Annotated in this window: 53 protein-coding genes (1 of these 53 running past the window's edge); 27 read left to right on the top strand and 26 right to left on the bottom strand. The window is 70.8% G+C overall.

Going from position 1 to position 55484, the window contains the following annotated elements:
* On the top strand, positions 1-1084 hold the 3' portion of the coding sequence (locus tag ETD85_RS16565; RefSeq protein WP_170246709.1) for a cytochrome P450. Its footprint begins 176 nt before the window's first position; the window shows 1084 of its 1260 coding nt (coding positions 177-1260); its start codon lies off the left edge, out of view; the stop codon is at positions 1082-1084.
* Here the strand turns inward: ETD85_RS16565 and ETD85_RS16560 are convergent.
* Entirely contained in the window at positions 1047-1217 is a 171-nt protein-coding gene (locus ETD85_RS16560; protein ID WP_138690599.1) for a DUF3073 domain-containing protein, read from the bottom strand. The two genes, ETD85_RS16565 and ETD85_RS16560, sit on opposite strands and share 38 nt — an antisense overlap.
* 86 nt (positions 1218-1303) lie before the next feature.
* On the opposite strand from ETD85_RS16560, the gene ETD85_RS16555 reads away from it, so the two are divergent.
* Complete coding sequence (locus tag ETD85_RS16555; protein ID WP_020542962.1) at positions 1304-1636, top strand: ArsR/SmtB family transcription factor; 333 nt, start codon at positions 1304-1306, stop codon at positions 1634-1636.
* Here the strand turns inward: ETD85_RS16555 and ETD85_RS16550 are convergent.
* On the bottom strand, positions 1633-2190 hold the full coding sequence (locus ETD85_RS16550) for a hypothetical protein (protein ID WP_138690598.1): 558 nt from the start codon (positions 2188-2190) through the stop codon (positions 1633-1635). The two genes, ETD85_RS16555 and ETD85_RS16550, sit on opposite strands and share 4 nt — an antisense overlap.
* A 76-nt stretch (positions 2191-2266) precedes the next feature.
* On the opposite strand from ETD85_RS16550, the gene ETD85_RS16545 reads away from it, so the two are divergent.
* Genes ETD85_RS16545 through ETD85_RS16535 form a run of 3 tightly spaced genes read left to right on the top strand, consistent with a single transcriptional unit; the run spans position 2267 to position 4643 of the window.
* Entirely contained in the window at positions 2267-2779 is a 513-nt protein-coding gene (locus tag ETD85_RS16545) for a PadR family transcriptional regulator (protein WP_138690597.1), read from the top strand.
* 10 nt (positions 2780-2789) lie between these two features.
* The gene (locus ETD85_RS16540) at positions 2790-3668 is read left to right on the top strand and encodes a 1,4-dihydroxy-2-naphthoyl-CoA synthase (protein WP_138690596.1); all 879 of its coding nucleotides are present in this window, start codon (positions 2790-2792) and stop codon (positions 3666-3668) included.
* 51 nt (positions 3669-3719) lie between these two features.
* Complete coding sequence (locus ETD85_RS16535) at positions 3720-4643, top strand: aminoglycoside phosphotransferase family protein (protein ID WP_138690595.1); 924 nt, start codon at positions 3720-3722, stop codon at positions 4641-4643.
* A 7-nt stretch (positions 4644-4650) separates the two neighbouring features.
* Here ETD85_RS16535 and ETD85_RS16530 read toward each other — a convergent pair whose 3' ends face one another.
* Entirely contained in the window at positions 4651-5562 is a 912-nt protein-coding gene (locus ETD85_RS16530; RefSeq protein WP_138690608.1) for an NADP-dependent oxidoreductase, read from the bottom strand.
* Between the two features lie 155 nt (positions 5563-5717).
* Between ETD85_RS16530 and ETD85_RS16525 the strand changes: the two genes are divergently transcribed.
* The 3 genes from ETD85_RS16525 to ETD85_RS16515 are packed head-to-tail and all read left to right on the top strand — an operon-like array spanning position 5718 to position 13297.
* Positions 5718-6269, top strand: a complete 552-nt coding sequence (locus ETD85_RS16525) for a DUF1449 family protein (RefSeq protein WP_138690594.1) — start codon at positions 5718-5720, stop codon at positions 6267-6269.
* Entirely contained in the window at positions 6269-8419 is a 2151-nt protein-coding gene (locus ETD85_RS16520) for a flotillin family protein (RefSeq protein WP_138690593.1), read from the top strand. Before ETD85_RS16525 ends, ETD85_RS16520 begins: the two co-directional genes overlap by 1 nt.
* Positions 8420-8425: 6 nt before the next feature.
* Positions 8426-13297: a DNA repair ATPase gene (locus tag ETD85_RS16515; RefSeq protein WP_138690592.1), complete on the top strand. Its 4872-nt coding sequence runs from the start codon at positions 8426-8428 to the stop codon at positions 13295-13297.
* Positions 13298-13459: 162 nt separating this feature from the next.
* On the opposite strand, the gene ETD85_RS16510 is transcribed toward ETD85_RS16515, so the two are convergent.
* The gene (locus ETD85_RS16510) at positions 13460-13939 is read right to left on the bottom strand and encodes a MarR family winged helix-turn-helix transcriptional regulator (protein ID WP_206058349.1); all 480 of its coding nucleotides are present in this window, start codon (positions 13937-13939) and stop codon (positions 13460-13462) included.
* Between the two features lie 51 nt (positions 13940-13990).
* Here ETD85_RS16510 and ETD85_RS16505 point away from each other — a divergent pair, with 51 nt between their 5' ends.
* Positions 13991-15136: an FAD-dependent oxidoreductase gene (locus ETD85_RS16505; RefSeq protein WP_138690590.1), complete on the top strand. Its 1146-nt coding sequence runs from the start codon at positions 13991-13993 to the stop codon at positions 15134-15136.
* A gap of 38 nt (positions 15137-15174) precedes the next feature.
* On the opposite strand, the gene dapA is transcribed toward ETD85_RS16505, so the two are convergent.
* Positions 15175-16041, bottom strand: a complete 867-nt coding sequence (gene dapA / locus ETD85_RS16500) for a 4-hydroxy-tetrahydrodipicolinate synthase (RefSeq protein WP_138690589.1) — start codon at positions 16039-16041, stop codon at positions 15175-15177.
* Between the two features lie 71 nt (positions 16042-16112).
* On the opposite strand from dapA, the gene ETD85_RS16495 reads away from it, so the two are divergent.
* On the top strand, positions 16113-16982 hold the full coding sequence (locus tag ETD85_RS16495) for a LysR family transcriptional regulator (protein WP_138690588.1): 870 nt from the start codon (positions 16113-16115) through the stop codon (positions 16980-16982).
* Between the two features lie 84 nt (positions 16983-17066).
* Here the strand turns inward: ETD85_RS16495 and ETD85_RS16490 are convergent, their stop codons facing one another.
* On the bottom strand, positions 17067-17657 hold the full coding sequence (locus ETD85_RS16490) for a TetR/AcrR family transcriptional regulator (RefSeq protein WP_206058348.1): 591 nt from the start codon (positions 17655-17657) through the stop codon (positions 17067-17069).
* An 80-nt stretch (positions 17658-17737) separates the two neighbouring features.
* Here ETD85_RS16490 and ETD85_RS16485 point away from each other — a divergent pair, with 80 nt between their 5' ends.
* Entirely contained in the window at positions 17738-18694 is a 957-nt protein-coding gene (locus ETD85_RS16485) for a quinone oxidoreductase family protein (RefSeq protein WP_138690586.1), read from the top strand.
* A 78-nt stretch (positions 18695-18772) separates the two neighbouring features.
* Here the strand turns inward: ETD85_RS16485 and ETD85_RS16480 are convergent, their stop codons facing one another.
* Together ETD85_RS16480 and ETD85_RS16475 are read right to left on the bottom strand one after the other, a co-directional pair.
* Positions 18773-19717: a serine hydrolase domain-containing protein gene (locus ETD85_RS16480; RefSeq protein WP_240779185.1), complete on the bottom strand. Its 945-nt coding sequence runs from the start codon at positions 19715-19717 to the stop codon at positions 18773-18775.
* A gap of 179 nt (positions 19718-19896) precedes the next feature.
* Positions 19897-20436: a flavoprotein gene (locus ETD85_RS16475; protein WP_138690584.1), complete on the bottom strand. Its 540-nt coding sequence runs from the start codon at positions 20434-20436 to the stop codon at positions 19897-19899.
* Between the two features lie 219 nt (positions 20437-20655).
* Between ETD85_RS16475 and ETD85_RS16470 the strand changes: the two genes are divergently transcribed.
* The 3 genes from ETD85_RS16470 to ETD85_RS16460 all read left to right on the top strand — a co-directional run bounded on the left by ETD85_RS16470 (position 20656) and on the right by ETD85_RS16460 (position 23011).
* Positions 20656-21636, top strand: a complete 981-nt coding sequence (locus tag ETD85_RS16470; RefSeq protein WP_138690583.1) for a polyprenyl synthetase family protein — start codon at positions 20656-20658, stop codon at positions 21634-21636.
* A gap of 85 nt (positions 21637-21721) precedes the next feature.
* Positions 21722-22393, top strand: a complete 672-nt coding sequence (locus ETD85_RS16465; RefSeq protein ID WP_138690582.1) for a hypothetical protein — start codon at positions 21722-21724, stop codon at positions 22391-22393.
* A gap of 51 nt (positions 22394-22444) precedes the next feature.
* Positions 22445-23011 carry a thymidylate synthase family protein gene (locus ETD85_RS16460; RefSeq protein WP_138690581.1) on the top strand — a complete coding sequence of 189 codons (567 nt, stop codon included), beginning with the start codon at positions 22445-22447 and terminating at the stop codon, positions 23009-23011.
* On the opposite strand, the gene ETD85_RS16455 is transcribed toward ETD85_RS16460, so the two are convergent.
* Together ETD85_RS16455 and ETD85_RS16450 are read right to left on the bottom strand one after the other, a co-directional pair.
* The gene (locus tag ETD85_RS16455; protein ID WP_138690580.1) at positions 22980-24419 is read right to left on the bottom strand and encodes an MFS transporter; all 1440 of its coding nucleotides are present in this window, start codon (positions 24417-24419) and stop codon (positions 22980-22982) included. The genes ETD85_RS16460 and ETD85_RS16455 overlap by 32 nt on opposite strands.
* A 40-nt stretch (positions 24420-24459) precedes the next feature.
* Positions 24460-25188 (bottom strand): class I SAM-dependent methyltransferase, encoded by a 729-nt coding sequence (locus ETD85_RS16450; RefSeq protein WP_138690579.1) that lies wholly within the window; start codon positions 25186-25188, stop codon positions 24460-24462.
* 127 nt (positions 25189-25315) lie between these two features.
* On the opposite strand from ETD85_RS16450, the gene ETD85_RS16445 reads away from it, so the two are divergent.
* The 3 genes from ETD85_RS16445 (at position 25316) to ETD85_RS16435 (ending at position 28317) form a co-directional block, all read left to right on the top strand.
* Entirely contained in the window at positions 25316-26692 is a 1377-nt protein-coding gene (locus ETD85_RS16445; protein ID WP_240779184.1) for an LCP family protein, read from the top strand.
* Between the two features lie 224 nt (positions 26693-26916).
* On the top strand, positions 26917-27846 hold the full coding sequence (locus ETD85_RS16440) for an ATP-binding protein (RefSeq protein WP_138690578.1): 930 nt from the start codon (positions 26917-26919) through the stop codon (positions 27844-27846).
* Between the two features lie 84 nt (positions 27847-27930).
* Positions 27931-28317, top strand: coding sequence for an SCO5389 family protein (locus ETD85_RS16435; protein ID WP_138690577.1), 387 nt, complete (start codon positions 27931-27933; stop codon positions 28315-28317).
* A 41-nt stretch (positions 28318-28358) separates the two neighbouring features.
* Here the strand turns inward: ETD85_RS16435 and ETD85_RS16430 are convergent, their stop codons facing one another.
* The 3 genes from ETD85_RS16430 to ETD85_RS16420 are packed head-to-tail and all read right to left on the bottom strand — an operon-like array spanning position 28359 to position 31005.
* Positions 28359-29345: an LLM class flavin-dependent oxidoreductase gene (locus ETD85_RS16430; RefSeq protein ID WP_138690576.1), complete on the bottom strand. Its 987-nt coding sequence runs from the start codon at positions 29343-29345 to the stop codon at positions 28359-28361.
* 41 nt (positions 29346-29386) lie between these two features.
* Positions 29387-30058, bottom strand: coding sequence for a ribonuclease HII (locus ETD85_RS16425; RefSeq protein ID WP_138690575.1), 672 nt, complete (start codon positions 30056-30058; stop codon positions 29387-29389).
* 11 nt (positions 30059-30069) lie between these two features.
* Positions 30070-31005 (bottom strand): LysR family transcriptional regulator, encoded by a 936-nt coding sequence (locus ETD85_RS16420; RefSeq protein WP_138690574.1) that lies wholly within the window; start codon positions 31003-31005, stop codon positions 30070-30072.
* A 79-nt stretch (positions 31006-31084) separates the two neighbouring features.
* Here ETD85_RS16420 and ETD85_RS16415 point away from each other — a divergent pair, with 79 nt between their 5' ends.
* The 3 genes from ETD85_RS16415 to ETD85_RS16405 all read left to right on the top strand — a co-directional run bounded on the left by ETD85_RS16415 (position 31085) and on the right by ETD85_RS16405 (position 36412).
* On the top strand, positions 31085-32371 hold the full coding sequence (locus tag ETD85_RS16415; protein WP_138690573.1) for a pyridoxal phosphate-dependent aminotransferase: 1287 nt from the start codon (positions 31085-31087) through the stop codon (positions 32369-32371).
* A gap of 159 nt (positions 32372-32530) precedes the next feature.
* Positions 32531-33157, top strand: coding sequence for a GNAT family N-acetyltransferase (locus ETD85_RS16410; protein WP_240779183.1), 627 nt, complete (start codon positions 32531-32533; stop codon positions 33155-33157).
* Between the two features lie 255 nt (positions 33158-33412).
* The gene (locus ETD85_RS16405; RefSeq protein ID WP_138690572.1) at positions 33413-36412 is read left to right on the top strand and encodes an AfsR/SARP family transcriptional regulator; all 3000 of its coding nucleotides are present in this window, start codon (positions 33413-33415) and stop codon (positions 36410-36412) included.
* Positions 36413-36792: 380 nt separating this feature from the next.
* Here the strand turns inward: ETD85_RS16405 and ETD85_RS16400 are convergent, their stop codons facing one another.
* Positions 36793-38229: a DUF7059 domain-containing protein gene (locus tag ETD85_RS16400; RefSeq protein WP_138690571.1), complete on the bottom strand. Its 1437-nt coding sequence runs from the start codon at positions 38227-38229 to the stop codon at positions 36793-36795.
* Between the two features lie 118 nt (positions 38230-38347).
* Here ETD85_RS16400 and ETD85_RS16395 point away from each other — a divergent pair, with 118 nt between their 5' ends.
* Positions 38348-38650, top strand: coding sequence for a hypothetical protein (locus ETD85_RS16395; RefSeq protein ID WP_138690570.1), 303 nt, complete (start codon positions 38348-38350; stop codon positions 38648-38650).
* Positions 38651-38727: 77 nt separating this feature from the next.
* Here ETD85_RS16395 and ETD85_RS16390 read toward each other — a convergent pair whose 3' ends face one another.
* The 3 genes from ETD85_RS16390 to ETD85_RS16380 all read right to left on the bottom strand — a co-directional run bounded on the left by ETD85_RS16390 (position 38728) and on the right by ETD85_RS16380 (position 41071).
* Complete coding sequence (locus tag ETD85_RS16390; RefSeq protein WP_138690569.1) at positions 38728-39702, bottom strand: NAD(P)-dependent oxidoreductase; 975 nt, start codon at positions 39700-39702, stop codon at positions 38728-38730.
* Positions 39703-39962: 260 nt separating this feature from the next.
* Positions 39963-40559, bottom strand: coding sequence for a TetR/AcrR family transcriptional regulator (locus ETD85_RS16385; RefSeq protein WP_138690568.1), 597 nt, complete (start codon positions 40557-40559; stop codon positions 39963-39965).
* A complete protein-coding gene (locus ETD85_RS16380; protein WP_138690567.1) occupies positions 40556-41071 on the bottom strand; it encodes a GNAT family N-acetyltransferase in 516 nt (171 codons plus the stop codon). Before ETD85_RS16380 ends, ETD85_RS16385 begins: the two co-directional genes overlap by 4 nt.
* Before the next feature lie 59 nt (positions 41072-41130).
* On the opposite strand from ETD85_RS16380, the gene ETD85_RS16375 reads away from it, so the two are divergent.
* The 4 genes from ETD85_RS16375 to ETD85_RS16360 all read left to right on the top strand — a co-directional run bounded on the left by ETD85_RS16375 (position 41131) and on the right by ETD85_RS16360 (position 44567).
* Positions 41131-41598 (top strand): winged helix-turn-helix transcriptional regulator, encoded by a 468-nt coding sequence (locus tag ETD85_RS16375; RefSeq protein ID WP_138690566.1) that lies wholly within the window; start codon positions 41131-41133, stop codon positions 41596-41598.
* A gap of 33 nt (positions 41599-41631) precedes the next feature.
* A complete protein-coding gene (locus ETD85_RS16370; RefSeq protein ID WP_240779182.1) occupies positions 41632-42450 on the top strand; it encodes an SURF1 family cytochrome oxidase biogenesis protein in 819 nt (272 codons plus the stop codon).
* Between the two features lie 10 nt (positions 42451-42460).
* Positions 42461-43204, top strand: coding sequence for a tyrosine-protein phosphatase (locus ETD85_RS16365; protein WP_138690565.1), 744 nt, complete (start codon positions 42461-42463; stop codon positions 43202-43204).
* A gap of 166 nt (positions 43205-43370) precedes the next feature.
* Positions 43371-44567 carry an amidohydrolase family protein gene (locus tag ETD85_RS16360; RefSeq protein WP_138690564.1) on the top strand — a complete coding sequence of 399 codons (1197 nt, stop codon included), beginning with the start codon at positions 43371-43373 and terminating at the stop codon, positions 44565-44567.
* 19 nt (positions 44568-44586) lie between these two features.
* Here the strand turns inward: ETD85_RS16360 and ETD85_RS16355 are convergent, their stop codons facing one another.
* From ETD85_RS16355 to ETD85_RS16340, 4 genes are all read right to left on the bottom strand, one after another.
* The gene (locus tag ETD85_RS16355; protein ID WP_240779181.1) at positions 44587-44865 is read right to left on the bottom strand and encodes a YkvA family protein; all 279 of its coding nucleotides are present in this window, start codon (positions 44863-44865) and stop codon (positions 44587-44589) included.
* Between the two features lie 143 nt (positions 44866-45008).
* On the bottom strand, positions 45009-46427 hold the full coding sequence (locus tag ETD85_RS16350) for an amidase (RefSeq protein WP_138690563.1): 1419 nt from the start codon (positions 46425-46427) through the stop codon (positions 45009-45011).
* A 10-nt stretch (positions 46428-46437) separates the two neighbouring features.
* Positions 46438-47397: an LLM class F420-dependent oxidoreductase gene (locus ETD85_RS16345; protein WP_138690562.1), complete on the bottom strand. Its 960-nt coding sequence runs from the start codon at positions 47395-47397 to the stop codon at positions 46438-46440.
* A gap of 103 nt (positions 47398-47500) precedes the next feature.
* On the bottom strand, positions 47501-48169 hold the full coding sequence (locus ETD85_RS16340) for a TetR/AcrR family transcriptional regulator (RefSeq protein ID WP_138690561.1): 669 nt from the start codon (positions 48167-48169) through the stop codon (positions 47501-47503).
* A 174-nt stretch (positions 48170-48343) separates the two neighbouring features.
* Between ETD85_RS16340 and ETD85_RS16335 the strand changes: the two genes are divergently transcribed.
* Positions 48344-49501, top strand: a complete 1158-nt coding sequence (locus ETD85_RS16335) for a hypothetical protein (protein WP_138690560.1) — start codon at positions 48344-48346, stop codon at positions 49499-49501.
* A gap of 130 nt (positions 49502-49631) precedes the next feature.
* Here the strand turns inward: ETD85_RS16335 and ETD85_RS16330 are convergent, their stop codons facing one another.
* The 5 genes from ETD85_RS16330 to ETD85_RS16310 all read right to left on the bottom strand — a co-directional run bounded on the left by ETD85_RS16330 (position 49632) and on the right by ETD85_RS16310 (position 53580).
* Entirely contained in the window at positions 49632-50693 is a 1062-nt protein-coding gene (locus ETD85_RS16330; protein ID WP_138690559.1) for an aspartate-semialdehyde dehydrogenase, read from the bottom strand.
* A complete protein-coding gene (locus ETD85_RS16325) occupies positions 50690-51964 on the bottom strand; it encodes an aspartate kinase (protein WP_138690558.1) in 1275 nt (424 codons plus the stop codon). Before ETD85_RS16325 ends, ETD85_RS16330 begins: the two co-directional genes overlap by 4 nt.
* A 140-nt stretch (positions 51965-52104) precedes the next feature.
* Positions 52105-52635, bottom strand: a complete 531-nt coding sequence (locus ETD85_RS16320; RefSeq protein ID WP_138690557.1) for a DUF5063 domain-containing protein — start codon at positions 52633-52635, stop codon at positions 52105-52107.
* Complete coding sequence (recR, locus tag ETD85_RS16315; RefSeq protein ID WP_138690556.1) at positions 52628-53227, bottom strand: recombination mediator RecR; 600 nt, start codon at positions 53225-53227, stop codon at positions 52628-52630. The genes ETD85_RS16320 and recR overlap by 8 nt, the downstream gene beginning before the upstream one ends.
* A gap of 2 nt (positions 53228-53229) precedes the next feature.
* Positions 53230-53580 (bottom strand): YbaB/EbfC family nucleoid-associated protein, encoded by a 351-nt coding sequence (locus ETD85_RS16310; RefSeq protein WP_206058347.1) that lies wholly within the window; start codon positions 53578-53580, stop codon positions 53230-53232.
* Positions 53581-54171: 591 nt separating this feature from the next.
* Between ETD85_RS16310 and ETD85_RS16305 the strand changes: the two genes are divergently transcribed.
* Positions 54172-55484: GAF domain-containing protein (locus ETD85_RS16305; RefSeq protein WP_206058346.1), on the top strand; the 1313-nt coding region annotated here is incomplete at its 3' end.

Genomic DNA, 55484 nt, shown 5'->3' with positions numbered 1-55484 from the left:
CCACGCGGGCGCGGCGCGCCGCGACTTCCTGGAGCATCTGGTGGGCGCCCATTCGGTGCTCACGCTCGACGGCGAGCCGTGGTGGCGGCACCGCAAGACGCTCAACCCGCCGCTACGCGCCAAGCAGGTCGCGAGCTATCACGACGACATCGCGGCGATCGCCGCGGAGCGGATCGCGACCTGGCCGCTGGGCCGGCCGTTCGGGATGCGCGATCGCATGCAGGACATCACGCTGGAGATCATCATCCGGCTGATCTTCGGGATCAGGGACGCCGGGCGCATCGGCCGGCTGCGGGCGCTGCTGCCCGGGCTGATCGAGACCGGCGGCTCGATGCAGGTCGCCATGCTGCCCGAGCGGCTGCGCGGCCCCATGGGGCGGGTGCCGTTCCTGCCGTACGGGCGCTTCCTGCGGCTGCGCGCCGAGGTGGACGCGCTGCTGTTCGAGGAGATCCGGCGGCGGCGCGGGGCGCCCGGCGGCACCGACGTGCTCGGGCGGCTGCTGGAGACGGAGCTGGACGACCAGGAGATCCGCGACGAGCTGATCACCATGCTCATCGCCGGCCACGAGACCACGGCGACCGGCCTGGCCTGGGCCTTCGAGCGGCTCCTACGCCTGCCCGACGTGCTCGGACGGCTGCCGGACGACGAGCCCTACCTCGACGCGGTGGTCAAGGAGGTGCTGCGCGTCCGGCCCGTCGTCTATGAGGCGCCACGGCTGCTCGACGCCCCGCTCCGGCTGGGCGGGTACGAGATCCCGGCCGGATGGTACGCAGGGCCGTACATCCCGCTCGTGCACCGCGACCCCGCCGCCTTCCCGTCGCCCGGGGAGTTTCGTCCTGAGCGATTCCTCGACGGGCCGCAGAGCAGGGCCTGGATGCCGTTCGGCGGCGGCCGGAGGTTCTGCGTCGGAGCGCAGCTCGCCCTGCTGGAGATGCGCGTCATCATCCGCGAGGTGCTGCACCGCCTGGAGCTCACGGCGCCCGATCAGGCGCCGGAGGCCAGACGGCTGAAGAACGTGACCCTCGCGCCCGCCAAGGAGACCCGCGTCATCGCCCGCGCTCGGACTCCTGCTCGGACGCCGTAGGCGGGTAGATCTCCTCACGCCTCCCGTCCGCACCCAGCTCCTCGCGGAGCCGGTCGTAGTCGATGTTGTGGTTGGTGTACTTCAGCTGGCGAGCGACCTTCGTCTGCTTCGCCTTGGCTCTTCCTCGGCCCATGGCTACTCCCTAGTCCCCGCTGTCATGCTATCCAACAACGTTACGACTTGAAGAATTATGCAACTGCACTGGATTAGTCTTGCAATATGCACGTGGAGGTCTATCAGGCCAAGGCCGACTTCTTCCGAACTCTCGGCCACCCCGCTCGCATCAGAGTGTTGGAGCTACTCCAGGAAGGGCCGCTGCCCGTCAGGGATCTTCTGGCCCAGATCGACATCGAGCCGTCGAGCCTCTCCCAGCAGCTCGCGGTCCTGCGCAGAGCCGGGATCGTCAGTGCGATCCGCGAGGGCAGCACCGTGGTCTACACGCTGGCCACTCCCGAGCTGGCCGACCTGCTCGGGGCCGCGCGCCGCATCCTCACCGACATGCTCGCCGACCAAGGGGAGCTGCTCGCCGAGCTGCGGGCCGAGGTCACCTAGCGGGCCGCCAGGCGGCGGCGGGCGAACGAGGGATACCAGGCCGTGAAGACGGCGGGCACGGCGAACGTGAGCACCTTGACGGCGATGACCAGCGCCGTCGCGTGGGGCGAGACGTTGAGCACGAGCGTGAGCGAGAGCGCGGCGACGGTGAAGGCGACCGCCCAGACCGTGGTGATGATCGCGTTGACGCGGTAGAACTGCGGGGTCCGCCAGACCTCCTCAGGGGCCATCGTGCGGGCGATGCCCAGCGTGAAGGGCTTGCGGATGGCCAGCGAGCCCCAGGCGGTGCCCGCCAGCCAGACGTTGACCAGCGCGGGCCCGTACGGAGTCAGCGGCGAGTGCGGGGCCACGAGCGAGATCACGGTGAGGCAGGCGAAGAAGATCGCGGCGCTCGCCTCGATCACCATCTGGTCCCACGCCTTGCCCGCCCTGCGGTCGACGGCCACCAGGACCAGAGCGATGGCCAGCCCGGCGATGGCGCCCCAGCGCCACTCGTCGCCGGTGGCGATGACGGCGTAGACGATCCAGGGGAGGAAGCCCAGCAGGCCGCGCATGTCGCATTCCCTTCCATATTCCTAAGTAGACATGTCGAAGGTAGAACCTCCTGCCTCGATATGTCAATATAGGAACATGAGCCTTCGACATGCCGTCCTGGGACTCCTCTCCGAGGGGCCCGCGAGCGGATATGACCTGATGAAGCTGTTCGACGTCTCGCTGTCCAACGTGTGGCCGGCCACGCAGAGCCAGCTCTACGCCGAGCTGGGCAAGCTGGCCGACGCCGGGCTCGTGGACGTCGTGGCCGAGGGACCGCGGGGCCGCAAGGAATATGCGATCACCGAGGCCGGCCTGGCCGAGCTGCGCCACTGGATCAGCGACGTGGAGCCGGCCTCCGTGCAGCGTAGCGACATGCTGCTGCGGGTGTTCTTCCTGGCCCAGCTCGACCCCGAGCAGGCCAGGCAGTACTTCCGGCACCAGGCCGAGCTGGCCGCCAAGCGCCTGGAGTACATGGAGAGCATCCGCGGCTTCGTCGAGGAGGGCGGCGACAACCTGTCGGTGAACGGCAGGATCGCCCTCGAATACGGCCTGCGCCTCGGGCGGGTCCAGCGGGAGTGGGCCGAATGGGCCGAAGGGCAGATCCGTTAGGCTCTCGCCCATGGTCTCCGAGCTGTTCGATCCCAAGGCGTGGCAGGCGGTCGAGGGATTCGACTTCACCGACATCACCTACCACCGGGCGGTCGACCAGGGCACCGTGCGGATCGCGTTCGACCGCCCCGAGGTGCGCAACGCCTTCCGCCCGCAGACCGTCGACGAGCTCTACCGGGCGCTCGACCACGCCCGGCAGAGCACCGACGTCGGCTGCGTGCTGCTCACCGGCAACGGCCCGTCGCCCAAGGACGGCGGCTGGGCCTTCTGCTCCGGCGGCGACCAGCGCATCAGGGGCAAGGACGGCTACCAGTACGCCGACGGCTCCACGGCCACCGGGCGCCTGCACATCCTGGAGGTGCAGCGCCTGATCCGCTTCATGCCGAAGGTCGTGATCTGCGTGGTGCCGGGCTGGGCCGCGGGCGGCGGCCACAGCCTGCACGTCGTGGCCGATCTCACACTCGCCAGTGCGGAGCACGCCCGCTTCAAGCAGACCGACGCCGACGTGGCCAGCTTCGACGGCGGCTTCGGCTCGGCCTACCTGGCCCGGCAGGTCGGGCAGAAGTTCGCCAGGGAGATCTTCTTCCTCGGCGACACCTACACCGCGGCCGACGCCCACCGCATGGGCATGGTCAACGCCGTGGTCCCGCACGCCGAGCTGGAGGCCACCGCGCTGGAGTGGGCCCGCAAGGTCAACGGCAAGTCGCCCACGGCGCAGCGGATGCTGAAGTTCGCCTTCAACGCGATCGACGACGGGCTGATCGGGCAGCAGGTGTTCGCGGGCGAGGCGACGCGGCTGGCCTACATGACGGACGAGGCCGCCGAGGGGCGCGACTCGTTCCTGGAGAAGCGCGAGCCCGACTGGTCGCCCTTCCCCTGGCACTACTAGCCGCCGGATAACGGGAGGCCGCCGGCCGGGTGTGCCGGGCAGACTGGGGGCATGAAGATCGAGGTGCCCCCGGCGTTGACCGCATCCCATGTGAAGTACGACGGGGAGGCCGGGCGCGCCTGGTCGGCCGGCCTGCCCGCGCTGGCCGAGCGGTATCTGGCCGAGTGGGGGCTCCGGCTCGACGGCGAGTCCAGGCACGGCGTGGTGTCCCTGGTGCTGCCCGTGGTCCGCGAGGACGGGACGAAGGCCGCGCTCAAGCTGCAGCCGGTCACCGACGAGAACGCCACCGAGGCCCCGGGCCTGGCCACGTGGGCGGGCGACGCGTCGGTGCTGCTGCTCGACTCGGACCCCGAGACCGGCACCCTGCTGCTCGAACGGCTCGAAGCCGACCGGTCGCTGTCGAGCCTGCCGGACGACATGGAGGCGATGGGCATCCTGGCGGATCTGCTGGCCCGGCTGACCGCCTATCCCGCGCCCGAGGGGATGCGCCGGCTGGGCGACATCGCCGGGGCCATGCTCGACGACGTGGACGCGGCCGTGGCGAAGCTGCCGCACGAGCGCAACCGCTACTGGATGCGCTGGTGCGCGGCGGCGGTCTCCGAGCTCGTCCCGGAGCCCGGCGACCGGCTGCTGCACTGGGACCTGCACTACGACAACGTGCTGGCCGCCGAGCGGGAGCCGTGGCTGAGCATCGATCCCAAGCCGCTGGCCGGCGACCCGGGGTTCGACCTGATGCCCGCGCTCGACAACCGGTGGGACGACGTGCTCGCCTCGGGCGACGTAACCCGGACGGTGCTGCGGCGCTTCGACCTGATGGTGGACCGCCTCGGCCTCGACCCGCGCCGGGCGGCGGGCTGGACGCTCGGCCGGGCGCTGCAGAACTGCCTCTGGGACGTGGAGGACGGCGGGGACGGCACGGACGAGTTCATCCAGATCCAGCTCGCCGTGGCCGAGGCCGTGCGGCGACGCCAGTGAGGCCGGGTCAGATCGTCAGGACGATCTTGCCCTGGCCGTGGCCGGTCTCGATCTCCCTGTGCGCGTCCGCGGCCTCGGCCAGCCCGTACGCCCTGCGGATCGGGAACGCGAACCGGCCTTCGGCGTACAGGGCGGCGTAGCGCCCGAGCCGCTCCGCGGTCCGCTCCCCCCGCACCACCTGGACGCCCAGCCCGTCCGCCTTGGCGTGCTCGACCAGGGTGACGATGCGCCCGCGGCCCTTGACCAGCTCGATCGAGACCTCCAGGGCGTGCCCGCCGGCGCCGTCCAGCGCCGCGTCCACGCCGCCGGGGGCGAGCGCGCGCACCCGGTCGGCCAGCCCGTCCCCGTACGCGACGGGGACGGCGCCGAGGTCGCGCAGGTAGTCGTGGTTGACCTCGCGGGCCGTGCCGATCACGGTGGCGCCGCGCCTGCGCGCGATCTGCACGGCCGCCGTGCCCACCGACCCGGCCGCGCCGTGCACCAGCAACGTCTCGCCGTCGGCCACGCCGAGCCCGTCGATGGCCAGCTCGGCGGTCTGTACGCCCGCGGTCAGCCCCCCGGCCACCTCCCAGGGCACCCCGGCCGGCTTGGCCACCACGTCGGTCCCCGCGACCACGATGTACTCCGCGTAGGCGAACAACCGGGAGAACCCGAGCACCTCATCGCCCGCCGCCACCCCGGTCACGCCCGCGCCCACCTGGTCCACCACGCCCGCGAACTCGTTGCCCGGGATGCGCGGGAAGCCGATCTCGCCCAGGTACGGCGGCAGCCACCCGGCCCGTACGGCCGCGTCGAACGGCTGCACGCCGGCCGCCCGCACCCGTACCCGCACCTCTCCCGGGCCGGCCTGCGGGGCCGGCAGCTCCATCACCTTCAGCACGTCGGGGCCGCCTGGTTCGGCGAAGGCCGCCGCTCTCATCACTTCGCTCATGGGCCCAGCCTGCTACCTCAACTTAGGCTGAGGTCAAGTGTCCTCATTTATCAGACTGTTTCGGGAACTTTCGCCTTTAGTTGCTCTTTATCTAGATATAGTCCGTCAGGACATCACCGGGGGATGGGGTACACCGAGGCGGTATGGCCGACTTCATACACACCGCACTGAGCTTTCCAACTGTTCTTTTCAGCTTCCTTCTCGTCGTGGTCATCGGTTATTGGCTGACCGTCATCACCGGCCTGTTCGAGTTGGAGGACGACGCGACGTGGCTGGGCCTCGGCGGGGTGCCCGCCGGAATCGCGCTCTCGCTGCTGATCGCGCTGGCCTGGCTGCTCTGCCTGATCGGCAGCCAGGTGGCGAGTGGCGGCCCGCTGATCGCCGTCCCTTTCGCCGCCGCGGCCCTGAGCTGGCTCGCCACCCGTGGCCTGCTGGTTCCGCTGCGCAGGCTGTTCCCCGAGGGGGACCGGCACTCGCGCGGCGACTTCGTCGGCCAGATGTGCGTGATCCGCACCGGCGCGGCAACTCCTGACTTCGGCCAGGCGGAAGTCACCGCCGCCGACGGCTCGTCCGCGGTCGTGCAAGTCCGCACGACCGGACAGGACCGTCTCGCGCGCGGAGACAACGCACTCATCTTCGAATACGACAAAGACGGCGAATTCTTCTGGGTCATGCCCTACGAAAGTGAGCATTGATGGACGTCATCTCCACCGGCTTCGGCGTATTCCTCGCCGTCATCCTGATCGTCGTGATTGGCCTGCTCGTCGTCGTCGGCCGCCTTTTCCGCAAGGTGGAACAAGGCAAGGCGCTGATCGTGTCGAAGGTCAACAAAGTCGATGTGACGTTCACCGGCGCGGTGGTCCTCCCCGTCGTCCACAAGGCCGAGATCATGGACATCTCGGTGAAGACCATCGAGATCGAGCGGACCGGCCGCGAGGGTCTCATCTGCCGCGACAACATCAGGGCCGACATCAAGATCACGTTCTTCGTCCGCGTGAACAAGACCGCCGAGGACGTCATCAAGGTCGCCCAGGCCATCGGCACCGCCAGGGCCAGCGACGAGGCGACGCTGCAGGAGCTGTTCAGCGCCAAGTTCTCCGAGGCGCTGAAGACGGCCGGCAAGCACCTCGACTTCGTCGACCTCTACACCAAGCGCGACGAGTTCCGCGATGAGATCGTCCGGCTCATCGGCACCGACCTGAACGGCTACAGCCTCGAAGACGCCGCCATCGACTACCTGGAGCAGACCGCGCTGCTCCAGCTCGACAAGAGCAACATCCTCGACGCGCAGGGCATCAGGAAGATCACCGAGCTCACGGCCATCGAGCACGTGCGCACGAACGAGTTCCAGCGCAACGAGGAGAAGGAGATCACCCGGCAGAACGTGGACGCCCGCGAGGCCATCCTCGAGCTCCAGCGCCGCCAGGCCGACGCCGAGCTCAAGCAGCGCCGCGAGATCGAGACGGTCAAGGCCCGCGAGGAGGCCGAGATCGCCCGCGTGCAGGCCGAGGAGCGGCTGCGCGCGGTGGCCGCCAGCATCAAGACCGACGAGCAGCTCGGCGTGCAGCAGGAGAACCAGGCCCGCGAGATCGCGGTCGCCGAGAAGAACCGCGAGCGCGTGATCGCGATCGAGAGCGAGCGCATCGAGAAGGACCGCATCCTGGAGGTCATCGCCCGCGAGCGGGAGACCGAGCTGTCGCGCATCGCCAAGGACAAGGAGGTCGAGACCGAGAAGCGGTCGATCGCCGAGGTCATCCGCGAGCGCATCGCCGTCGACAAGACGGTCGCCGAGCAGGAGGAGAGCATCAAGCGGCTGCGCGTGGTCGAGGAGGCCGAGCGCACCCGCCAGAGCGTGATCATCGCCGCCGAGGCCGAGGCGCAGGAGAACCTGGTCAAGGACATCAAGGCGGCCGAGGCCGCGGAGGCGGCCTCCAAGTTCAGGGCCCGCGAGGAGCTCGTGCTCGCCGAGGCCAGGCAGCAGGCCGCCGAGCTCGACGCGCGCGCCAAGATCCGGCTGGCCGAGGGCATCCAGGCCGAGACGGCCGCAGGGGGGCTGGCACAGGTGCAGGTCAGGGAGCGCGACGCCGAGGCCATCGAGAAGGTCGGCCGCGCCGAGGCCCTGGTGCTGAAGGAGAAGCTCGCGGCCGAGGCCGAGGGCGCCAAGGCCATGGCGCTGGTCGAGGGCGACCGGCTCAAGGCCCGGGCCGAGGGTGAGCAGGCGATGGCGCTGGCCGGCGCGACCGCGGTGGGCGAGAAGCTGAAGGCCGAGGCCGAGGGCCTCACCCAGAAGGCGGCCGCGCTGGCCGCGCTGGACGAGGCCAGCAGGGGGCACGAGGAGTACCGCCTGCGCCTGGAGGCCGACAAGGAGATCCGGCTCAAGCACATCGACGTGTCCCGCCAGGTGGCGGAGTCGCAGGCCAGCGTGCTGGCCGCCGGGCTCGCCAAGGCGAACATCGACATCGTCGGCGGCGACACGATGTTCTTCGACAAGGTGGTCGGCTCGATCACCGCGGGCAAGGTGGTGGACGGCTTCGTGGACCACTCCGAGGTCGCGGGGGCGCTGGTGGCTCCGTACGTCAACGGGAGCGCCAGCCTGGCCGCCGACCTCGCCAACGTGATCGGCGGGGTGCGCAGCGAGGACCTGAAGAATTTGACCGTGTCCGCCCTGCTGATGCGGCTCATCCAGAACGGCGGCCCGCAGTCGACCGCGCTCGGCGAGCTGCTGGAGACGGCCCGCCGGCTGGGCGTGGCCGACTCCACGGTCGCCGCGCTGGGCAGCCCGGTCAGCGGCCCGGTCAGCGGCCCCGTCAACAGCGCGGTGAGCCTGTCCGGGGCGAAGGGCTGACGATCTGTGGGCACTCTGCAAGCGGGCACGGAGCTGGAGGCGGGGACGTACGAGGTCCTCAGGAACCGGCTCCAGGCCCAGGCCAAGGCGCTGGCGGCGGCGGCCGGGGCGCTCAACGGGCAGCGGCTGCGCGTCTTCGGCGGCGCGGAGCTGCGCCTGCTGGGCACCGAGCGGATCAGGACCGAGAACAACTGCGTCCCCAGGGACATCGTCTCCCTGGGTGACGTGATGCTGTTCGGCTACAACGTCTTCATCGGGCTCAAGCCGGAGACGGCGGTGGCCGACGTGTTCGCGGTGCACCGCTTCTCCAGGGACGGCGACGCCTTCCGGTTCGACGCCGACAAGCTGGAGACGCTGGATGACGCGGCGTTCAGGAAGGACTTCGCCGAGCTGTACCGCTATTACAAGGAGACGCGGCTGCAGCAGCTCAGGCGGGTGGACGGCAAGCTGCTGGCGGTGTTCCAGACGGGCCCGGCGGACCTGCGGGTGCTCCGCTGGACGGTCAGCAACGGCGGAGTCCCGAAATATGTGGACAACAGGGGGGAGCGTGATCACACCTTCCCCCCGTCCCACGACTTCGAGTGGACGCCGACCACCCGCGACGACCACGTGCTCGGCCGCCATCCGCACATCTCCATCGGCGGCGAGGTCTTCGTCGAGACCGTCGGCGGCGACCTGACCATCAAGATCGAGGACAACACGGAGTCCGGCGCGGGCATCTACGCCGAGCCGGTCAGCGAGCCGCTGCAGAGCCTGGCGGACGCCGACGTCGAGTACGCCCGCGTGGGCCCGCTCATCCTCATGCGGATCAGGCCGTACAAGGAGCCGGACTGGCGTCACCTGGTCTTCAACACCCGGACGAAGGCCGTGGTCCGCCTCGACGGCATCGGGCAGGCCTGCCAGCGCCTGCCCGAGGACCAGGGCCTGATCTTCCCCGGCGGCTACTACCTGACGACCGGGCTCAGCAAGACGTTCGACACGGACGTGACGGACCTGGAGTTCGAGCGGGTGGTCCGCTCGCCCAACGGCGAGGACGTCCTGTACGTCTTCCACGCCAGGGGCGACGGCCGCTCGCTGCTGCTGCCGTACAACGTGATCAGGAAGGAGGTGGCCAACCCCATCCTGTGCCACGGCTACTCGCTGTTCGACGACGGCACGATGGTGGTCTTCCGCGCCACCTCCGAGGAGCCGACCAGGGTCCACCCGATGCAGGTGTGGCAGACCCCGTACGTGTCCGACACCTACGCCGCCGCCCAGCCCGTGGGGACGGGCCCGCTGGAGCGCATCGGCAACGCCGAGCTCGTCCGCGGCATCTCCGACTGCCTGTCCGTGGCCCGCATGGTCGAGGAGATGGCGCCGTCGGCCGGGACGTTCGAGGGGCTGATCGCCGCCTGCACCCGGGCCTTCGACTCCTACCACTGGCTCGGCGAGCACGGCCTGGTCGGGCCGCTCACCGACGTACGCGCCACCGCCGAGCAGGTGCTCGACGAGTACGAGAACGTCGAGCAGCTCACCCGGCTGGCGGCGCAGACCCTCGCGGAGGCCGAGGAGGAGACCACCCACCTGGTACGCCAGGCCAGGGCCGACCTCCCGGTCACCGCCGACGCCTGGGTCACCACGCTGGCCACGCTGCGCAGGGCCCAGGGGCACCTGGTGACGCTGCGCGAGGTCCGCTACATCGACCTCACCGCGCTCGACGGGCTGGCCGCCACCCTCGCGGAGGAGCTGGGCTCGGCCGGCCGGCGTGCGGTCGCCTTCCTGGAGGGCGCCGACGCGTTCACCGGCTACCACGCGGCCGTCGGCCAGCTGGCCGCCGACGCGGCCGCGATCGCCACGGTCGCCGAGTCGGCTCCCGTCGCGGACCGGCTCGCCGACCAGGCGGAGGGGCTGGAGGTGGTGACCGAGGTGGTCGGCTCGCTGGACATCGCCGACGCCACCGTCCGCACCTCCATCCTGGGCCGGATCGCCGAGGTGCTCGGCGGCGTGAACCGGGCCAGGGCCGTCCTGGACGGCCGCCGCCGCGAGCTGCTCGGCACCGAGGGGCGGGCGGCGTTCGCGGCCGAGTTCGCGCTGCTGGGCCAGGCCATCACGGGCGCGCTGGCGATGGCCGACACGCCGGACAAGTGCGACGAGCAGCTCGGCCGGCTGCTGCTCCAGGTCGAAAGCCTGGAGACGCGCTTCGGCGAGTTCGACGACTTCGCCACGCAGCTGTCCGCCAAGCGCGACGACGTGTACGAGGCGTTCTCGGCCCGCAAGCAGACCCAGCTCGACGCGCTGGCCAGGCGGGCCGACCGCCTGTTCGCCTCCGCCGAGCGCGTGCTGGGCGGGATCACCAGGCGGCTCGGCAGCCTGGGCTCGCTCGACGAGGTCAACACCTACTTCGCCACCGACCCGATGGTGGCCAAGGTCCGCTCGGCCGCCGCCGAGCTGCGCGGGCTCGGCGACGCCGTACGCGCCGAGGAGCTGGACGGGCGGGTCAAGTCGGCCCAGCAGGAGGCCGGACGCGCGCTGCGGGACCGGCTCGACCTGTTCTCCGACGGCGGCGAGACGCTGCGGCTCGGCCACCACCGCTTCGCCGTCAACACCCAGCCCATCGATCTGACGCTGGTGCCCCACGACGGCGCCATGCATTTCGCGATCACCGGAACCGACTACCGCGCGCCCGTGCCGGGCTCGTTCGCCGACACCCGGCCCTTCTGGGACCAGCTCCTGGTCTCGGAGACCCCGGAGGTCTACCGCGCCGAGCACCTGGCCGCCTCGCTGCTGGACTCGGTCTCGTCCGGCGCGCCCCTCGCCGACCTGGTGCGGCAGGCCGCCGAGTCCCGCTACGACGAGGGCTACGAGCGCGGCGTGCACGACCACGACGCCACCGCCATCCTGGACACGCTCGTACGGCTGCGCGAAGGGGCGGGGCTGCTGCGCTATCCGGCCGAGGCGCGGGCGATGGCGCAGGTGTACTGGGCGTTCGGCACGGACGACGTTTCACGTAAAACATTCGCCACCCGGGCCGGGTCGCTCGTCCGGGCACGCGCGGTCTTCGGCCGTACGCCCGCCCTCGACGCGCTGGCCGCGGAGCTGGGGGACGCGATCGCCGAGTTCGCGGCCACCCTGCGGCCGAACGCGGCCGGCCGTGCGGACTCGGCGGACCCGCGGGCGACCGCTGCCGGTCCTGCGGAGGCGGCCGTGGCGGCGCTGGCCGGGGAGTACCTGGTCGAGGAGCTGGGCGGGACCCCGGTGGGGTTCGTGACCAGCAAGGCCGCCCGCGACGTCCTCGACGGCTTCCGCCAGGCGCTGGGCCCGGTGAAGGCGCGCGAGTTCGAGGAGGACCTCAAGGCCGTGCCGCTGGCCGAGCGCCTGCAGCTCGCCCAGGCCTGGATCACCGCCTACCGCCAGGGCCCCGAGGTGGCCGAGGTCATCGCCCTGCAGCTGTGCGACCTGCCCCGCCACGACTCCAGCGCCGCCACCACGGAGACCGTTGAGGGCCTGCTCGGCGCCCACCCGCGCATCTCCGACCGCAAGCTGGAGATCAGGCTCGACGAGCTGCTCGCCAGGACGCGCAGGTTCGGGGCCGAGCGGGTCCCGGCCTTCCGCGCCTACCAGCGGCGGCGCGGCGAGCTGGTCGAGGCCGAGCGACGCCGGCTGCGCCTGGACGAGTACAAGCCCAAGGTCATGAGCGCGTTCGTGCGCAACCGCCTGCTCGATGAGGTGTACCTGCCGCTGATCGGCGACAACCTGGCCAAGCAGCTCGGCGCGGCGGGCGCGGGCAAGCGCACCGACCAGATGGGCCTGCTGCTGCTCATATCGCCGCCCGGCTACGGCAAGACCACGCTGATGGAGTACGTGGCCAGCCGGCTCGGCCTGGTGTTCGTCAAGGTGAACGGGCCCGCCCTGGGGCACGAGGTGACCTCGCTGGACCCGGCGGACGCGCCGGACGCGACGGCCAGGCAGGAGGTGGAGAAGATCTCGTTCGCGCTGGAGACGGGCAACAACACGCTGCTCTACCTGGACGACATCCAGCACACCTCGCCCGAGCTGCTGCAGAAGTTCATCTCCCTGTGCGACGCACAGCGCCGCATCGAGGGGGTCTGGAACGGCCGGACCCGCACCTATGACCTGCGCGGCAAGCGGTTCGCGGTCTGCATGGCGGGCAACCCGTACACCGAGTCGGGCCGGCGCTTCCGCATCCCCGACATGCTCGCCAACCGGGCCGACGTGTGGAACCTGGGCGACGTCCTGTCGGGCAAGGAGGACCTGTTCGCCCTGAGTTACGTGGACAACGCCCTCACCTCCAACCCCGTGCTCGCGCCGCTGTCCGGCCGCGACCGCTCGGACGTCGAGCTGCTCGTACGGCTCGCGCGCGGCGACACCACGGTCAGGGCCGACCAGCTCCAGCACCCCTTCAGCCGGCCCGAGCTGGACCAGATGCTCAGCGTGCTGGCCAAGCTGGTCCGGGTCCAGGAGGTCGTGCTGGCCAACAACCGGGCCTACATCGCCTCGGCCGCGCAGTCCGACGCCGCGCGCACCGAGCCTCCGTACCGGCTGCAGGGCTCGTACCGCAACATGAACAAGCTGGCCGAGCGCATCGTCCCGGCCATGAACGACGACGAGCTCGAAGCGGTGATCGACGACCACTACGCGGGCGAGGCCCAGACCCTGACCTCGGACGCCGAGGCCAACCTGCTCAAGCTCGCCGAGCTGCGCGGCCGGCTGACCCCGGAGCAGGCCGCGCGGTGGGCGGAGGTCAAGGCCGCCTACCTCAGGGGCAAGGCGCTCGGCGGGGCCGAGGACGACCCGATGACCAGGGCGGTCGGCGCGATCGGCCTGCTGGCCGACCGGGTCCACGAGGTGGGCACGGCGATCAGGGAATCGGAGCACTGAGCGGCAGCGGGACCGGGGCCCCGAGCGGCGGCGGATCGGAGCGCTGAGCCGCCGGCGTCCTGAGCCGGTCGACCAGGCGGCCTCAGGGCGTCAGGGCCTCTCGGCGGCTGGGCGGCTGGGCGTCTCGGCGGCTGGGCGTCTCGGCGCCAGAGCGCCAGGGCGTCAGGGTGCCTGTGCCACCAGTGCCTCGGTGGCCTCCCGCTGCAGCGCGGTGGCCCGGGTGATGAAGTCGAGGACCAGCTCCAGCTCGTCGTCGGTGTAGCGCTCGTACAGCCCGGACAGCGCCGCCACGAACGGCTCGAACAGCTCGGCGAACCCGGCCAGCCGCTCGTGGTTGATCTCGACGATGACCCGGCGCCGGTCCTTGGCGTCGCGCACCCGGCGCACCAGCCACTTGGCCTCCAGCCGGTCGATCAGCCCGCTGACCGTCGCGGGCGCCAGCCCCGCGTGCTGCCCGATCTCCCCCGCGGTCAGCGGCCCGAGGCGTTGCAGCAGGTCGAGGGTCTTCTCCTCGGTCATGCCCAGCCCCAGCCGCTCGCCCATGGCGCTGTGGTACATCACGGCGGCGTTGCTGTTCTCCCTGCCCGCCACGCCGAGCGCCTCCAGCAAATTCTTTCGGTGCTCCGAAATATCTCTGGACATCGCCGCTCCCGTCGCCATATATTTCGTTCGACCGAACGAAAGGTTACCACCATGAAAGCTCTGATCATAGGGTGCGGCATCGGTGGCCCCGTCACCGCGATGGCCCTGCGCGAGGTGGGCATCGACACCGAGATCTTCGAGGCGTACGGCCAGGGGGCGGAGGACGTCGGCTCGTTCCTGAACCTCGCCTCGAACGGCCTGGCCACCCTCCGCGTGCTCGGCGCGCACCGCAAGGTGCTCGCCTCCGCCATCCCCACCCCGCGGATGGTCATGTGGAGCGGCTCCGGCAAGCGGCTCGGGGAGGTGGCCAACGGCCTGCGCCTGGACGACGGCACCGTGAGCCACACCGTCCTGCGCTCCGACCTCTACCGGACCATCCGCGACGAGGCCGCCCAGCGCGGGATCCCGATCTCGTACGGCAAGCGCCTGGTCTCCTACGACGACCGGGGCACGGAGGTGGTCGCCACATTCGAGGACGGCACGCAGGCGAGCGGCGACCTGCTGATCGCGTGCGACGGCGTCCACTCGCGCACCAGGAAGATCCTCGACCCGCAGGCCCCCGAGCCGCGCTACAGCGGCCTCTACAGCTTCGGCGGGATCGTCAAGGACGCCGGCGTCACCGGTGAGCCCGGCGTGTACAACATGGTCTTCGGCAAGCGCGCGTTCTTCGGCTACAGCGTGGCGGAGTCGGGCGAGACCTGGTGGTTCGCGAACCTGCCCAGGCGGCTCGGCGACGTGCCGGCGGACTGGAAGCCGGTGCTGGTCCAGGCGTTCGAGGGCGACGCGAACCTCTCCGCCCGGCTCGTCGCCGGCAGCGACGTCGAGCCGGCCCTGCCCGTCCATGACCTGCCGCCGGTCCCCGTGTGGCACCGCGGCCGGGTCCTGCTCACGGGCGACGCGGCGCACGCCACCTCGCCCAGCTCGGGCCAGGGCGCCTCGCTGGCCGTCGAGGACGCGATCGTGCTGGCCAGGTGCCTGCGCGACAGCGGGGACCACCGGCAGGCGTTCGAGCGGTTCGAGGCCGAGCGGCGGCCGCGGGTGGAGCGGGTGGTGGCGTACTCGCGGACCATCAGCAACGGCAAGGCCGCGGGCCCGGTGGCCCGGGTCCTCCGCGACCTGATGCTGCCGATCTTCCTCAAGAAGAGCGCGAGCCAGGAGTCGCTCGCCTGGATGTACCGCTACCAGGCGAGCCTGTGACCCCGGCGCGCGCGGCAGTTCGATGCGGCGGGCGGTGGTCAGGCGACCTGGGCCAGGGCGTTCGACACGGCCTCCGCGCCGGCGGGCACCAGCGGCAGGCGCACGTCCGGGGTCGGGATCAGCCCCTGGGCGTGCAGCACGCCCTTGATCACCGTGGGGTTCGGCTCGGCGAAGAGCGCCGCGGACAGCTTGTTCAGCCGGTGACCGAGCGCCCTGGCCCGCTCCGCGTCCCCCGCCTGCCAGGCGTCCGCCAGCTCGACGAAGCTCGCGGTCTCCAGGTGCGCCGAGGCCAGGATCCCGCCCCCGGCACCGAGCGCCAGCAACGGCGACACGAACGCGTCGTCGCCGCCCAGCACCTCGAACCCGGCGGGCAGGTCCCCGAGCAGATCCACCGCGTCCTGGTCGATGCCGCCGGCCGCGTACTTCACACCGGCGATCCTCGGATGCGCCCCCAGACGCCGCAGCGTCGCGGCGCTGACCGCCTGCCCCGTCCGGTAGGGGATGTGATAGATCACCAGCGGCACCGGCGACTCCTCCGCCAGCGCCTCGAAGTGCGCGATCACGCCGCGCTCGCCCGGCCGCAGGAAGTAGGGGACGGTCACCAGCGCGGCCCCCACCCCATCGGGCAGATCCCGTAGCGCCCTGGCCGTCGAACGCGTGTCGTTCCCCGTCACGCCCACCGTCAGCAGCGCCTGCCGCTGCGCGCAGACCCGCGCGCAGACCTCGATCACCCGCGCCCGCTCCTCGGGGTCGAGCGCGGCCACCTCACCCGTCGTGCCCAGCGCGACCAGGCCGGCGGCGCCCTGGTCGAGCATGTGGGAGGCGAGCTTTTCTATGGCGTCCGCGGCCACCTCGCCCGACGGGGTGAAGGGCGTGACCAGCGGTACGTGGATTCCTCTGAGCATGCTTAGAGCGTGACCTGTGGCAACCCGTTAGGTCCAGCGCGGATTTCTTCGTTTGAGATTAAGCTCAGCTTATGCTGGATCCACGCAAGCTCCACCTCCTCCGCGAGCTGGCCAGGCGCGGCACGATCGCCGCGGTGGCGGAGGCGGTGACGTTCACGCCGTCCGCGGTCTCGCAGCAGCTCAGCGCCCTGGAGCGGGAGGCGGGCGTGCAGTTGCTGGAGCGTACCGGCCGCACGGTGACCTTGACGTCGGCCGGGCATGTGCTGGTGGAGCACGCGCAGGCCGTGCTGGAGCAGCTCGAACGCGCCTCGGCCGCGCTGGCCGCCGCGCGGGGCGGGCCTTCCGGGCCGCTGCGGATCGGCGCGTTCCCGACGGCGGCCCGCGTGCTGCTGCCGCCCGCCCTCGCCCGGCTGACCGGCGCGCACCCGGGGCTGGAGCCGATGGTCTCCGAGATCGACCCCGCCGACGTCTCGGCCGCCCTGCGCGCGGGTGAGCTGGACGTGGCGCTCGTCCACGAGTACGACTTCGTGCCGCCCGTCACGGACGCGGCCATCGAGGCGGAGGCGCTCTTCAGCGAGCCGATGTACCTGACCGACCGGCCCTCGATCGCCGCGGCCCACGCCGACTCGTGGATCACCAACAAGCCCGGCACCCTCTGCCACACCATGGCGATCAGGGCCTGCCAGGCGGCCGGGTTCGAGCCGATCGTGCGGCACCACATCGACGACTTCGACACCGTGCTGGCCTTCGTCGCGGCCGGCCAGGGCATCGCGATCGTGCCCCGGCTGGCGGCGATCTCCCCGCCCGGCGGGGTCGCGCTCACCCGGCTGCCGCTGAGCCGCCGCACGCTGGCGGCGTTCAGAAGGGGGAACGGGGAGCACCCGGCGATCAGAGCGGCCGTCGCCGCCTTCCACGCGGCAGTCGCCCACCTCCCGCTCTGAACCTCCTGCCACCTCCCGCTTTGAACCCCCGGCGACCTTCCACCCGCACGGGCGAGCGTCCGGCAGGCGAACAAGGGGCCGAGATCACTCCTCCCCCATCAGCCCCCTGACGATCGCGGCGAAGCTGGCCGCCAGCCCCTCGTACTGCCCGGCCCGCAACTGGCTCGCGACCGGCTCCATGTGCAGCGTGCCGAGCAGCATGTGCGCGATCTGCCCGGCATCCACGTCGGGCCGCCTCTCCGCGATCAGCTCCGACACGTGCCGGTGCCAGAACAGGTAGATCGGATTGGCCTCCCTGGGCTGCTCGGCGGCGGACTTCCTGGTGACCATCGCGTGCTCGTGCGCCGCCATGAGGTTCCCGTTGCGCGCCGCCAGCGCCGCCACCGCCGCGAAGAACGCCACCAGCCGCTCGGCCGGGCCGGCGCCGGGGCCGAGCGGCGGCGGCCCCTCGGTCACGGCCTGCTCCAGCTCCCGCGCCCGCTCGGTCATGAGCTCCAGCATGAGCCCCGTACGGCTCCCGAACCGGTGGAACACCGTCCCCTTCCCCACGCCCGCCGCACTGGCGACGCGCTCGACGGAGACCTGCTCGGGCGGATGCCGCCGCAGCAGCTCCTCGGCCGCCCGCAGGATCGCCTGCCTGTTGCGCGCGGCGTCGGCCCGCTCTCGACGTTCCATCAGGACATTCTTTCCCATGGACAAACTTGACCAGTGGTCCATATATTAACTGGACCACTGGTTCACTTGAAGGAGAAGAGATGCGCGCGATCGTCCTGACGGAGAAGGGCGGCCCCGAGAAGCTGGAGCCGGCGGATCTGCCCCGGCCCCGCCCGGCCGCGGGCCAGATCCTCATCCGCGCCCAGGCCGTGGGCGTCGGCTTCGCCGAGACGCAGATCAGGGCGGGGACGCTGCCGTTCCCGCTGCCGCTGCCCGCCGTGCTCGGCGCGGAGGCGGCCGGCGAGGTCGTGGAGGTGGGTGAGGGAGTCGACGAGACGCTGCTCGGCAGCGCCCGGGTGGGAGTGACCGGCGGCCTCGGCGCCTACGCCGAGTACGTGGCCATGCCCGCCGCCATGACCTGCCCAGTGCCGGACGGAGTGACCCCGGCGGCGGCGCTGGCCGTGGCGGCGCCCGGCGCGATCGCCCTCGGCCTGCTCCACCGGGCGCGCCTCGACGGCGGCGAGACCGTCCTCGTGGAGGCGGGCACCAGCTCGGTCGGGACCTACCTGGTGCGGCACGCCAAGGAGTTCGGCGCGGCCCGGGTGATCGCCACGGCGGGCTCGCCCGCCAAGCGGGAGCGTGCCGCCGCCCTGGGCGCGGACCTGGTGCTCGACCACGGCGCCCCAGGCTGGCAGGACAAGCTGCCCGGCGACGTGGACGCCGCCTTCGAGTCCATCGGCGGCACGTCGGCCAGGCGCGTGCTCGACCACCTCACCCCCGGCTCGGGCCGCCTGCTCTACTACGGGATGCTGAGCGGCGAGCCGGCCGCCGTCACCGCCGCCGACCTCATGGAACGCGGGGTGACGCTGATCGGGTGCAGCGGTCCGGGCTGGGCGGGGCAGGTCTTCGGCACGCACTATCCGGAGATGCTGGCCAGGCTCGCCTCCGGCCGGAGCGACGCCTACATCGACAGGACGCTGCCCCTGGAGCAGGCCGCCGAGGCCCATCGCCTGCTGGAGAGCCGCGCGGCCACGGGCCGGATCCTCCTGACCCCCTGACCGCCGCAGCCACGAGCCGTGGATCCCGCTGGGCCCCGGACCCCCTCGGCTCGCCTGCGGGCGTCCTCCTGAGGCCCGCTACCTGCCGAGGACCGCGTCGAGCACGGCGACGGCGCTGTCCTGGCCGCTGTCGTACTCGCCGGCCGTCACCGCCACGACCAGGTCCTCGCCAGGCACCACGAGCAGCCGCTGCCCGCCGTTGCCGATGCACTCGACCCAGTGGCGCTCCCCGGTGCTGACGTACCACTGGTAGCCGTAGCGGAAGTCGCCGTCGATCACCACATGGGGCCGCAGCATCTCCCCGAGCCATTCACCGGGCACGACGTCCCGGCCGCCGTCGAGCACCAGCCGGCCGACGGCGGCCAGGTCGACCGGCCGCAACCGCAGCCCCGACGCGGCCGCCTCCACCCCGTCATCTCCCTTGACCCACTCGAACTCGCGGATCCCCAGAGGCTCGAAGAGCACGTCGGCGGCATAGTCCGCGAGCGGACGGCCGGCTCCGCGCGCGATGATCCCGCCGATCAGCGCCGTGGCCCCGCCGCAGTAGCGCCACCGCTTGCCCGCCTCCTCGACGACGGGCCGCTCCAGTACATACCGGTACCGGTCGGGCGCCAGCTCCATCGCGATCTCACCGTTGGCCGGGTCCGTGTACGGCAGGTCCTCGTTCCAGTCGAGCCCGAGCGTCATGGTCAGCGCGTGCCCGACGGTCAGATGCGCCCGCGCCGGATCCTCCACCAGATCCGGATATTCCGGGAACTGCCGCATCAACCCCTCACCCGGCGACGGCACCAGCCCGTCCCGCAGCGCGATGCCGTACAGCAGCCCCACGACGCTCTTGGTGACGGAACGCAGGTCGTGCAGCGTGTCCCGGTCGAACTCGACATGCCCCAGCGGCACGTTGAGCCGGTGGTCCCGCCCGGCCCCGTACCGTTCGATGACGACCTCCCCGCCCCGCAGCACCACGAGCCCGTGCAGGTTCGGCGCCTTGCCGCCGCGCAGGACGTCCTCGACGCGCTCAGCCATGGTCACGATGTCTCCTCCAGAAAGTCGGGACATCTTGGCATATCGCCTCACACGGTGTCAGACACAAATTCGACGCCCCGCAAGGTAAGACGGCATCCAAGTAAGCAGCAGTCCTACTTAGCGGCATCGGCTGAGGAGAAGCCGTGGTGACTGGCGTTCCTGAGCCCGGCCGCGGACTCTTACTTGCCCGCGAGCACCGTCAGCGCGCGTCGCCAGGGGAAGTCATCGAAGTGGTCAGCACCGTCGCTCGGCGGGTGCGGCTCGAACTCCCCCGGCCCGAACAGCACCCGCACCCCCTCCGACCGCAGCCCTTCGACGCTGCGCAGGAAGGGCGCGCGAGCGGCCAGGGCGCTGTTGACGAAGGGCAGCACGACGACGGGAATGCCCAGCCCCGGGGCTTCGGCCAGGACGCCGAGCGGGTAGGTGTCGGCGATGCCCGCCGCGAACTTGTTGATCGTGTTGTAGGTGGCGGGCGCCACGATGATCGCATCGGCCCTGGGCGGGCGCGGCTCGGACGGCTTGCGGTACTGGCTGCGTACGGGCCGGCCGGTCTGGCTCTCCAGCGACGCCACGTCGATGAAGGCGAGCGCGGACGGCGTGGCGACGATCTGGACGGCCCAGCCCTCCTCCTGCGCCATGGCGACGAGGCGACCGGCCTGCGCGGCCGGCCCGGCCGCGCACACGACGAGATAGAGGATCCTGCCCGGCGATGCGGTCACGCGACGGCTCCCTCAGGTTCGCGGGCCAGGCGGCGGCCCGCGCTGATCGCCCAGCATGCCAGGCGCCGCCGCACGCCCGCGCGGCAGGGACGGCAGGGGACGGCAGGGGACGGCAGGGGACGGCTTCGGCCGCGCGGCTGAGAAGGGCCTCAGGGTTTCTCAGGTGCGGCACAGGGTTTCTCAGCCGTGGCACAGCGCTCTGGCCGCAGGCTGGGAATCATGGATCAACTCATGCGCAACCCGGCCGTCGAGCAAGGACTGCTGCGGGTCGAAGCCAGGATCCGCCGCCTGAGCGGCTCGTCCGCGCTGCCGGGGATCAACGCCGGCGCCGAGCGCATCGTCACGGCCGGGGGCAAGCGGCTGCGGCCGGCCATGACGCTGGCCACCGCACTCGCGCTCGGCAAGACGCCCGACCGCCGGGTGATCACCGCCGCCGCCTGCGTCGAGCTCATCCACGCCGGCTCGCTCGTGCACGACGACCTCATGGACCAGGCCAGTGAGCGCCGCGGCACCAGGACGCTCAACGCCGAGCTCGGCGACGGGAAGGCGCTGGTGATCGGCGACTTCATGCTGGCCAGAGCCGGGCTGGCGGCCATCACCGCCGTCTCCAGGCCGGTCGCGGAGGTGCTGGCCGCCACCGTCGTCGAGCTGGCGGAGGGGCAGTACCTGGAGACGACCGACCTGTACGACACCGCTCGCACCCCCGAGAGCGCGGTCAGGTCCATCACCGGCAAGACGGCCGCGCTGTTCAGGGCCGGGTGCCTGGTGGCGGCGCTCTGCGCGCGGGCCCCGGCCGAGGAGCGGGCGCGGATGGCGGCGTACGGGGAGAAGTTCGGGCTGATCTTCCAGGTGCTCGACGACCTGCTCGACCTGACCGCCTCCAGCGCGCAGCTCGGCAAGCCCGCGGGCAACGACCTGCGGCAGGGCGTCTACAGCCTGCCCGTGCTGCTCGCCGACGCCGGCATCCACGACCTGCTGGGCCGGGGCATGAGCGACGAGCAGGTGGCGGAGGTCCTGCGCAGGCTGCGGGCGAGCAAGATGGTGGACAACACGATCGAGTACTGCCGTGGCCTGGCCTCCGACGCGCTGGCCGCCCTGCCGGTGATCCACGACCAGGAGATGGCGAGCATCCTGTACGCACTCCCGACCGCCTACATAGACCGCGTAGCCGGCCTGGCCCGCCTGACCCCGGTCGGTTGAGATTTGTTGGAACAATTGGTAGAAATCATCGTCATTTCTCGGAAAGAGTGCTCATACTGGAGGTACTCGCCCCAGGAGCACGCTCATGCGGAAGACCCCCCTTCGCCTGATCCGGGAGGACGAGCTGGCGCCGAGCCAGTTCCTCCAGCTCGCCGCGGTGGACTTCACCGGCATCTACGCCGTCCATCTCGCCGCCAAGGAAGAGCGGCTGAAGATGACCAGGCTCGCCCTGAGCCTGCTGTCTGGACCGTTCCTGGCGGCGATCGCCCTGGCCAGCGCCAAGGTCGTCTACCCGCAGAGCCTGACGGAGTGGCACCGGGTGCCGTGGTACCTGTTCGCCCTGGTCACGGCGTTCGGCCTGCTCAGCGTCCTGCCGTTCCTGCGGCTGATCGAAGCGGTCAACGCCCACGCCAGGACGGCACGGGCGATCAACAACTTCCGCCTGCTGTACGCGACCAGGCTCAGAACCACGCTCGGCTGGAGCCCGAACCTGCCCATCGACCCCGGCTTCCCCGAGACGTACGCGCCGCTGGCCTGGCCCGGCGTCAACGTCATGATGCTCTCGCTCGTCAACTCCACCTACCTGACCGTCGGAGTGCTCGGCCTCGGCAGCCAGGAGCCGAACGTGCTCCTGCTCATGACCGGCATCCTGCTCGTCACGTTGATCCACTACGCCGTCTACTACGTGCGCTGCAACGTGACCAGAAGGCGCCGGCTCCCGCACAACCCCTACGAATTCCCGAATCTGGAGACCTGAATGTCCGGCCCACCGCAATGGGCGTCGTGTGGGGAGGCGTGGATCTGGTTGATGCGCCATGTCTGGTCGGCGGGCACGATCGCCCTCGACGACCGTGGCCCCGTGATCGAGGGGCCGTCCGTGCTGTTCGAGATCGCGCGGGTCGGCAGGGACGATCCGATCATCAGGCGGTACGGCGACGCGGCCCTGCTGGAGCTGTACAGCAGGAAGTTCAGCGAGGAGGTGATCGTGGCGCCGTTCAAGTACAGCTACGGGGCCAGGATCAGGGGCCAGCTCGCCTGGGCGGCCGACCTGCTGCGCGCAAAGCCGTACAGCAAGAGCGCGTGGATCTCGCTGACCACTCCCGGCGAGCCGTACGACGCGGTGCCCTGCCTGATCGGCGTGGCGTTCCGGATCAGGGAGGACACGCTCGTCATGACGGCGACGTTCCGCTCCCAGAACGCCTACACCAGCTACCTCAACTACGTGCCGCTCGCCGACGTGCACGCGGGGATGGCTCGGAGCCTGCGGCTGGAACGCGGCCCGATGCGGGTGTTCGTGGACGTCCCGCACCTCTACCTGGCCGACAGCCCCCGGGTGCTCGCGCTCATGCGCTCTTCGGCGTCTCGGCCGACGTGAGCGGCGCCGCGATCTCCTCCAGCCCCTTGCGCTCGGCCTTGACCCCGAGGAACAGCTCGACCAGCCCGCCGGCGATCATCACGATCGCGCCGATGGTGAACGCCAGCGCCGTGTCCCCCGGCACGCCGGTCTCGACCAGCGAGGCGAAGACGAGCGGGCCGGCGATGCCGCCCGCGCCCGTGCCGATCGCGAAGAAGAACGCGATGGCCATCGCCCTGGTCTCCATCGGGAAGATCTCGCTGACGGTCAGGTAGGCGGAGCTGGCCCCGGCCGAGGCCACGAACAGCACCGCGCACCAGCAGGCGGTCAGCGTGACCGCGGTGAGGACGCCCTGGTTGAACAGCCACGCCGTGCCCAGCAGCAGGACGCCGGAGCCGATGTAGGTGGCCGAGATCATCGGCACCCTGCCCACGGTGTCGAAGAGGTGGCCGAGCAGCAGCGGGCCGAGGAAGTTGCCGACCGCGATCACCGCGAAGTAGTAGCCGGTGTAGGTGTCGATGTTGAAGAACGTGGACAGGATCTGCGCGTACCCGAAGGTGATCGCGTTGTAGAGGAACGCCTGGCCGATGAAGAGCGACAGCCCGAGCACCGTCCGCTTGGGATAGAGGGCGACCATCGTGTGCGCGATCCGGACGAACCCGATCGACTTGCGCTGGTGGATGGTCGTCGTCCCGGCCGGCTCCGGCAGGTCCCGCCCGATCTGCCGCTCGATGTCGCCGACGATCTCCTCGGCCTCCCGGTCCTTGCCGTGGATGAACAGCCAGCGCGGGCTCTCCGGCACGTGCCGGCGTACGAGCAGGATGGCCAGGCCCAGCACCACGCCGAGGCCGAAGGCGACGCGCCAGCCGATGTTCACCGGCAGGTCGTTGAGCAGGGGCACGGTCAGCAGCGCGCCGCCGGCGGCGCCGAGCCAGTAGCTGCCGTTGATGATGATGTCGATGCGTCCCCGGTGCCGGCTCGGGATGAGCTCGTCGATGGCCGAGTTGATGGCCGCGTACTCGCCGCCGATCCCGAAGCCCGTCATGAACCTGAACAGCAGGAACCACCACGCGCTGAAGGAGAAGGCCGTCATCAGCGTCGCCGCCAGATAGACGACCAGCGTGATGATGAACAGCTTCTTCCTGCCGAACCTGTCGGTCAGCCAGCCGAAGAACAGCGCCCCCGTACAGGCTCCCGCCACGTAGAGCGCCGCCGCCACGCCCGCCACCTGCGCCTGGGTGATGTCGATGCCGCTGCCGGGCTTGGCCAGCTGCGCGGACAGGTTGCCGACGATGGTGACTTCGAGCCCGTCGAGGATCCAGACCGTGCCGAGGCCGATGACGATCATCCAGTGCCAGCGGGACCACGGCAGCCGGTCCAGCCGGGCTGGCACCTTGGTGCTGATCGTGCCGGTTTCCACGTCGCTCATAAGGTCATCTCGATACCCGCCGAGCGCGGGGCAAACGTTCTCAGACGGCAGGCTTCCTGGCCTCCAGGAGCGTGGTGCCGAACCACGGGCCGCCGTACCAGAACCGCCAGCCGAGGTCGCGCCGCCTGATGTCGATCACGCCGAGCTCGCGCAGCACCGACTCGTACGCCGGCGTGTGCTGGAAGTCGGCGACCAGCATCAGCCCGCCGGGCCGCAGCACCCGGTGCGCCTCGCGGACGGCCTGGGCCCGACCCTCGTCGTCGGCGATGTTGTGCACGGCCAGGCTCGACGTCACCACGTCGAACGAGTCGTCGCCGAACGGCAGGTCGCGCATGTCCCCCGTCACCAGCTCCACCCGGTCGGAGACGCCCTCCGCCTCGGCGTTCTCCCTGGCCACCGGCTCGTCGTTGCCCGACTGGTCCTTCGAGCGCCACAAGTCCACGCCGGTCGCCCGGCCCGTGTCCAGCCGCTCTGCCGCGAGCAGCAGCACCGCGCCCCGGCCGCAGCCGAGGTCCAGCAGCTGCTCGTCGCCGGACAGCCGGTCGAGCTCCTCCGCCCAGACGGCGAACTTGCCGCGCCTGGTCGTGTAGACGTAGCTGGCGGCACTGGCCAGCGTGTAGAGCCCGCCGAACAGGAAGGCGATCCCGGCGGGGATGATGTCGAGGCTGAACGAGGCCGCCGCCAGTGCCAGCAGGACGAGCGCTCCGAAGAGCAGCCCGGCCAGGGCCCAGGGTGCGTCGAACCCGTAACTTCCGTGTCGCTTGCGCACAGTCACGTTATATCTCAAGGTGGTGTTGACTGGGAATTGACCAGACCCTTCCCCTTCGCACCGTCAATCACGCATTACCCATTACTAAGGTGGCTTGGATGGGCACGCAATGGGGGTTTGACCAGGCATGATAGGGAAAGAACGCGGATTCGGCCTGGGCGCCAGCATCGCGCTGACACTGTGTTCGGCGCTGCTGTGGGGGGTGGCTCACCTGGCCGCCGAACGTCGTAAGACCGGCTTGGCGCTGATGGCCGCGTACGTCCTGATGCTCGCCGGTGTGCTCACCGTCTTCACCGCGTTCAGCGCCAATCTCCTGTCACTGGCGGTCCAGCCGCGCTGGCTCATCGTGCTCACCGTCGCGCTCGTGGTGATCGCGCTCATCTGGACCGCCGTGATCGTCTGGTCCTTCGTCCTGGTGCGCCCCGACCGCTCCGACGCCGTCGGCCGCTTCCTGACCACGACCTTGACCGTGGCGCTCTGCGCGCTCGTCCTGGCTCCCACAGCCTACGCCACGAGGCTCGCCTATCTCTCGCGTGACGTCGTCAACAGCCTGTTCACCACGACGAGCAACAGCCCCGTCGTGGCCGACGACCCGTTCAACGGCGCCGACCGGGTCAACTTCCTGCTCCTCGGCGCGGACGCGGCGCCGGGCCGGCCCGGAGTGCGTACCGACAGCATGACCGTGGCCAGCGTGGACACCGCGACCGGCGCGACCACCCTGTTCGGCCTCCCGCGCAATCTCCAGCAGGTCGAGCTCCCCGAGGGCCCGGCCAGGGATCGCTTCCCCTACGGGTTCACCGGCAGCGGCCCCGACACCCCCGGCCTGCTCAACGAGGTCTTCCAGTTCGCCGAGGACAACCCGGACATGGTGCCCGGCGTGCCGCGCGGCAAGCGCGGCCCGGCCCTGCTCAAGCAGACCATCAGCGACATCCTCGGCATCGACGTGGATTACTACGCCATGGTGGACATGAAGGGCTTCGCGGAGATCGTGGACGCCATGGGCGGCGTGCGGGTCACCATCAAGGAGCCCATCGTGTACGGCCGTTACCGCGAGGGCCTGCTCGCCGCCGGCACCCGCAAGCTGTCCGGCCAGGAGGCCCTCTGGTACGGCCGCTCCCGCACCGACAGCGACGACTACGTCCGCATGGGACGCCAGAAGTGCCTGCTCAACGCCGTCGCCAAGCAGGCCGACCCGATGACCGTGCTGAACAGCTTCGAACGCCTGGCCGCCGCCACGAAGCGCGCCATCTCCACCGACATCCCGCAGAACCTCCTGCCCGCCATCGTGGACCTGTCGCAGAAGGTGAAGGACGCCAAGATCCGCAGCCTCAGCTTCGTGCCGCCGCTGATCACCACGGCCGACCCGGACTGGTACCTCATCCGCCACAAGGTCGCCCAGGCCCTGGACGAGCACTCCTCGACCAAGCCCGCCACCGCCTCGCACACCCCCTCGGCGACGCAGAGCCCGGACGACCCGATCAACCTCGACGCCACCTGCGGCTGAACACGCCCCTCGCGGCCGAGCACGCCCCTCGCGGCCGAGCACGCCACCCCCGGCTGAGCACGCCACCCGCGGCCGAGCACGCCACCTCCGGCTGAGCACCCGGCGGCACGGGCCGCACCGGCCGCCACTCCCGGCGCGCGCCGATCCGCCATCACCCATGCACGGAGTGTGGCATGATGGTGCCACCCAAGCGGAAATGATTTTCATACTCATCGGGAGTGCTCGTGAGAGTGGCATTCGTCGGCAAGGGCGGCAGCGGCAAGACGACGATGTCGGCGCTGTTCGCCAGGCACGTGGCGCACCAGGGCGGGCCGGTGGTCGCCATGGACGCCGACATCAACCAGCATCTGGCCCTCGTGCTCGGCCTCGACCGCCAGCCCGAGCCGCTCGGTGCGCACCTCACCGAGATCAAGGACCGGCTGCGCGGCTCCAATCCCCGCATCCCCTCCGCGGACGCCATGGTCAAGACCACCCCGCCCGGGCGCGGCTCCACGCTGCTGAGCTTCGACGACCTGGCCGCCGACCCGTACGCCCTGACCACCCCCGACGGCCTGCGCCTGCTGGCCACGGGCCCGTTCAGCGAGGACGACCTGGGCGTGGCCTGCTACCACTCCAAGGTCGGCGCGGTCGAGCTGCTGCTCAACCACCTGATCGACGGTCCCGGCGAATACGTCGTGGTGGACATGACCGCCGGGGCCGACTCCTTCGCCTCCGGGCTGTTCACCCGCTTCGACCTGACCTTCCTCGTCGCCGAGCCGACCAGGCAGGGCGTGAGCGTCTACCGGCAGTACCGCGACTACGCCGCCAAGTACGGCGTGGCCCTGGCCGTGGTCGGCAACAAGGTCCACGGCCCGTCGGACGTCGACTTCCTGCGCGAGCACGTCGGTGACGACCTGCTCACCTGGATGGAGCATTCGTCCGCCGTCCGCGCCATGGAGCAGGGCCGCCACTTCACGCTCGACGACCTGGAGCCGGCCAACGCCGACGCGCTGTCGGCGCTCCGCAAGACCCTCGACGAGCAGGAGAAGGACTGGGCGCGCTTCGGCCGCCAGGCGATCGAGTTCCACCTGCGCAACGCCCGCGCGTGGGGCAACGACCGGACCGGTTCCGACCTCTCCGAGCAGATCGACCCGGACTTCGTGTTCGGCCCTTGACCACATGACTGTCCCCCCTTCAGTCATGGAACGCCCATTTACCCACATTTAGCGTGAAGATGATCCCTTTCGAGAGGAGACAGCATGTCGCTGACCGTTCCGAACGATCTGCTCGACCAGGCCAAAGCCGGTGACGTGGACGACTCGGCGTTCATCGCGTGCGTCCGGGACTCGCTGCCCTACGCGTGGTCGCTGATCAGCGAGCTGGTCAAGCAGCGCGAGCACAGCGGAGCCGAGTTCGCCGACAACCAGGTACCACCGCCGTCGGAGGAGGCTCGGGGCCAGCTCCTTCGCTGCCTGGCGAGCGACGCGATGCGCGCCGCGGTGGAGCGCCACTTCCAGGTACGGCTGGCCTTCCAGAACTGCCACCGGGTAGCGGTCTTCGACCCGGCGGCCACCGAGGCACTGCTCGACTTCGTCACTCCGAGAGCTCAGATCCTCAACCAGAAACCGGAGCTGGTTGACTGCTGAACCACGTCCGGCGAGCCGGCCCGCCCGGCTCGCCGGACCTCTCATCCGGAGAGCAGCGGCAGCACCTCGGCGCCGAATCTCCGTATATTCTCCAAAATCCGCTGATGCTCCCCGATCCCCTCCATCATCACGATAAAGCGATCGATTCCGGTGGCTTCTGCCGTGCGCAGCAGCGTTTCAGCGCAATGCGCGGCTGACCCGACTGGGTGAATACGAGTCAACATATCCACATATTTCTGGATATCTCGTGCAGGTCGGGCCCGATCGTCCACCGGGACATATCCAGCCAGCCCCGGCCCGAGCCACGCCGGCATCGACTCCCTGAGCTCCCGCACCGCTTGCGCCGTCGAATCGGCGACGTGAGCGACGCCCGCCGCCACATGCCCGCCGCCCGCTCCCCCGTGCGCGGCTCCCCCGTACGCGTCGACCATCGCCGCCTTCTCCGCGTCACCGATGTGCATCCCGAGCAGCATCGGCAGCCCCCGCTCGGCCGCCAGCGCCACGGTCGGCCCGGACGTACAGGCGACCACGGGCCGCAGCCGCGCCTGCGGCACCATCCGGACCTCCCTGAACCGGAAGAAATCCCCGTCGGCCGCCACCGCGCCGCCGGACAGCGCGTCGAGCAGGACGTCCAGCGACTCCGCGAACCCCCGCTCGAACCGCTCCAGCCCCGTCCCGAACACCTCCAGATCCACCCACGGCCCGCCCCTGCCGACCCCGAGCGTGAACCGCCCGCCGGACAGGTGGTGCAGCATCGCCGCCTGCTCGGCCAGCGCCACGGGATGCTGGGTGGACAGCACGCTGACGGCGGTGCCCAGCCCGATGCGCGAGGTCCTGCCCGCGGCCACGGCCGCCAGCGTCGTCGCGGACGGGCACACGCCGTAAGACATGAAATGGTGCTCGGCTATCCAGGCGTCGTCGAATCCCGCCTTTTCCGCCGCCACAATCAGATCTACGGCGTCGGCCAGCACCCGCCCGGATTCCTGACCGGGAAATCGCGCCGCGAGGACGAAGATGCCGATCCGCATTCAACCGATGATGGCCGAGCCGGAACGCCCGCCGAGCCCGTTCATCCGAAAAGGCTGGCCTGACCCTCGCCGGCCAGCGGGTCGCGGTGCAGTTTCAGGTGCCGCCACCGCGGCAGGTCGTCCAGGTAGGACCAGGAGAGCCGATGATGCGGGGTCGGGCCCAGCCTGGCGAGTGCCTCCTGGTGCAGCGGGGAGGGATAGCCGGCGTTCTCCGCGAAGCCGTACTCGTCGCAGCCGATCGTCGCCATGTAGGCGTCGCGGCGTACCTTGGCCAGGACGGACGCGGCCGCGACCGAGATGCTCGCCGCGTCCCCCTTGACCTCCAGCCGGACCGGCCACGGCGGGCCGATGTAGTCGTGCTTGCCGTCGAGGATCACCGCGTCCGGCCGCACCGGCAGCGCGTCCAGCGCCCGCCTCGCGGCCCGGCGCAGGGCCTCGGTCATGCCGAGCGCGTCGATCTCCTCGTGCGTGGCCTCACCGAAGGCGGCGCCCGCCACCCAGGAGGCCAGCTCCTCGGCGAGCGGCCCGCGCCGGGCGGCGGAGATCTGCTTGGAGTCGGTCAGCCCGGCCGGCGGCGGCGACAGGTCGGTGACGACGGCGCAGACCGTGACGGGGCCCGCCCAGGCGCCGCGGCCCACCTCGTCGATGCCCGCGACCGTCCTGGTGCTCGGCTGGGCGAGCAGGAGGTGCTCGATGTCGTACGTCGGCGCCATAGGCGCACACGTTAGCGGTCCGCCGGGCTCACCGGCTCCAGGTCGGCGGCGATGTAGCGGGCGGCCACGTGGATCGCGCGCAGCGTCACCGAGACCGAGGGCCGGTGGACGCTGGAGCCGCGCGCGACGGCGTGCACCTCGCGCCCGACCGGGTTGCCGGGGAACTCGCGCACGGCCAGGCCGCGCACCCCGGCCGCGAGCGCGAGCGCGGGCACGGCGGCGATGCCGATGCCCTTGGCGACCAGCGACAGGATGGTCCCCAGCCCTTCGAACTCCCACGGCGTCGGCCGCGTGCCGCCCACGTCCACGAAGAGCCGGTCCACCGCGAGCCGCGAGGGCTCGCCGTCGGGCGTCGCCATCCACGGCTCGTCGCGCAGCTCGCGCAGGTCCAGCGGCACCTCGGGGTCGGCCAGGCGGTGCTTGCGCGGCACGACCAGCACCAGCGGGTCCTTCAGCAGCCGGAAGACCCGCAGGTTCTCGCTGTCGCGCACCCTGCCGTACCAGTCGTCGACGAGCGCGATGTCCACCTCGCCCGACTGCACCTCCCGCATGCCGCGCCCGGAGCGGCTCTGCCCCAGTCGCAGGGTCAGCTCCGTGTGGCGGCGCAGCGAGCGCGCGAGCGCGGGCGCGAACGCCACCGCCGCCGTCGGGAACGCGGTGACCACCACCCGCCCTGCGGGCGTTCCCGCATGGGCTGAAAGGTCGGATTCGGCCTCCTCGACCATTGACAGGATGCGCTCCGCGTGAAGGACCAGGCGACGGCCCGCATCGGTCAGTTCGGCGCTGCGGGCGGTCCGGTCGATCAGAGCCGTGCCCGTCTCGCGCTCCAGCGCGACGAGCTGCTGGGAAACGGCCGAAGGACTGTAGCCGAGCGACTCGGCGGCAGCCGCGATGCTGCCCCTGCGGGCAAACTCGCAGATCAGCACCAAACGTCGCAATTCGAGCATCAGACTTCCTTATGCCTACCCACACTAAGCCTCGCTTGTGGTGATGCCTTCATCCAACCACGCTGGGAACGTGACAACCATGAGCGTGACCCTGTCCGCCACTCTGGCGGCCAACGAGGACATCGAGCGAAGACGGCGCGCCGGGGAACGCGTGCTGCACCTGGCCTTCGGCGAGGCCGGTCTGCCCGTCCACCCGGCGCTGCGCGACAGGCTGGCCGCCGCATCAGAGCGCAACGGCTACGGGCCGGTCGCGGGGGCGTCCGGGCTCCGGGCGGCGGCAGCGGGCTACTGGACACGGCGGGGGCTCGTCACCGACCCCGAGCTGGTCGTCTGCGGGCCGGGCAGCAAGTCGCTGCTGTACGGCCTGATCCTGGCGATCGGCGGAGACATCGTCCTGCCCATGCCCAGCTGGGTCAGCTACGCCGCGCAGGCCGATCTCGTGGGCTCGCGCCCCATCCTGGTGCCCGCACCACCAGGAGAGGGCGGAGTGCCCGACCCCGACCTGGTCGCCGCGCAGGTGCGGCAGGCCAGGGCCGAAGGCAGGACCGTGAACTCGGTCCTGGTGACGCTGCCCGACAACCCGACGGGACGGCTGGCCACGCCCGAGACCGTACGCCGGCTCGCGGAGGTCGCCAGGGACCTCGACCTGACGATCATCTCGGACGAGATCTACCGCGACCTGATGCACGACCCGGACGTGCCCTACACCTCGCCCGCCGACGTCGCGCCCGAGCGCACGGTCATCACCACCGGGCTCAGCAAGAGCCTGGCGCTGGGCGGCTGGCGGATCGGCGTGGCCAGGCTGCCCGAGGGCGCGCATTCGCTGCGCCAGCGGGTGCTCGCGGTGGCCAGCGAGATCTGGTCGGCGCCCGCGGCGCCCGTGCAGGAGGCCGCGGCCTACGCCTTCGGCGATCCGTACGAGCTGACCGAGCGCATCGAGCTCAGCCGGCGCCTGCACGGGACGGTCGCGCGGGCCGTGCACGACCGGTTCGCCGAGATCGGGGCCTCCGTGCCCACCCCGCAGGGCGGCTTCTACCTCTATCCGGACCTGAGCCATCTACGGCTCGGCGGCTCGACCGAGATCACCAAGATCCTGCTGGAGGAACACGGCATCGGGGTGCTGCCCGGACACGCCTTCGGCGACGATCCCTCGGCGGCCAGGGTACGGGTCGCGGTGAGCCTGCTCTACGGAGAGACCACCGAGGAGCGGCTGGCCGCTCTGACCAGCCCCGATCCGCTGAGCCTGCCCTGGATCGCGGCCAATCTGGAGTTCCTTTCCACGGGTCTGAGCCGGCTTTCGCCGGTCCGGAGCCGTACGGCGCGTGAACGAGGCCCGGCGCTCGTTCCGCTGCCGTGTCACGGTTAGGCGAATCTTTCCCCAAGAGCGGGTTTACCATCCCCCAAAAGGGGCCTCTGACCTGCGGAAACGCCATGTTTGCAAAAAGCGGCAAAACATGAGTCTGACAGCCTGGTTACGTGCACGCCGCGTTGGCTCCATCATGTGCACATGCCCGCTCTTGTCACCTTGTCCGGGCGCACCGTGCGCCTGGAACCTCTCAGCCTCGCGGCGATCGACGACCTCGTCGCCGCGGCGAGTGAAGACCGCTCCACCTACACCTTCACTCGCGTCCCGAACACCCGGGACGAGATGGTTTCCTACGTGGAAGCCGCCATGGCTGAGCAGGCGGAGGGCCGCTCATTGCCCTTCGCCATCCGGTGGCTGAACACCGACCGCGTGGTCGGTGCCACCCGTCTCATGCACCTGGAGTACTGGCAGGGCCCCATGCCCTGGCCGCCGGGTACCCGCGGTGCGGTGGGCGACACTCCGTCCGTGGCCGACATCGGTTACACCTGGCTGGGCGCCGGCGCCCAGGGCACCGGGGTCAACCGGGAGAGCAAATATCTGATGCTCTCGCACGCCTTCGAGACGTGGGACGTCCATCGCATCACCCTGAAGGCAGACGTACGCAACACCAGATCCCGGGCCGCCATCGAGGCCCTCGGCGCACACTTCGACGGGGTGCGGCGAGCGGATAGCCGAGGCGCCGACAACACGGTCCGAGATACCGCGTTCTACTCGATCCTCAACTCTGAATGGCCGCTCGTACGAGATCGGCTCCACATGAGACTGGGCCTGGTCGAGGCAGCCTGAGAACCATCCACCGACGGCCCCGCCCAACTTCCCGGGCGGGGCCGGTATTTTTCCCGGCCTACGTCTGCTCTACATGACACACGCCCCCGCGGTGAGTGTCATGCCTGGCCGACCATCAGCATCCAGGGGCGCGCTCAACACCTGATTAAAGGCGGATCAACGGCTCGGTTAACGATCAGCCCGCATCTAGGTGACGAGCAACGATGGATCTATTATTTGGTAACAAATCGTTCCATTGGCTTGGAGACAGACGGCATGGCTGGTCAGAGCGTTGAGAGCGGGCTGCGGTTCGCCGTGCTCGGTCCTGTCCGCGCGTGGCGTGATGGCCGGGAACTCGACCTGGGCACCCCTCTGCAGCGTTCCATTCTCGGCATGCTGCTGCTGCGGGAGGGCCACGCGGTCACTCCCAACGAGATGATCGACGCGGTCTGGGGCGAGGACGCGCCGCCGCGCGCGCTGGGGGCGCTGCGCACGTACGTCTCCAGGCTCCGTACGGTGCTCGAACCGGACCGGCCGGCCCGCTCGCGGCCCGAGCTGCTCACCTCCATCGGCAAGGGCTACGCGCTGCGCCTGCCCGACGGCGCGCTCGACCTGGCCCGCTTCGAACGCGGCCGCCAGGAGGCCGAGGCGGCGCGCAAGGCCGGCCGGCTGGCCGAGGCCGCGCGCGCCCTGCGGGCCGCGCTGCAGCTGTTCGAGGGCGAGCCGCTGGCCGGCACCGTCGGCCCCTACTCCGAGCACCAGCGCGACCGGCTGATCGAGCGCCGCATCAGCGTCATCGAGACGCTCATGGACCTGGACCTGGAGCTGGGCAACCACGCGGCGATCGTGTCCGAGCTGATCGCGCTCACCGCCGACCATCCGCTGCGCGAGCGGCTGCGCGCCCAGCTCATGCTCGCCTACTACCGGTGCGGGCGGCAGGGCGACGCGCTCAACGTCTTCACCGAGACCCGCGAGGCGCTGATCGACGAGCTGGGCATCGAGCCCGGCGCCGACCTGGCCGCGCTGCACCAGCGCATCCTGGCCGCCGACCCGACGCTGGCCGCGGTCGAGCCGCCCGCCGAGGAGCCGGTCGAGGACGAGGAGCCGGCCCCGGCGCCGGAGCTGCCGCGCCCCGCGCAGCTGCCCGCGGCCGTCAGCGACTTCACCGGCCGCAAGGAGATCGCCGGCCGGCTCCGCACGCTGCTGTCGGCCCAGTCGTCCGCGCAGTCGTCGGCCGAGGGCGTCCCGGTGGCGGCGATCTCCGGCATCGGCGGCGTGGGCAAGACCACGCTGGCCGTGCACGTGGCCCACCTGGCCGACGACATCTTCCCCGACGGGCAGCTCTACGCGGACATGCGCGGCTACACCGACGTGGCGACCGCGCCGGAGTCGGCGCTCGGCGGGTTCCTGCGCGCGCTCGGCATCCCGCCCGACGTGATCCCCGACGGGCTCCCGGAACGTTCCGCGCTCTTCCGCTCGCTCCTCGCCGACCGCCGCATCCTCGTGCTGCTGGACAACGCCCGCGACGCCGAGCAGGTCATCCCGCTGCTGCCCGGCTCGCCCGGGTGCGCGGCCATCGTCACCAGCCGGGGCAAGCTGGCCGACCTGCCCTCCGCCCGGCTGATCGACCTCGACGTGATGGAGCCGGACGAGGCGCTGTCGCTGTTCTCGGCCGTGGTGGGCGCCGAGCGCGTGTCGGCCGAGCACGGCGCGGCCATGGACGTGGTGGCCGCCTGCGGGTTCCTGCCGCTCGCGGTCCGGATCGTGGCCGCCAGGCTCGCCTCGCGGCCCTCGTGGACCGTCGCCTCGCTCGTCCCCAAGCTGGCCGACGAGCAGCGCCGCCTCGACGAGCTGCGGGTGGGCAACCTGGCCGTCGAGGCCACGTTCGCGCTCGGCTACGGGCAGCTCGAAGCCGTCCAGGCGCGCGCGTTCCGGCTGCTCTCGCTGCCCAGCGGGCCCGACATCTCCGCGGGCGCCGCGGCCGCCGTGCTGTCGATGAGCGCGGTGGAGGCCGACTCCGTGCTGGAGTCGCTCGTGGACGCCAGCCTGCTCGAAGCGCCTGGCCCTGGCCGCTACCGCTTCCACGACCTGCTCAAGCTGTTCGCCAGGCGGGAGCTGGAGAAGACCGAGCGGCCCCAGGCCAGGACGATGGCGCTGCGCCGGCTGCTCGGCTTCTACCTGGCCTCCGCCCAGTCCGCGCACCGGCTGGCCTACGAAGGCAGCATGATCGCCGACAACCTCGTCACGGTCGGCAGCGGGCGCACGTTCGGCACCGCCGACGAGGCCGTGGCCTGGCTGATCGCCGAGGGCGACTCGCTGTTCGCGGCCATCAACCAGGCCGCCGCGACCGCCCGTACGGGCGAGCAGCTCCTGCCCGCCGGCGACCTGCTGGTGGCGATGGAGCCGCTGCTGGAGTCGGGCACGCACACGCGCGAGTTCGACCAGAGCACGCGGGCGACGCTGGTCACCGCGCAGGACATCGCCGACCAGGGCTCCGAGCTGCGCGCCAGATACGTGCTCGGCCGGGTGCTGTTCGCCGGCAACCGGCTTACGGAGGCCGAGCACCAGTTCAGGATCGTCCACGAGCTGTCGGAGGCCCGCGCGGAGAAGGTCGTCACCGGCGAGGTGCTCAACGCGCTGGCCGTCGTCGTCGGCCGGCAGCGCCGCCACACCGAGGCGCTGTCCTGGTTCGACGCGGCGATGCGGTTCTACCGCAAGAACGGCGTTCCGGCCGGCGAGGCGCTGGTCCTCAGCTACTCGGCCCGCGACCACCTGGGCCTCGGCCGTCCCGAGGACGCGATCGCGGCCGCGGAGAAGGGGCTGGCCATCTTCACCGAGATCGGCAGCGGGGCCGGCACCGCCCGTGCCCGCTACCACCTCGGGATCGTCCTGTCCCGGGTCGGCCGGCTCACCGAGGCCGTGCACCACCACGCCGAGTGCCTCGCCTTCTTCCGCTCCAGCAAGCAGCGGGTCTGGGAGCAGCGCGTGTGCTCCAGGCTGGCCGAGACGTTCATCGCCGCCGAGCGCTATCCCGAGGCCGTCCGCCACGCCGAGCAGGCGCTGGTGGTCTCCAGGGACATCGGCCACCCGTACGGCGAGGCGCTCTCGCTCGCCGTGCTCGGCAAGGCGCTGCATGGTCTCGGCAGCGCGGCGCGGAGCCGGGACTGCCTACGGCAGGCCTTCGACATCTTCGCCAAGCTGGGCGCGCCGGAGGCCGGGGACCTCAAGGCCCTGCTCGACAGCGTCCCGGCCGCCGATCCCGCCGCCGGCGCCTGAGCCCGCATCCGCACTGGCATCCGCATCGGCGGGACCGGCGTCACCGGTTCCGCCGGCGGGTGCGACTTCGAGTCCGTCGTCGAGTCCGTCGTCGAGTCCTGAGTACAGCTCGTCGTCCAGACGTGTCATCCACACATGGTTGATCAAGGCTGTCCTTAGGGAGTCACGAAATCGTCGTGATCGATTCTGTCCAGCCCAGCCGGTCGCCCTTTCGCCGCCACGCTTCGCTAGGGGGCCCGGTTATCCGGATGCTCCGCGTAGCGGCTAGCCGCCTCACATAAAAGACGACCGGCCGGACCTGACACGGCCCTCGAACCCCCCAGGTCCGTGTCCTGCCCTAGAGACTCCACCCAAGGTGTCAACGTCCAATCAACAGCCGATTAAAGAAGGAAGTAACCCTCGGCGATCAGGGGCCTGACCGCGTCGGAGTTGGCGATCTCACCGTCGCCGACCAGCTCGGCGATCACGTTGAGGAGCGGCCCGAGCGCCAGCTCGCCGTCGCAGACGCCCGCCAGCGCGGCCTCCACCGTGCCGACTTCCCTGCTGCGGCGCAGCCCCTGCGTCTGGCGCAGGACGATCCGGATGGGGTCCTCCGCCCCCGGCAGGCCGATCCGCTCGTCCAGCAACCCCTCCGCGGTACGCAGGAGCGCCTCGTCGAGCGGGCCCGCCCGGTGCGCGGCGGCGATGGCCTCGATCACGGAGTCCACGTAGTCGCCGACCGGGAGCGCCACCTGGTGAGAGAGATGCTCCACGCGTACGACCGGGTCGATCGTGCCCGAGTTGCGCATCGTGATCCAGCCGAAGCCGACGCCCTCGACCTTTCGCTCGTCGAACCAGGCCAGCCAGCGGTCGTAGTGCTCGGTGTAGCTCCTGGTGCCCTGCTCGGCCGCGTCCTTGAGCCAGAGCTCGACGTATTCGGCCGGGTCCTGGACGTCGCGCTGGACGACCCAGGCGTCGCAGCCGGTCTCCCCCAGCCAGCCGCCGACGCGGTCGTGCCAGTCCTCGCCCTCGACGTGCAGCCAGTTGGCCAGGAAGTGGGCCTGGCCGCCCGGGTTGAGGTGGCGGGGCGTCCGGCGTACGAGGTCGCGGCAGAAGCTGTCGCCGTCGCCGCCCGATTCGCGATAGGTCAGCTTCCGGTCGCGGGCGGGCGCGATCACGAACGGCGGGTTGCTCACGATCAGGTCGAACAGCTCGTCCTCGACCGGCTCGAACATGGACCCCGTACGCGCCTCGACACCCGAGACGCCGGACAGCTCCCAGCTCAGCCGGGCCAGCTCCAGTGCCCGCGGATTGAGGTCGGTGGCCACGACGTGCTCGGCCCGCCCGGCCAGGTGCAGCACCTGCACGCCGCACCCGGTGCCGAGGTCGAGCGCGCGCTGGACGGGCCGCCGGGTGACGAGCTGGGCCAGGTTGGCCGAGGCACCGCCGGCCCCGACGACGTGATCGGGCCGCAGCGCCGGGTCGCCCGGCCGCACCTTGCGGTCGGAGACCAGGTAGCCGCCGGTCTCCCAGGGCTGCAGGTGCACGGTCGCGCGGACCTCGTCCCCGTCCGCCGTGACCAGGCCAGAGTCGAGGATCTCCGCGGGGAGGCCCTTCGCCGGCACGGGCGCGCCCAGCCACCACAGCCTGATCAGCCGGGCCAGCGGGTCGCCTTCGGCGGTGGCGCGCAGAGCCGGCACCAGCTCCTCCCGGGCCAGGGCCGAGGCGGCCATGCTGCCCAGGCGCTCTCGGACGCCGTCGATCGTGTAACCGGTTTCGAGGAGGTGATGGCGCAGTCGTTCCACGAGTCCATCCTTGCACCGCAGGCTCCTGCGCATGATCTGATACCGACAGTGCTCATACTGTTACTTAGGTACCCAAGCGTTCTGCAAGCGGTGGACAAGTGGCGAGCGGTATCTCTAGGGGTGTCACCACGTTCTCCCGAGGAGCGGACCCATGCTGATCCCCTGCTTGGCCTGCGAGTCCCGGTTCAGGCCGGATGAGTACTTCAGCGCCTGCTCCGACTACAACCGCGGCATGGACCTGGTGTCATGGACGTGCCCGCGCTGCGGCAACCGCGACGACCTGCGCGTGCTGCCGGGCGAGCTGGGGTTCGGTTATCCGCACCGGGGCCGGTTCGACGTGCATGACCGGGTGCGGGTGCCCGGGTTGCGCAGGCAGCGTGGTGACCTGCGGCTGGACATCTCCCTCGACAGGGCGAGCTGGCGCGTCCCCACCCGCCTCCGGCAGCCGGCCTGACCCGCACACGGACCCGACGAGAACCCCGGCCCGGCCGCCACGCGGACCTGGCCGGCATCAGCACCCCGGCCCGGCCGTTACGCGGAGCCGGCGAGCGGCAGGACCGGCGCGTACGCGTGGGCCGGCTCCTCACCGCGCAGCAGCCGCCCGATGTCCTCCACCAGCGCGTCCGCCAGCTCCTCCTGGCTCTCACCGGTGGCCTCGCCCAGGCGGGGCGTCAGCACCACGTTCGGCAGGCTGGTCAGAGGGTGGGCCGGATCCAGCCACTCGCCTTCGAAGTGGTCGAGCCCAGCACCTCCCACCTGCCCCCAGCGCAGGGCGTCGACCAGCGCCGTCAGGTCGTGCAGCGCCCCGCGTGAGGTGTTGAGGTAGATCGAGCCCGGCCGCATCGCCCCGAACTCGGTGTAGCCGAAGAAGCCCCGCGTCTCCGCGGTCAGCGGCACGTGCAGCGACACCACGTCCGACTCAGCCAGCAGCGCGGGCAGCGTGTGGGTGGCCTCGGGCACGAACGGGTCGCAGGCGATCACCTGCATGCCCAGGCCCTCGCAGCGCCAGCGCATGGCCCTGCCGACCCGGCCGAGCCCCACGATGCCGAACGTCCTGCCGGTCAGCCGCCGGCCGCGATGGCGCTGCGCCGGCGGCACCCTGTCGTGGTAGGCGCGCCCTCCGCGTACTTCCCTGTCGGCGGTGACGATGTTCCTGCTGACCGCGAACATCAGCGCCAGCGTCAGCTCGGCGACCGCTTCGGCGTCGCGGTCGGCGGCATGCAGGACGATCACCCCACGCTCGGCCGCCAGCGCCAGGTCGACGCTCGTGGGCGGCCCCATGACGGCCACGATGTCCAGGTGCAGCCCGAGCACCGACGTGCGCACCTGGTCGCCGTCGGTGATGAGCACCGTCGCGCCGGTCTCGATGACCAGATCGGCGAGCTGCTCGTCGGTGAAGCCGAGGCTTGGACGTGCGGGAACCTCGGCCAGCACGGCGATCTCGCCCAGGCGGGCGAGCGCGCTCTCCGGCAAGGCGGGCAGTACCAGCGCCCGAGGTCGTCTCACATGTGGACAATAACACCACAGACGGTGCTCAGATCATTGCTCCCCGCGCAGGTGAAACGGTGCCCGCCGACCTCGCGAAAGACGCCCGCCGACCTCGCGAAAGACTCCGGCCGGCCTCGGGGAGAAGGGGCTCGCCAGAGCCCGGAGAAGGCTCCCCCGGCCGCGCGGAACGCTTACTCGGGGAGCGCTTACTTGGGGAACGCTTCTCGGGGAACGCTTCTCGGGGAACGCTTCTCGGGGAACGCCTACTCGGGGAACGCCTACTCGGGACGCTGGCGCAGGCTCTGCCAGGCCGCCTCGCCCAGCCCCTTGATCTCCTCCTCCGTCGGCGTGTGCGCCCCCGCGAACCACAGCCGGCACATCTCCTGCGCGGGCCCCAGCCACAGCACGTAGCACATGGTCGCGTGCACCGGCTGGAGCAGGCCGTTCTTCATGTGCGGCCGCCACCAGTCGGAGACCTTGCGGAAGAAGGCGCGGCGCTCCTCGGCCACCTCCGCGCCGCCCGGCTCCTGCTTGCGCGGTGGCCGCTCGCTGATCAGCAGCCTGGCCCGCTCCGGGTGCTCGCCCGCCCACCGCATGTGGAGGGCGACGACCGCCTCGATCCCGTCGCGTGCCTCTTCGTGGCGGACCAGCTCGGCGAGGAACGCCGCCTGGTACGCGGTCAGTATCTCGGCGTACAGGACGCCGAAGACATGCTCTTTGCTGGCGAAGTGGTGGTAGAAACTGCCGACACTGACGCCGCTCTCCTCACGGAGACTGGCCAGCGTGGTGGCCGACACCCCGTCCTGGCTGAACCGGCGGAGGGCGCCCTCGATGATGCGCGTACGGCCGTCGCGTCCGTTCTTGACACTCTTCACAAAGTCAATGGTGTGCTACCAGAACCTTGTTCCGCAAATAACCGGGCCTGATCGATCATAGCGGTGACTTCCACCGCCCCCGACGCGACCTTCATCGTGGCGTCCGGCCAGATCCGCCGGATGAGCCTGAGCACGCGCCGGTTCTCCCCCAGAACGTCCATGCCCACGGTCTTCGCCCCCCGTACGGCGGCCCGCAGCAGCAGCGTGTCGATCAGCCGCGGCCCGAGCCCGAACCCCTGCCACTGGTCGGCCACGACCACCGCGATCTCCACGTCGGCGCACTCGCCCTGGTAGCTCATGGCGTGCCCGATGATCTCGCCCCCCTCGATGGTCGCGACGAGCGCGTCGCGGCGTTCGTCCACCGCGAGCAGCGTGCGCAGCAGGCCGCCCGCCGGGCTGGTGATGCCGGTGAAGAAGCGCAGCGTCTGCGTGTGCAGCGAGAGCCCGGTCAGGAATCGTCTGATCCGTTCCTCGTCCTCCGGACGGGCCGGGCGGATCTGAGTTCCGTGCATAGACTCAGCGTGCCTCGCAGCCCCTGAGTCTGTCAATCGAACTCAGGTATAATGAAGGGATGAGCGTTCCCTTCCGGGTGACCAACTGCTCGATCGAGCGCACCCTGGACATCGTCGGGGAGAAGTGGACCTTCCTCGTGCTGCGCGAGGCGTTCAGCGGCGTGCGGCGGTTCGCCGACATGCAGGCGATCACCGGTGCCCCCCGCCAGGTGCTCAGCGCGCGCCTGGCCCGGCTGGTCGACGAAGGGCTGCTGCGCAAGGTGCCCTATCGCGAGCCGGGCCAGCGCCAGCGCGACGAATACCGGCTCACCGAGAAGGGCCGCGACCTCTATCCGCTGCTGGTCGCGCTCATGCACTGGGGCGACAAACACCTGTCGGGCGAGGAGGGGCCGCCCGTGCTGCTCACCCACCGCGACTGCGGAGCCCCCATCGAGCAGCACTTCCGCTGCGCGGACGGCCACGACGTGCCGGGGCCGCGCGAGGTCACCCCGGTGCCGGGCGACGGCGCCGAGCTCAGGAGCGCCTGAGCAGGCCGGGCGCGTGAAGGAGCACGGGGGTCGGTGCCTACCCTTGAAGGCGTGTACCGGTTCCTGCTGACTCCCCGATGGCTCGCGCTGCACGTGGTGGTGCTGCTGGTCATCCCCGCTTTCGTGTTCCTCGGGCGGTGGCAGTTCGGGCGGTTCGAAGAGCGCTCCGCCAACAGCGACCGGGTCACCTCGAACATCGAGGCCGCGCCGGTGCCGCTGGACCGGCTGGCGGCTCCCGGGCAGCAGGTCCGGCAGGACGACCGGTTCCGTACCGTGACGGTGGCCGGCACGTACGACCCGTCCCACGCCCTCCTCGTACGCCGCCGCCCCCAGGCGGGGATGCCCGGCTACTACGTGCTGACCCCCTTGGTCACCGGCCCCGGCACGGCCGTGATCGTCAACAGGGGCTGGGTCAAGGCGGGCGCCACCGCCGACACTGCGCCCGAGGTGCCTCCCGCGCCCACTGGACAGGTAACTGTCACCGGGCGGCTACGCCCGAGCGAGACCGAGGAGTCCAGCGGCATCCGCGAGCGATCCGGGCTCCCGGCCGGCCAGGTCCTGCTCATCAATCCCGCGAAGATCGGCGAAGGGCTCCCGTACCAGCTCGTGGGGGGATACGTCGAGCTGACCGAGCAGCAGCCCAAGCCCGCTGCAGCGCCCGAGCCCGTGCCCGCGCCCGACGTCGGCTCCGGAGGCGGGCTCAACCTGGCCTACGGCGTCCAGTGGTGGCTGTTCATCGGGATCGCGATCGCCGGCTGGATCCTGCTGATCCGGCGCGAGGTGGCCGAGCGCAGGGCGCAGGAGTCTTCCGGCGCAGTCGTGGCAGAAGAGGCCGAGACCGCCGCCAATTAAGGTATTGAGCGTGCTCCGCCACATTGAGTTCACGAACCTGTGTAATTTTCGCGACGTAGGTGGATATGCCACCAGGGACGGGCGGACCGTCCAGTGGCAGCGGCTCTACCGGGCCGACTCACTGGGCTGGCTGGCCGGGGACGACCTGCCGGCCTTCCGCGCGCTGCGCGTGCGCAGCGTCATCGATCTACGCCATCCGTACGAGGTGGAGAAGGCCGGACGGGTCCCGGAGAGCGAGGGGCAGTTCTACCAGAACCTGCCCATCGAGGGGCGGAGGTGGGAGGTCGCCGCCTTCGACGAGCAGGCAGGCGTCGCCCGATACCTGGCCGACCGCTACCTGGAGGTCACCGAGGACGGCGTCGAGAACCTCAGGACCGCCCTGGAGACGATCGCGCGGGCCGACAACGCGCCCGTCGTCATCCACTGCGCGGCGGGCAAGGACCGCACCGGGGTGCTCATCGCGCTGACCCTGTCCCTGGCGGGCGTGGGCGAGGACGACATCGTGGCCGACTACGCGCTCACCGGGCTGGCCACCGACCGGTTCATCAGCGACTGGCGGAGACGGCATCCGGACGCACCGCTGTGGCCGGGGTTCGGCCTGGCCCCCGCCGAGGCCATGCGGTTCTTCCTGACAGACCTCGCGGAGCGGCACGCCTCCATCGAGAGGTACGTCACAGATGTCCTCCGGCTTTCGCCGGAAGCGATCGGCGAACTTCGTGGACATCTCCTGACTAACCCGCCGCGGGAGGGGTAGTGGGGCCCCGGGTCCGCGTTGGGCACCACCCCTCGGCGAGCGGGCCCCTGCTATACCCGGGATCGCCACATCCCCCTCCCGGCGGTCCCGGGTCGCAGAGTCTCGGATACCCAACGGATACGTCGCAGCTTGTTCGACGTTATCCCGCCGTCGTACGGTTACTCGCGTGACTACGCCGCTGCTCCCCGACCCGGATCCGAGGCGGCGCGACTACGTGATCATTTCCGCCGACGATCACCTGATCGAGCCGCCTGACCTCTTCGAAGGCCGGTTGCCGGAGAAATATGCCGAGGTCGCGCCCAAGGTCGTGGAGACGGAGGCGGGTCACCAGGTCTGGCGCTACGGCGGGGCCACCTACCCGTGCGCCGGCATCGACGTGGGCGCCGGGCTGCCTCGCGAGCAGTGGACGCTCGAGCCGGTCAGGTTCGAGCAGATGCGCCCCGGCTGCCACGACATCGAGGCCCGCATCCAGGACATGGACGTCGCGGGCATCTGGGCCGCGCTCTGCTTCCCCGGCATGCTGGCCGGGCAGTCGGGCATGCCGTTCGCCAGGACCCGAGACCAGGAGCTCGGCCTGGCCCTCGTCAAAGCCTGGAACGACTGGCACATCGACGTCTGGGCGGGCACCTACCCCGAGCGGATCGTCGGCCTGCAGCTCCCGTGGCTGCCCGATCCCGACGTCGCCGCCAAGGAGATCCGCGCCAACGCCGCCAGAGGCTTCAAGGCCGTCGTCTTCCCCGAGTTCCCGACCCGGCTCCGGCTGCCGTCGATCCACTCGGGCCACTGGGACCCGTTCTTCGCCGCCTGCGAGGAGACCGGCACGGTGGTCGCGCTGCACACCGGCGACTCGTCCTGGTCTCCCGTGCCATCGCCCGACACGCCCATCGAGGCCATCACCACGCTGATGCCGACCAGCGCCATGTTCGCCTGCGCCGACTGGCTCTGGTCGGGGCTGCCGCTGCGCTTCCCCGCGCTGCGCATCCTGATCGTGGAGGGCGGCGTGGGCTGGCTGCCCATGCTGGCCGAGCGCGCCGACTACGCCCTCGACCACCCGGTCGCCAGCGAGGCGTCGTGGGAGGGCGGGCTCAAGCCCAGCGAGGTGCTGCGCCGCAACTTCTTCTTCGGCACGCTCGACGACCACGCCCTGTCGGGGGTGCGGCTCGCGGTCGGCCTCGACCACGTGCTGCAGGAGAGCGGCTATCCGCACTCCGACTCGACCTGGCCGGACACCCAGAAGTCGGTGGCGCGCAACCTCGGCACGCTCCCGCCCGCCGACATCGCCAGGGTCGCCTACGGCAACGCCGCCCGCCTGTTCGGGCACCCGCTGCCCTCGCGCGCCTGGCTGCGGATGGAGGAGATCTAGGCCGCCCCGGCGGGGGCGGCTAGGCCTCTTCCAGTCCTTCGGCCCTGCCCTGGATGATGCTGCGCTCGTGCTGGACGTAGCGGCCGCTCTCGCCGAGCAGCGAGGCGGCCAGCCACAGGAACACGCCGAAGTCGTCGGCCACCCCGATCAGCACGAGGAAGTCGGGCACGACGTCGATCGGCGACAGGATGTAGACCACGCCCAGCCCGAGCAGGGCCAGATTGCTCTTGCCCATGCCCGCGTACTGGCCGCGCATGACCGCGCCGACCATCCGCGGGATCGCCCGCACCCTGGTCATCAAGCCAGGCGATCCAGGCTTGGTCACCTCGCGGTACGTGCGCCACGCCGCCGCTGCCCGTGCTGCCTTCGCCATCATGAGAATCCCCCTACCCCCGACTTCTCACGACATAACGCGTCGCCACCGCCACGAGTTCCTGGCGATCAGCCCATCGCCCGGTGCTCGAACGGCCTGGCCTGCTCGATCTGCGCCGCCACCCTGATCAGTACGTCCTCCCTGCCGGGCGCGGCCACAAGCTGAACGCCCACCGGCAGCCCCGCCTCCGTCCTGTGCGTGGGCAGCGAGATCGCCGGCTGCCCGGTCGCGTTGATCGGCGAGGTGAAGGCCACGGCGTGCGCGGTCCGGCCGAGCGCGATGCTGAGGTCCCCCGGCGGGATCCAGCCGAGCGGGAACGGCTCCACCCCCAGCGAGGGCATCAGCAGCAGGTCGTGCCCCGCGCTCCACCACGCGACCATGCGGCGGCGGAACCCGTCCACCCACTGCGTGGCCAGGATGTGGTCGGCCGCGCTGTGCCCGCGCCCGGCGGCGGCCATGGCGGCGTTGCGGGGCTCCAGCTCCTCCGGCCGAACGGGCTCGCCGCGGAGCTCGCCCAGGGAGACGACCTGCGCGGCCAGGTTGTCGGCCACGATCGCGCCGAAGTGCCGGGTGAAGTCCGGCTCCCCGAGCGCCTCGGGCCCGCCGGGCGCGACGTCGTGGCCGAGCTCCGCCAGCAGCGCGGCGGTCCTGGTGACGGCCTCGGCCGGCGCGTGCGCCTCCGGCACGTCGCCACGGGGGTGCGCGGTCAGGAAGCCGATCCGCAGCCGCCCGGGATCCGCCCCCGCTTCCAGCGCCAGCCGACCGGGCAGCGCGGGCGCGTCGTAGGGGTCGCCGGGGTGGTAGCCGGAGACGACGTCGAGCGCCGCCGCCGTGTCCCGGACGCTTCTGCTGACGAACCCCGGGCACGAGAACCCGTTCCAGCCCTCCCCCATGGCCGGGCCCAGGCTCACGCGGCCGCGCGACGGCTTGAGACCCACCAGGCCGCACATGGACGCGGGGATGCGGATCGACCCGCCGCCGTCGCTGGCGGTGGCCAGCGCGACCAGCCCCGCCGCCACCGCCGCCGCCGAGCCGCCGCTCGACCCGCCCGCCGAGTACGCCAGGTCGTACGGGTTGCGCGTCGGCCCGAAGGCCACCGGCTCCGTGGTGATCGTGCTGCCGAACTCGGGCGTGTTCGTCCGCCCCAGCACGACGAATCCGGCCGCGCGCAGCCGCACCACGCCATAGCCGTCCGCGGCGTCCGTCAAACCGTCGCGGACGTTCGAGCCCGCGCTGTACGGCTCGCCCGCCTGCCGCCAGCCGAGATCCTTGAGCAGGATCGGCACGCCGCGGAAGGGCGCGTCCGCGGGGAGGTCGTCGATCTCGGCCAGCGCGCGCTCGAACCGGCGGAAGATGACCGCGTTCAGCTCGCCGTCGCGGGCCTCGATGGCGGCGATCGCGGCCTCGGTCAGCTCGCGCGCCGACACCAGGCCGTCCTTCACCGCCTGCGCCTGCCCGACCGCGTCCAGCCTCAGTAAGTCGTCCATGGCAGCCTCCTTACGCCCGGGGAGCCAGCTCCCGCACGGCCTGCTCGATGGGGACGTCCCCGACCGGGATCGGGGCGAGTACGGGCGTGTCGAGCCCGTTGTCCACGTACTGCTGAATCCTGGCCCGGCAGGTGGCCGCGTCACCGTGCACGATCAGGGCGTCGACCACCTCGTCCGGGATCGCCTTGAGCGCCGCCTGCCGGTCGCGGGCCGCCCACGCCTCGTGCATGGGCCGCAGCACCTCGCCGCGCCCGAGCCAGTCGTGGAAGGCGGCGTACACCGGGACCGTCAGGTAGCTGGCCAGCATCCACCTGGCCAGCTCGCGCACCCGGTCGGCGTCCTCGCTCACGCACACGAACAGGCGGGCGATCAGCTCGGTGTCCGGGCCGATCTCGGCCCTGACCTGCCGTACGTCCTCCGGCGATAGCCAGTTCGTGATCGCGCCGTCGGCCTCGGCGGCGGCCAGGCGCAGCATCCTCGGCCGCAGCGCGGCCAGCACGATCTTCGGCGGGATCTTCGGCGCCCGCTCCAGCTTGAAGCCCTTGATCTCGAACGTCTCGTACGCCTCCGAGACCTTCTCCCCCGCCAGCGCCTTCTTCAGGAAGCGCAGCGTGTCGCGGGTGCGCGCGTACGGCTTGTCGAACGTGCCGGCGTTCCACCGCTCGACGATCGCGGGCGAGGACGAGCCGATGCCCAGCACGAACCGCTCGGGTGCGAGGTCGGCCAGCGTGGCCGCGGACATGGCCAGCAGCCCGGGCCCGCGGGTCGAGACGGGCACGATGGCGCTGCCCAGCCTGATCCCCGGCGCCCACTGCGCCGCCAGCGCCAGCGGGACGAACCCGTCGGCGCCGTTGACCTCGGCCGACCAGGCGTCGGTGTATCCGAGCCCGGGCAGCTCCGCGATCAGCTCCTGCGACCTGGCGAGCGAGCGGTCGGAGAAGGGGATCGTCATGCCCCAGTTCTGAGTCATACGCGGCCCTCCGGCTTGTTCGTCGATGAGGCGACCATACCAACCGGGCGGTATGTTCCCGCTAGCTCGCGGGCCACCCGAGTCCGCCGGCCAGGCCCGGCGCCTACGCCCTCAATTCGTGCACGGCCGCGATGAAGTCCTTGGTGATCCCGCGCAGCCCCGGCAGGTGCGACAGCCCCACCAGCCGGTCCACCAGCGGCACCGTGACCTCGATCAGCCGGTACGTGCGCGCGCAGCCCGGCGAGGTGTCGTGCACCCAGAACAGGACCATGCCCATGGACAGCAGCCAGAGCAGCTCGGGCAGCTCCTCGCGCAGCTCGGCGTTCATCCGGTCGCGCGAGCCCTCGACGACCTCGCGGTAGATGGCGATGGAGGCTTCGCGGGCGGGCGACGACTGGGCGCTGAACGGGCTCAGCGGGTTCGTCGGCTCGGCCGCGTGCTTGTAGAACTTCACGGCGAACTCGTGGTACGGCTCGGAAACGCGCACCCATTCGCGCAACACCCCGCTCAGCCGCGCGGCGAACGACGACTCCCTGGCCAGGAACTCCCTGCACACCTGCTCGTGCTCGGCCTGGGCACGGTCGTAGTACGCCTGGATCAACGCCTCCTTGCCCTCGAAGTAGTAGTAGGCGTTACCCACGGACACTCCGGCCTCGGCCGCGATGGCACGCATCGTGGTCGCGTCGAAGCCGCGCTCCCGGAAAAGTCGCAAAGCCGTCTCGACGATGACCTCTCGGGTGCTCTCCGATCCACGGTTTCGGGCTTCGGACACGTTCGTCACTTTACGTCGTGATGCCGCGTTAGGTCATGGAGCCGCACGGTGATCACCGCCACAAGGCAAAGTTGACCCTGCGGCATGAGTTATCTCCTGTGAAAGGTGGGATTGTCGTTTCAGGCGGAAGGGCTATTTCCGCGAAAAGGCATCGACATGTGGATACGTGGAACAGTGCGCCTCATCGTAGTCGCGCTCCTCGGCATTGAGATCACCATAATCGCGCTGGCCTCGGCCGCCTCAGCCGCTACCTTCCCCGAAGGGCAGCCGGCGTCGAGCGGTCAGTACGAGACCGGTTTTCCCGGATGGGGGGACGGGCCGGCGCTCTCCGGGCGTGCGGACCTGGCAGCGGCCATCTCGGACGCGTACCCGATGGCACCTGCGGTGTTCGGCCCCTGGGGGTTCGAGCGGCTCATGATGCCCGCGGACCGCCTGGAGGACACGCGCGACTGGCCGGTCGTCCGGCCACGGTGGGATCACACCGACGAGGACTCGTACGACGGCTGGGCCGGCTCCGACCGTCCACACACCGTGCACGCACGACCCTTCGAGCCGCACGCCGTGCACGCTCGGCCCTTCGAGCCGCACGCCGTCCATGCTCGGCCCTTCGAGCCGCACGCCGTCCATGCTCGGCCCTTCGAGCCGCACGCCGTCCATGCTCGGCCCTTCGAGGCGCACGCACGGCACTTCGAGCCGGACGAGGCGCACGCGCGGCCTTTCGAGCCGGACACCAACGACGCAGGGCCCGTCGAGGCGCCCGTCGCGGCCGCGCCGTCCAAGGCCGTGGTCCGCGCGAAGCCGAAGGCCCGGCCAGAGGCGTCAAAGGCCCGGAGGAGCGCCGTACGTACCGGTGTGGCGGTCATGCCCCATGCGCGGCGCCACGCGGCGCACAAGCGCGCACAGGTCGATCTGACGCGGGTCATGCCCAGGCAGGCCGCCATCCAGCTGTCCCACGCCACCGCCAGCGGCTGGCTGAGGAGCGCCGGGCTGCGGACGAAGTCGAGCGGCAACTGCACGAGCAAGCACATGCACCACTGCACCTCGCTCGACTCGGTGCGGACCGGCACCATCGCCGGCATGATCGAGCTGAAGCGCGACAGCCGCTGCCCGATCATGGTCACGGGAGGCACCGAGGAGGGGCACGCGCCGGGCCAGTACAGCCACGGCAACGGCTACAAGCTCGACATCACCCACAACCGGTGCATCGACCACTACATCACGAAGCACCACGACAAGGCGGGTGTCCGTAGCGACGGAGCCGCCCTCTACCGCTCGGGCTCGGGCACCATCTTCGCTGACGAGAGCGACCACTGGGACATCCTGTTCCGGTGACAGGGCCACGGCCTCCTCGCCGGGAAATGACGAGGACGCCGCACGAGACGCACGGCGTCCACACCATCACCGGCCACCATTCGGCAGCCTGACTGCACCGCGGGTTCACAGCACGGTGTTCAGAGCACGGTCAGAGCTCGGTGGCGACCAGCTCGGCGATCTCCGCCGCGTTGAGCGCCGCACCCTTGCGCAGGTTGTCACCGCACACGAACAGGTCGAGCGTGTTGGGGAAGTCGATCGCCTGACGGACACGGCCCACGTAGGTCGGGTCGGTGCCCACCACGTCGAGAGGCGTCGGGAACACCCCGTTGGCCGGGTCGTCCACCAGGACCACCGTCGGCGCCGCCTCCAGGACGCGGTGCGCGTCCGCGACCGTGATCTCGCGCTCGAAGCGCGCGTGCACGGCCAGCGAGTGTGTCGTGACCACCGGCACGCGTACGCAGGTCGCGGAGACCTTGAGATCGGGGATGCCGAGGATCTTGCGGGACTCGTTGCGGAGCTTGAGCTCCTCGGAGGCCCAGCCGCCGTCCTTGTAGGAGCCGGCCCACGGCACCACGTTGAACGCCACGGGCGCCGGGAACGGCGACTCGTCCGGCAGCTTGTTCGCCAGCACCTTGCGCACGTCGCCGACGGCCTGACCGATCGAACGGTCGCCGGCCAGCGCCTCGATCTCGTCGTAGAGCCGCGCCGAGCCTGCCACGCCCGCGCCGGACACCGCCTGGTAGGAGGCGACGACCAGCTCGGTGAGCGTGTATTCGGCGTGCAGCGCGCCGATGGCGGCCATCATCGACAGCGTCGTGCAGTTGGGGGTCGAGATGATGTTGCGCGGCCTGTTGCGCGCGTCGAGCGGGTTGACCTCGGGCACGACCAGCGGGACGTCGGGCTCCATCCGGAACGTGCCGGACTTGTCGACCGCGATGGCGCCACGCTCGGCCGCGATCGGCACCCACACGGCCGACACCTCGTCGGGCACGTCGAAGATCGCGATGTCGATGCCGTCGAAGACCTCGGGCGCGAGCGCCTGGACGACGACGTCCTCACCGCGTACGGACAGCACCTTGCCCGCCGAGCGCGGCGAGGCGACGAGACGGATCTCGCCCCAGATGTCCGCCCGCGTCGAGACGATGTCCCGCATGACGGTGCCCACGGCACCGGTGGCCCCGATCAGGGCAAGATTCGGCCTGCTGCTCATCGTCCTGAACCTCCATACACCACGGCTTCGACCTGGTCGGCGTCGAGATCGAAGGCACGGTGGGCGGCCGCCACGGCCGCGTCGACACCGTCCTGCCCGACGATCACTGAGATGCGGATCTCCGAGGTGGAGATCATCTCGATGTTGACCCCCGCGTCGGCGAGGGCCGCGAAGAACGTCGCCGTGACGCCGGGGTGCGAGCGCATGCCCGCGCCGATCAGCGACACCTTCCCGATCTGGTCGTCGAAGAGCACCGACTCGTAGGCGATTTCTCCCTGGATCTTCTTCAGCGCCGCCAGGGCCGTCGGGCTGTCGGCCGTCGGCAGCGTGAAGGAGATGTCCGTGCGGCCCGTGGCCGCGGCCGAGACGTTCTGCACGATCATGTCGATGTTGATCTCGGCGTCGGCCAGCGTTTTGAAGATCGAGGCAGCCTCGCCGACCTTGTCGGGGACACCGACAACAGTGATCTTGGCCTCGCTCCGGTCGTGTGCGACGCCGGAGATGATCGGCTGCTCCATCTCGGTTCCTTCGGTGTAAGGGTCGGAGACGACCCACGTGCCTTCCCTGGTGCTGAACGAGCTGCGTACGTGGATCGGCAGGTTGAAGCGCCGAGCGTATTCGACACAGCGGAGATGCAGGATCTTGGCGCCGCAGGCCGCCATCTCCATCATCTCGTCATAAGAGATCTTGGGGATCTGGCGGGCCGCGGGCACGATGCGCGGGTCCGCGGTGAAGATGCCGTCGACGTCGGTGTAGATCTCGCACACGTCGGCGTCGAGCGCCGCCGCCAGTGCCACCGCCGTGGTGTCGGAGCCACCGCGGCCCAGCGTGGTGATGTCCTTGGTGTCCTGCGAGACACCCTGGAACCCGGCCACGATCGCGATGTGGCCCTGGTCGACCGCCTCACGGATGCGGCTGGGCGTCACGTCGATGATGCGCGCCTTGCCGTGCGTGGAGTCGGTGATCACACCCGCCTGCGAGCCGGTGAACGAGCGAGCCTCGTGGCCGAGATTGGCGATCGCCATCGCCAGCAGGGCCATCGAGATGCGCTCGCCCGAGGTCAGCAGCATGTCGAGCTCGCGCCCCGGAGGCAGCGGCGACACCTGCTCGGCCAGATCAAGCAGCTCGTCCGTCGTGTCGCCCATCGCTGAGACGATCACGACCACGTCGTTGCCGGCTTTTTTCGTCGCGACGATCCGCTGCGCGACCCGCTTGATGCAGGACGCGTCGGCGACGGACGAACCACCGTACTTTTGCACAACGAGCGCCACGAGAGTCTCCCGGTTTGGACTGTGAGCTGCCAGTCTACTGGGGGCCTCTCATGAGACTGCTGGGCCCGACCACTATGTGGACGGCCGCCGGGCCGTGACGGCTGCGGACGGCCGCCGGGCCGTGATGGCCGTGGGCCGCGTCAGACCGTGGTCGCTTCCTCCGCCACGTCGAGGCGCGAGTGGGCGGCCAGGGCCTGCAGCGCGCGCATCGCGGCGCCCGCGTGGTTGCCCCAGGTGTTGAAGTAGGAGTATTGCCACCACCACAGCGCCTCGTGCGGGCGGCCCGCGTGATAGTGGCGCAGGCCGTGGATGAGGTCGGCGGCGACCGCGGTCAGGTCGTCCGACAGCCGGTAGGGGGTGACCCCGGTGTCCTTGTACGGGTCGAACACCTCGGCGTAGTCGTCGACCGCCTCGAGCAGCTCCGACAGCGCCGTGCGCACGCCGTCGATGTCGGGGTCCTCGCTCATCGGCGGCTCGTAGTTGCCCGCGAGGATGACGTCCCTGTTCGCGCCGAGCTTGGCCCCGGCCAGGCTCATCTGCGCGACCTCGACCAGCAGCAGCGACCAGATGGCGTCGCCGCCCTCGCCGCTGGCGACCCTGGTCAGGCCGTCCACGTAGTTCTGTGCGTGCCCGGCGATCTCTTCCGCCAGCGCGCTCCACTGGTCAGACATCCAGCAGCCTCCGTCCTTCGAACGCGCGGCCCAAGGTCACCTCGTCGGCGTATTCGAGGTCACCGCCCACAGGCAGACCGCTGGCCAGTCGTGTCACTTTCACACCCATCGGCTTGACCAGACGGGCTAGATAGGTAGCCGTCGCCTCCCCCTCGAGATTGGGGTCTGTGGCGAGGATGAGCTCGGTGATGCGGCCGTCGGCCAGCCGCGTCATGAGCTCACGAATGCGCAGGTCATCGGGGCCGACGCCGTCGATCGGGCTGATCGCGCCGCCGAGCACGTGGTAGGTGCCGCGGAACTCGCGCGTCTTCTCGATCGCCACGACGTCCTTCGACTCCTCGACCACGCAGATCACATGCGTGTCGCGGCGGGGGTCGCGGCAGATGCGGCACTCCTCCTCGGAGGCGACGTTTCCGCAGACCCGGCAGAACCGGACCTTCTCCTTGACCTCGAGCAGTGCGTGCGCCAGCCGCTTGACGTCGGCCGGATCGGCCGCCAGCAGGTGGAACGCGATCCGCTGCGCGCTCTTGGGACCGACGCCGGGCAGCAGGCCCAGCTCGTCGATCAGGTTCTGGACGACCCCTTCGTACATGCCTAGAACCCTGGCAGCTGTCCGAGACCGCCGCCACCCAACCCCTGGGCCAGCGGGCCGAGCTTTTCCTGCTGCAGATCGGCGGCCGCGCGCACGGCGTCGCGGACAGCCGCGATCACCAGGTCGGCGATCGTCTCCGCGGTGTCCTGCGCGTCGCCGGCGTCGATCACGCTCGGGTCGATCTTGAGCTCGAGCAGCTCGCCGGAGCCGTTCACGACCGCCGTGACCAGGCCACCGCCTGACGAGCCCTCGATCTGCGCGTCGTTGAGCTCCTGCTGGGCGCTCACAAGCTGCTGCTGCATGAGCTGTGCCTGCTCCAGCAGCTGCTGCAGGTTGACATCCCCTGGGTTCACCGTCGTGCGCTCCTCGTGGCTCCGCGTTCTTGACTGCCACGAGCCTACGGTGTTTGGGCGGCGTCATGTACTGGCGGCGTCCCCATGTTTCCCCTCGGGTCCCTGTCCTGCGTTGTCATCTCTTGTCCCCGTCCGCTGCCCAGGCCCGTCCAGTCCGCCGCACAGAGCCGTCCGGGCACAGTCATTCACTGTCCCGGTCCGTCTCGGCAGTGCCACACTTGACCGAATCCTGTGCTGGCTTGACCCGGCCTTGACCGGCCGGACGGCGCCGCGGCCGATGATTTTGGCCGGATCTCGGCCCCCCTCCAGTGTCCGAGACCCGGCCATCACGTCGGACGGAGCGGCCGCACCACGCCGACGCGTTGAGCCGGAACGCTAGCCCGGCTAACGTTGCACACACGTTGCGTTCATTCAATCACCCTCCGCAATCCCCCTGAACGGGTTGCGCTCAGCGCTCGCACGACGGATGCTCTAGTTGACTACTTGGAGTGACCGATGAGTTACGCCCGCCTCGACGCGTACTCCCGCCTTCTACGCGGAGCACACGAAGCCGCAACGACAGGTCGGGTATGGCCGAAATCTCCCCGCCGTTTGATCATCGCCTCCTGGCGCCGCTCCCTGGAGGCGGGCATCGACCCGGAGGGTAACAGCGCCCCTTTGGTTTGGGACCCTGCCCATATCAAGGACATTCGCCACGCTCATCCGCTGCAGCCCCTGCTGCCGCTGCTCACCCAGACCCTCTCCGGCCTGGCCCACGAGACCGGCAACATCATGATCGTGACGGACGGTGATGGCCGTATTCTGTGGCGGGAGGGCGGCAAGACGACCCTGCGCCGCGCCGACCAGGTCGGCCTGGCCGATGGCCACCAGTGGTCCGAGCACAAGGTGGGCACCAACGGCATCGGCACCGCCCTCGCGATGGGCCGGCCCACGCACGTCTACTCGGAAGAGCACCTCTTGCGCGTGCTGCACGTGTGGTCGTGCAGCGCCGCCCCGATCACCGACCCGGACTCGGGCCGGGTCATCGGCTGCGTCGACGTCAGCGGCACCGCCAGGAGCCTGCACCCGGCCACCGTCGCCCTGGTCGCCGCCACGGCCAAGCTCGCGGAGACCCAGCTCGCCGTCCGCATGCACGAGCGCGACCAGCACCTGCGCCGCCACTTCGAGTCCGCCCGCCGGCCCGGCGTCCTGCTCTCGCCCACCGGCCGCGTGATCTCGGGCGACCCGTCGGGCAGCCTCGGCGACCGCGTCCACCTCGGCGGCCAGATGCACTTCCCCGGCCAGCGCATGATCCTCCGCGACGGGACCGTGGCCTTGCTGGAGCCGTTCTCCGACGGCTTCCTCCTGCGCCCGACGCCGTCCGCCACCCCCTCGACCCTGACCCTGACGTTCCTCGGCGAAGGGACGCCCACGGCCAGCTTCGGTGATCGCGAACGGCCTCTGTCGCTCAGGCACGCGGAGATCCTCGCCCTCCTGGCCCTGCACCCGCACGGGCTGACGGCCGAGCAGCTCTCGTTCCACCTCTACGGGGACGACGGCAACCCCGTGACCATCAGGGCCGAGATCCACCGCCTGCGGGCCCAGCTCGGGGACGCGATCGCGGCGAAGCCGTACCGGCTGACGTGCCCGATCGAGGCCGACTTCCTGGAGCTGCGGCGGCACCTGTCGGCCAACGACTCGAGCGCGCTGGCGCGGGCGTACACCGGCCCGCTGCTGCTGCGCTCGGAGTCCCCGGAGATCCGCAGGGAGCGGGACGAGCTGGAGGTGCAGGTGCGCGCGTGCCTGCTGCGCCACGGGTGCGCCAACGAGCTGTGGGCGTACGTACAGACGGCCAACGGGCGCGACGACTACGAGATCCTGGAACGCCTTGCGGCCCTGCCCCCCACCGACCCCCGCGCCGCCGC

The sequence above is a fragment of the Nonomuraea zeae genome (assembly GCF_005889725.1).
GTDB classification, from domain to species: Bacteria; Actinomycetota; Actinomycetes; order Streptosporangiales; family Streptosporangiaceae; genus Nonomuraea; species Nonomuraea zeae.
Note: the sequence above shows the minus strand (reverse complement) of the source record. Positions and strands in the feature narration are given on the sequence as shown.

What these genes read in the sequence shown, in the direction of transcription:
- ETD85_RS16560 (WP_138690599.1), bottom strand. Translation starts at nt 1,217, where the DNA reads ATGGGCCGAGGAAGAGCCAAGGCGAAGCAGACGAAGGTCGCTCGCCAG.
- ETD85_RS16555 (WP_020542962.1), top strand. Translation starts at nt 1,304, where the DNA reads ATGCACGTGGAGGTCTATCAGGCCAAGGCCGACTTCTTCCGAACTCTC.
- ETD85_RS16550 (WP_138690598.1), bottom strand. Translation starts at nt 2,190, where the DNA reads ATGCGCGGCCTGCTGGGCTTCCTCCCCTGGATCGTCTACGCCGTCATC.
- ETD85_RS16545 (WP_138690597.1), top strand. Translation starts at nt 2,267, where the DNA reads ATGAGCCTTCGACATGCCGTCCTGGGACTCCTCTCCGAGGGGCCCGCG.
- ETD85_RS16540 (WP_138690596.1), top strand. Translation starts at nt 2,790, where the DNA reads ATGGTCTCCGAGCTGTTCGATCCCAAGGCGTGGCAGGCGGTCGAGGGA.
- ETD85_RS16535 (WP_138690595.1), top strand. Translation starts at nt 3,720, where the DNA reads ATGAAGATCGAGGTGCCCCCGGCGTTGACCGCATCCCATGTGAAGTAC.
- ETD85_RS16530 (WP_138690608.1), bottom strand. Translation starts at nt 5,562, where the DNA reads ATGAGAGCGGCGGCCTTCGCCGAACCAGGCGGCCCCGACGTGCTGAAG.
- ETD85_RS16525 (WP_138690594.1), top strand. Translation starts at nt 5,718, where the DNA reads ATGGCCGACTTCATACACACCGCACTGAGCTTTCCAACTGTTCTTTTC.
- ETD85_RS16520 (WP_138690593.1), top strand. Translation starts at nt 6,269, where the DNA reads ATGGACGTCATCTCCACCGGCTTCGGCGTATTCCTCGCCGTCATCCTG.
- ETD85_RS16510 (WP_206058349.1), bottom strand. Translation starts at nt 13,939, where the DNA reads ATGTCCAGAGATATTTCGGAGCACCGAAAGAATTTGCTGGAGGCGCTC.
- ETD85_RS16505 (WP_138690590.1), top strand. Translation starts at nt 13,991, where the DNA reads ATGAAAGCTCTGATCATAGGGTGCGGCATCGGTGGCCCCGTCACCGCG.
- dapA (WP_138690589.1), bottom strand. Translation starts at nt 16,041, where the DNA reads ATGCTCAGAGGAATCCACGTACCGCTGGTCACGCCCTTCACCCCGTCG.
- ETD85_RS16495 (WP_138690588.1), top strand. Translation starts at nt 16,113, where the DNA reads ATGCTGGATCCACGCAAGCTCCACCTCCTCCGCGAGCTGGCCAGGCGC.
- ETD85_RS16490 (WP_206058348.1), bottom strand. Translation starts at nt 17,657, where the DNA reads ATGGAACGTCGAGAGCGGGCCGACGCCGCGCGCAACAGGCAGGCGATC.
- ETD85_RS16485 (WP_138690586.1), top strand. Translation starts at nt 17,738, where the DNA reads ATGCGCGCGATCGTCCTGACGGAGAAGGGCGGCCCCGAGAAGCTGGAG.
- ETD85_RS16480 (WP_240779185.1), bottom strand. Translation starts at nt 19,717, where the DNA reads ATGGCTGAGCGCGTCGAGGACGTCCTGCGCGGCGGCAAGGCGCCGAAC.
- ETD85_RS16470 (WP_138690583.1), top strand. Translation starts at nt 20,656, where the DNA reads ATGGATCAACTCATGCGCAACCCGGCCGTCGAGCAAGGACTGCTGCGG.
- ETD85_RS16465 (WP_138690582.1), top strand. Translation starts at nt 21,722, where the DNA reads ATGCGGAAGACCCCCCTTCGCCTGATCCGGGAGGACGAGCTGGCGCCG.
- ETD85_RS16460 (WP_138690581.1), top strand. Translation starts at nt 22,445, where the DNA reads ATGCGCCATGTCTGGTCGGCGGGCACGATCGCCCTCGACGACCGTGGC.
- ETD85_RS16455 (WP_138690580.1), bottom strand. Translation starts at nt 24,419, where the DNA reads ATGAGCGACGTGGAAACCGGCACGATCAGCACCAAGGTGCCAGCCCGG.
- ETD85_RS16445 (WP_240779184.1), top strand. Translation starts at nt 25,316, where the DNA reads ATGATAGGGAAAGAACGCGGATTCGGCCTGGGCGCCAGCATCGCGCTG.
- ETD85_RS16435 (WP_138690577.1), top strand. Translation starts at nt 27,931, where the DNA reads ATGTCGCTGACCGTTCCGAACGATCTGCTCGACCAGGCCAAAGCCGGT.
- ETD85_RS16430 (WP_138690576.1), bottom strand. Translation starts at nt 29,345, where the DNA reads ATGCGGATCGGCATCTTCGTCCTCGCGGCGCGATTTCCCGGTCAGGAA.
- ETD85_RS16425 (WP_138690575.1), bottom strand. Translation starts at nt 30,058, where the DNA reads ATGGCGCCGACGTACGACATCGAGCACCTCCTGCTCGCCCAGCCGAGC.
- ETD85_RS16420 (WP_138690574.1), bottom strand. Translation starts at nt 31,005, where the DNA reads ATGCTCGAATTGCGACGTTTGGTGCTGATCTGCGAGTTTGCCCGCAGG.
- ETD85_RS16415 (WP_138690573.1), top strand. Translation starts at nt 31,085, where the DNA reads ATGAGCGTGACCCTGTCCGCCACTCTGGCGGCCAACGAGGACATCGAG.
- ETD85_RS16405 (WP_138690572.1), top strand. Translation starts at nt 33,413, where the DNA reads ATGGCTGGTCAGAGCGTTGAGAGCGGGCTGCGGTTCGCCGTGCTCGGT.
- ETD85_RS16400 (WP_138690571.1), bottom strand. Translation starts at nt 38,229, where the DNA reads ATGCGCAGGAGCCTGCGGTGCAAGGATGGACTCGTGGAACGACTGCGC.
- ETD85_RS16395 (WP_138690570.1), top strand. Translation starts at nt 38,348, where the DNA reads ATGCTGATCCCCTGCTTGGCCTGCGAGTCCCGGTTCAGGCCGGATGAG.
- ETD85_RS16380 (WP_138690567.1), bottom strand. Translation starts at nt 41,071, where the DNA reads ATGCACGGAACTCAGATCCGCCCGGCCCGTCCGGAGGACGAGGAACGG.
- ETD85_RS16375 (WP_138690566.1), top strand. Translation starts at nt 41,131, where the DNA reads ATGAGCGTTCCCTTCCGGGTGACCAACTGCTCGATCGAGCGCACCCTG.
- ETD85_RS16355 (WP_240779181.1), bottom strand. Translation starts at nt 44,865, where the DNA reads ATGACCAGGGTGCGGGCGATCCCGCGGATGGTCGGCGCGGTCATGCGC.
- ETD85_RS16350 (WP_138690563.1), bottom strand. Translation starts at nt 46,427, where the DNA reads ATGGACGACTTACTGAGGCTGGACGCGGTCGGGCAGGCGCAGGCGGTG.
- ETD85_RS16345 (WP_138690562.1), bottom strand. Translation starts at nt 47,397, where the DNA reads ATGACTCAGAACTGGGGCATGACGATCCCCTTCTCCGACCGCTCGCTC.
- ETD85_RS16330 (WP_138690559.1), bottom strand. Translation starts at nt 50,693, where the DNA reads ATGAGCAGCAGGCCGAATCTTGCCCTGATCGGGGCCACCGGTGCCGTG.
- ETD85_RS16320 (WP_138690557.1), bottom strand. Translation starts at nt 52,635, where the DNA reads ATGTCTGACCAGTGGAGCGCGCTGGCGGAAGAGATCGCCGGGCACGCA.
- recR (WP_138690556.1), bottom strand. Translation starts at nt 53,227, where the DNA reads ATGTACGAAGGGGTCGTCCAGAACCTGATCGACGAGCTGGGCCTGCTG.